This is a genomic window from Mycobacterium sp. 29Ha, assembly GCF_032883055.1.
Taxonomy (GTDB): domain Bacteria; phylum Actinomycetota; class Actinomycetes; order Mycobacteriales; family Mycobacteriaceae; genus Mycobacterium; species Mycobacterium gallinarum.
Genome location: NZ_JAMQTI010000004.1, coordinates 1 through 56,839, shown reverse-complemented (window position 1 = coordinate 56,839; position 56,839 = coordinate 1). Strand labels below are relative to the sequence as shown.

Sequence of the window (56,839 nt, the reverse complement as noted above, 5' to 3'; positions counted from 1 at the left end):
TTTAGGTCCCAGCGACCTGCATTTTGTGGCGTGGCCGGGTGGGGAGTATGGTGACCAACGTGCAGCGGGTGCTCCTTCTCGGCAGCCGCGACGGGGTCTGATCAGACCGGCTTCCCGTCGCGGGTGTTTGCGATGCGCCGGTCGTGAGTCCATCAGACAACCCGGAGCCATATCGTGACCACCTTCTCAAGACCCGCACCAGATTCTCCTGACGCCTTCGCGTCCGTACGTGCCCTGACCACGCCGTCGGGCCCACCGAACCCCGGCCAGCCCGCCTGGAACACCCAGCGCGGCTCGTCGATGCCCGTCGGCCGGTACCGCCCCTTCGCTGAGGAAGTGCCCGGCGGAGTTCCGACCGGGGGGACAGCGTCGGTTCCGTTCGATCGCACCTGGCCCGACAAGATCGTCGACCGTGCGCCGATGTGGTGTGCCGTCGATCTGCGGGACGGCAACCAGGCCCTGATCGATCCGATGAGCCCGCAGCGCAAGCGCCGGATGTTCGACCTGCTGGTGCGGATGGGCTACAAGGAGATCGAGGTCGGATTCCCGTCGGCCAGCCAGACCGACTTCGACTTCGTCCGCGAGATCATCGCTGAGGGCGCGATCCCCGACGACGTCACCATCCAGGTCCTCACCCAGTGCCGGCCCGAGCTGATCACGCGGACCTTCGAGGCGTGCGAGGGTGCGCCAAGGGCGATCGTGCACTTCTACAACTCGACGTCGATCCTGCAGCGACGCGTCGTGTTCCGCGCCGACCGGGAAGCGGTCAAGTCGATCGCGACCGACGGCGCAAGACTGTGCGTCGAGGAGGCCAAGAAGTACCCCGGCACACTCTGGCGTTACGAGTACAGCCCGGAGTCCTACACCGGTACCGAGCTGGAGTACGCCGTCGACGTGTGCAACGCCGTCGCCGACATCATCAAGCCCACCCCCGACGTGCCGCTGATCGTGAACCTGCCCGCGACCGTCGAGATGGCCACCCCGAACGTGTACGCCGACTCGATCGAGTGGATGAACAGGCACCTGTCCCCGCGCGACTCCATCATCCTGAGCCTGCACCCGCACAACGACCGCGGAACCGCCGTCGCCGCAGCCGAATTGGGTTACCAAGCCGGCGCCGACCGGATCGAGGGCTGCCTGTTCGGCAACGGTGAGCGCACCGGCAACGTCTGCCTCGTCACACTGGGCCTGAACCTGTTCTCCCGAGGCATCGACCCGCAGATCGACTTCTCGAACATCGACGAGATCCGTCGCACGGTCGAGTACTGCAACCAGCTGCCGGTGCACGAACGCCACCCGTATGGCGGCGATCTCGTGTACACCGCCTTCTCCGGCAGCCATCAGGACGCGATCAACAAGGGTCTGGATGCCATGAAGGTGTCGGCCGACGAGCAGGACGCCGATGTCGATGACATCCTGTGGCAGGTTCCCTATCTGCCGATCGATCCGCGCGATGTCGGCCGCACCTATGAGGCTGTCATCCGGGTGAATTCGCAGTCAGGCAAGGGCGGCGTCGCCTACATCATGAAGGCCGACCACGGTCTGGCCCTGCCCCGGCGACTGCAGATCGAGTTCTCCCAGGCGATTCAGAAGATCACCGACGGGGAGGGCGGCGAGGTCTCGCCGAAGGAGATGTGGGACGTCTTCGCCGAGGAGTACCTGAGCCCGCGCAAGCCGCTCGAACGCATCCGGCAGAAGGTCATCGCCTCCGAGGTCGACGGTGGCACCGACACCATCGAGGCGGTGGTGAAGGTCGACGGCGTGGAGCGCGAGATCGTCGGCGCGGGCAACGGTCCGCTCGCCGCGTTCGTGGATGCGTTGGGCGCCATCGGGTTCGACGTATCCGTGCTGGACTATTCCGAGCACGCTCTCTCGGCGGGTGAGGAAGCCCAGGCCGCGGCCTATGTTGAGGCTTCGATCGGCGGCAAGACCGTGTGGGGTGTCGGCATCGCGACGTCCATCACGACCGCATCGCTGCGCGCAGTGGTGTCGGCGGTCAACCGTGCGACTCGCTAGGCCCTAGAAGAGCGCGAACTGGTCGCCGGCCAGCGTGACATCGGTGAATTCCTCGATGGTGCTGCCGCCGACCACGGCGTCGAGCCGGCTCAGGAAATCAGTGTCGGTGATGAACGGAACGCCCAGCTCACGGGCCTGGAAGCCCTTACCCTGCTCGGGTCGGGTCTCGTTACAGATGATGAGGGAGGTCTCGGAGTCCACGTTGTCCGTATAGGACAGCCCGGCATGCACAATCCGCTCGACGAGCTCCTCGTGAGTGCGCTCGACCTCGGCCGCCAGTGCCACCCGCATCCCCTGAACCAGCGGCCTGCCCTCGACGAACCGGCCCGGGTTGACGTACGGGCATGGCAGCCGTGCGGCCATCATCTTCAGCGGCCGCAGCTCCTCGTGTGTCACCTGGCCGTTGGGCCACTCGCGCCGCGACAGCGGGCGAACGGGCAGCCACACCTTGCGTTCCCGCGCACGCACCAGGACCGGCTTGAGAATCTGCGCGAGCACCATCGCGTCGTCGAGCGCGTCGTGGGGCTTCAGCTGCGTGATACCCCAGTGCGCGGCAAGGGTCTCCAGCCGCAGGTTCTCGGTGCCCAACTCGAGGCGGCGGGTGAGTTCGACGGTGCACATCGCGGTGTCGATGGGCAGTACCGCGTCGACCATCTCGGCCTCAGCGGTCAGGAACGAGTAGTCGAACCCCACGTTGTGCGCCACCAGGGTGCGGCCACGCAGCAGCTCGACCAGATCGCCGACGATGTCGCCGAAGCACGGCTGGCCTTCGAGCATCTCGGCGGTCAAACCGTGGACATGGGTTGGGCCGGGATCGACCCGCGGATTGAGAAGCGTGTAGAGGCTCTGTTCGACGTTGCCGTCGTCACCGAGAGCCAGCGCCGCGATGCTGATGACACGAGCGTGTCCCGGATGGAAACCCGAGGTCTCCACGTCGACGACGGCCCAGCCTGCGCCATCGTCGGTCGCGGGGCGACCCCAGCACTGACTCACAAATTCGAGGATGGCACGGACGGGTGACATCGCCGGTGCGCTCACTCAGCGTGTCGGCTCCTAGACTGCCGGGGATGGTCACGATTCGCGGACGTGCAGCGCTGACGGCGGGCGCCGGCGCGCGCTGGGCGTCGCGCGTCACCGGCCGTGGTGCAGGCGCGATGATCGGCGGCCTGGTCGCGATGACGCTGGACAGATCGCTCCTGCGCCAGCTCGGCGAGGGCCGTCGCACCACGATCGTCACCGGCACCAATGGCAAGTCCACGACCACGCGAATGACCGCGGCGGCGCTGGGAACGCTGGGGCCGGTCGCGACCAACGCCGAGGGCGCGAACATGGACGCGGGCCTGGTCGCAGCACTCGCCGGCACGCGGGACGCCTCGCTGGCCGCACTCGAAGTCGACGAGATGCACGTCCCGCATGTGGCCGACGCGCTGGACCCCGCGGTGGTCGTGCTGCTGAACCTGTCACGAGATCAGCTCGATCGCGTCGGTGAGATCAATCACATCGAACGCACGCTGCGGGCCGGTCTGGCACGTCATCCGTTGACGGTCGTCGTCGCGAATTGCGACGACGTGTTGATGACGTCGGCCGCATACGACAGCCCGAATGTGGTGTGGGTCGCGGCAGGCGGTGGGTGGGCCAACGATTCGGTGAGCTGCCCGCGCTCGGGTGAGATCATCGTGCGCGACGGCGCCCACTGGTATTCGACGGGAACTGATTTCAAACGGCCAGAGCCGCAGTGGTCTTACGATGACACGCACATTCACGGGCCCGACGGACTGTCGCTGCCCATGCAGCTGGCGCTCCCGGGGAACATCAACCGCGGCAACGCCACTCAGGCGGTCGCCGCCGCGGTGACGGTGGGCGCGGATCCAGCGGCCGCCGTTGCGGCGGTATCGCGTGTCGACGAGGTCGCCGGGCGGTACAGCACGGTGCAGCTGGGTCAGCATTCGGTGCGCATGCTGCTGGCGAAGAATCCGGCGGGCTGGCAGGAGGCGTTGTCGATGGTCGACACCGACGCCGGCTCAGTGGTGATCTCGGTGAACGGTCAGGTGCCCGACGGGGAGGACCTGTCATGGCTGTGGGACGTCAACTTCGAGCATTTCGTGAACCACCCGGTGGTGGCCGCAGGAGAGCGCGGTACCGATCTGGCGGTGCGCCTCGGTTATGCGGGTGTCGAACACACGTTGGTGCACAACGCTGTTGAGGCGATCACGTCGTGTCCACCGGGGCATGTCGAAGTGGTCGCCAACTACACCGCGTTCCTACAGTTGCAACGGGTCCTGGCGCGTCATGGGTGAGTCGACGGTGCGAATCGGGTTGGTGCTGCCCGATGTGATGGGAACGTATGGTGACGGCGGCAATTCGGTGGTGTTGCGCCAACGCCTGCGCTTACGGGGCTTCGATGCGGAGATCGTCGAGATCACCCTCGCAGACCCGGTGCCTGCCGAGCTGGATCTGTACACCCTCGGCGGAGCCGAGGATTACGCGCAGCGGCTGGCTACTAAGCACTTGATCCGTTACCCCGGTTTGCAGCAGGCCGCGGAGCGGGGCGCACCGGTGCTGGCGATCTGCGCGGCGATCCAGGTGCTGGGCCACTGGTATGAGACGTCGTCGGGCGAGCGCGTCGACGGGGTGGGGATGCTCGATGTCACGACGTCGCCGCAGGACAGCCGGACGATCGGCGAGGTGGTGTCGCAGCCCCTGCTGCCGGAACTGACGGAGCGGTTGACGGGGTTCGAGAATCACCGCGGCGGAACGGTTTTGGGGTCCGCAGCGCGCCCGTTGGCTCGGGTGGTCAGCGGGGCGGGCAACCGTGCCGGCGATGGCATCGACGGCGCGGTGCAGGGCAGCGTCGTCGCGACGTATCTGCACGGGCCGTGCCTGGCCCGCAATCCGCAGCTCGCGGACCATCTGCTGTCGCGCGTGGTCGGCGAGCTGCCGCCGCTGGAGATCGACGAGGTCGCGCAGTTGCGCAAGGAGCGACTAGCGGCCCCCCGCCGGGTCTGATTCATCGCTTTCCACGTTATGCAGCGAAAGTACGAGTGAACCTCTGCATTTCGTTGATTTCGATGAGGCAGCCGCGGCTCACCAGGGCAGCTTCGACCCGAGCGATCACGTCCTGAGGCTTGTCCTCGGCGATCACCCGGATCACGATCCAGCCGAGCGCCTCGAGCATGCGCAGCCGCGCGATGTCTTTCACATACTGGCGGCGGTCCTTTCGATGATGATCGCCGTCGTATTCGACCGCGACCTGGTACTCGCGCCAGCCCATGTCGAGAAAAACCGCATAGGAGCCCGTGGGCACGACGATCTGCGTCTCGGGCCGCGGAAATCCTGAGTCGATCAACAACAGGCGGATACGCGACTCCCTCGGTGACGACGCTCCGCCGTCGACGAGTGGAAGCAGCTCACGCAGCTGCTTGACGCCGTGAGCCCGCGGATGCGCATCTGCCAATCCAACGACCTCGGCGATCGAATAGACCTGGTTCCACATCAGCGCATCCAGCCGGGTGAGCGCCTCGGCTCTATCCAGATGCCGACCGAGATCGAACGCCGTGCGCACCCGGGTCGTCACGGGTAAGCCGGCGAGACGAGTGATCTCGTCATCCGCCACCTGCTCGGCCCTCGGCACCATTCCCTTTTGCGCACGAATCTTGACGCCCGCGAGCTCGATGGGATGAGTCGGCTCCACATACGGCGCGCCGCATCCTTCGGTGCGTAGACACCGTGATGGACCCGTCGATACCAGCGGCTCAACTCGTGGCGAGTGACACGCCCCGCCGCCATCGCTTCGCTGCCAATGAAGATGTCCGCCATGGCTGCATCCTGCCGCGGCCCAGTGACACCTCAGATGCAAAGCGAAGCTAGGCCATTGCGCGGCGACCCGCGAGCGCGCGGCCCAGCGTCAGCTCATCCGCGAACTCCAGGTCACCACCCATCGGGAGCCCCGACGCGATACGCGTGACCGTGAGACCCGGGATGTCGCGCAGCATCCGCACGAGATACGTCGCTGTGGCCTCGCCTTCGGTGTTCGGATCGGTCGCGATGATCACCTCGGTGATATCCACGCCGTCGACGCGTTCGCCAATCCTGTTCAACAGCTCGCGAATTCGCAGCTGTTCCGGCCCGATTCCGGACAACGGGTCAAGCGCACCGCCGAGCACGTGATAGCGGCCGCGGAACTCACGGGTGCGCTCGACGGCCTGCACATCCTTGGGTTCCTCGACGACGCACACCACGGATCCGTCGCGGCGGGCATCCGAACAGATCCGGCACCGCTCGTCGTCGGACACATTGCCGCACACCGCGCAGAACGTGACCCCGTCGCGGATCCGTCCCAGCACCGCGGACAACCGGTCGATCTGCGGCGGCTCGACGGACAGCAGGTGGAATGCGATCCGCTGCGCGCTCTTCGGCCCGATGCCCGGCAGCTTGCCGAGCTCGTCGATCAGATCCTGGACCGGTCCCTCGAACAAGTCAGATTCCTGGCAGACCCATGTCGCCCATGCCACCGGCCAACGGACCGAGACGGTCGTGCGCCAGGATCGTGACCTGCTTGGACGCATCGGCGATCGCGCCGACGACGAGGTCCTGCAGCGTCTCGACGTCCTGCGGGTCGACGACCTTGGGGTCGATCCGGACCGCGATCACCTCACCACTGCCCTTCATCGTGACCTGCACCAGGCCGCCACCCGCTTGACCGTTGACCTCGGCCGCGGCCAGCGCAGCCTGAGCCTCCATCAACTGCTGCTGCACCTGCTGCGCCTGGGCCAGAAGAGCGGACATATCGGGCTGGCCACCACTGCCGGGTTGCATGACGATCCCCTTGCGTATTGGTCTCGACTCGGTTGCGTCGTCGCGTTGGGGTTTCAGCCTAGTCGGGGTCAGCGCTACGGTGGCGCCCGTGCATCCCCGCCTGCGTGTCGGTGCCACCCGAACATTGCGCTCCTGCGCCGCGGTGGCGACCGGACTCCTCATCGCCGCATCGACGCTTGTCAGCCCCGCATCCGCAGCGCCGGCCAACATCGCCGGCAAGATCGTCTTCCTCGACCCCGGTCACAACGCCGTCAACGATTCGTCCATCAGCCGCCAGGTGCCCACCGGGCGCGGTGGCACCAAGGATTGCCAGGCCAGCGGCACGTCCACCGACGACGGCTATGCCGAGCATGCCTTCGCCTGGGAGACCACGCTGCGCATCCGCCAGGCGCTGAACGCGCTCGGCGTGCGTACTGCGATGTCACGCGGCGACGACGCCAGCGCGGGTCCCTGCGTCGACGAACGCGCGGCAATGGCCAACTCCCTGCGCCCCGACGCGGTCGTCAGCATCCACGCCGACGGCGGGCCCGCCAGCGGTCGCGGCTTCCACGTCCTGTACTCGTCCCCACCGCTCAACGACGTGCAGGCCGGGCCGTCGGTGCGGCTGGCCACGATCATGAAGGACCAGTTGCAGGCATCGGGCCTGGTGCCGTCCACTTACATCGGTACCGGCGGCCTGAATCCGCGGTCGGACATCGCGGGGCTCAACCTCGCGCAGTTCCCATCGGTCCTGGTCGAGCTCGGCAACATGAAGAACCCGGCCGATTCTGCGCTGATGAAGACGCCCGAGGGACGGCAGAAGTACGCCGACGCCGTGGTGCGCGGGATCGCCGGCTTCCTCGGCTCCAGCTAGCCCTCCGGCCTGAATGTCGGGCCTAGCGGCCCTCCGGCCTGAATGTCGGGCCTAGCGGCCCTCCGGCCTGAATGTCGGGCCTAGCGGCCCTCCACCTGCTTCTTGAGGTTCTCCAGCACCTCAGCCTGGATTTTCCGCAGGCCCAGCGGCGCGAACGTCTTCTCGAAGAAGCCGCCGATGCCGCCCGCGCCCTTCCACGAGGTCTTGACGGTCACCGACGAGCCCTCCCCTGCCGGGGAGACCGTCCAATTCGTGATCATCGTCGAGTTGGCGTCCTTCTCGATCACCGTGTGACCTGCCACGTCGACGCTCGCCTTCACGTCACGCACCCGTGATTTCGTCGCCTGCAGCTTCCACGACGCCACTGTGCCCGCGCCCTGTCCGCCCTCGAGCACCCGGTATTCGCTGTAGTGCGGCGAGAGAATCTTGGGGCGCACGTTCGCATAGTCGGCGACGGCCGCCAGGACGGTCTCCGGGGCGGCGGCGATCTCGACGGTGCTGGACGCGCTGACCTGTCCCATCGGTGCAACTCCTAGGTAGGGGTGATCACAGTCGGTGCGGTCGCATCACCTGCGACCGCGGACTAGCGTATATCTGTGTCAGTGGTGGATACCGACGCACGTTCTGCTCACTCCGCTGGGGTAGAGCGGCTACTGGCCAGCTACCGGGCGATTCCCCCGAACGCGACGGTCCGACTGGCCAAACCCACGTCGAACCTCTTCCGGGCCCGTGCCAAGACGTCGACCAAGGGTCTGGACGTCTCGGGCCTCGGCGGGGTCATCGCCGTCGATCCCGAGAATCGGACCGCGGACGTCGCCGGAATGTGCACGTACGAGGACCTGGTCGCGGCGACGCTGCCCTACGGGCTTGCGCCGCTTGTGGTGCCGCAGCTCAAGACGATCACGCTCGGCGGAGCAGTCACCGGCCTCGGCATCGAATCGACGTCGTTCCGCAACGGGCTGCCGCACGAGTCGGTGCTGGAGATGGACATCCTCACCGGCACCGGCGACGTCATCACCGCCTCGCCCACCGAGAATTCTGACCTATTCCGCGCCTTCCCGAATTCCTATGGCACGCTGGGATATTCGGTTCGCATCAAGATCGAGCTGGAACCGGTCAAACCGTTCGTCGAGCTTCGGCATCTGCGATTCCACTCACTGACGGATCTCTTCGCCGCGATGGACCGCATCATCGAAACCGGAGGCCACCCCGACATAGCGGCCGGCAAGCCCGTCGACTACCTCGACGGTGTCGTGTTCTCGGCCGACGAGAGCTACCTGGTACTCGGATTCCAGACCGGCACTCCGGGTCCCGTGAGCGACTACACCGGCCAGCAGATCTACTACCGGTCCATCCAGCACCCCGAGGGCGAAAAGCACGACCGCCTGACGATCCACGACTACCTGTGGCGCTGGGACACCGACTGGTTCTGGTGCTCAAGGGCATTCGGCGCCCAGGATCCGCTCATCCGCCGGTTCTGGCCGCGGCGCTACCGGCGCAGCAGCGTCTACTGGAAGCTGATCGGCTACGACCAACGCTTCAACATCGCCGACAGGATCGAAAAGCGCAACGGCAGACCACCATTGGAACGCGTCGTGCAGGACATCGAGGTCCCGTTGTCCCGCGCAGAGGAGTTCGTCGAATGGTTCCTGTCCAACGTGCCGATCGAGCCGATCTGGTTGTGCCCGTTGCGGCTCCGCGGCGACACCACCTGGCCGCTGTACCCGATCCGCGCCCAGAGCACGTACGTCAACGTCGGGTTCTGGTCGTCGGTGCCAATGGGTCCGACCGAAGGACATACGAATAGATTGATCGAACGTAAGGTCAGCGAGCTGGATGGTCACAAATCGCTGTATTCCGATGCGTACTACAGCCCGGACGAGTTCGACGAACTCTATGGTGGAGAAACCTACAAGACCGTCAAAAAGACCTACGACCCCGACTCGAGACTCCTCGACCTGTACGCAAAGGCGGTGCAACGACGATGACCACATTCAAAGAACACTCGACACAAGCGCCAGCCGGAAGACTCACGTTGGCAGAGATCCTGGAGATCTTCGCCGCGGGTCAGATTCCGCTGAAATTCACCGCTTACGACGGCAGTTCAGCCGGACCCGAGGACGCCACGCTCGGCCTCGACCTGTTGACACCGCGCGGCACCACGTATCTCGCGACCGCCCCCGGTGAGCTCGGGCTCGCGCGCGCATACGTAGCGGGCGATCTCAGACCGCTCGGCGTCCATCCGGCCGATCCCTACGACCTGCTCATGGCGCTGGCCGACAAACTCGATTTCAGGCTTCCGCCACCGCGCGTGCTTGCCAACATCGTGCGCACGATCGGCATCGAGCATCTGAAGCCGATCGCCCCGCCGCCCCAGGAAGCGCTGCCGCGCTGGCGTCGCGTCATGGAAGGTTTGCGGCACAGCAAGACTCGCGACGCCGAGGCCATTCACCACCACTACGACGTCTCGAACAAGTTCTACGAGTGGGTGCTCGGTCCGTCGATGACCTACACCTGCGCGTGCTATCCGGATGCCGACGCGACTTTGGAGGAGGCACAGGAGAACAAGTACCGACTGGTGTTCGAGAAGCTGCGGCTGCAGCCCGGTGATCGACTGCTCGACGTGGGCTGCGGATGGGGCGGCATGGTCCGATACGCCGCGCGCCACGGTGTGAAGGCGATCGGCGTCACGCTCTCCAAGGAGCAGGCGGAGTGGGCTCAGAATGCGATCGACGAGCAGGGCCTGTCGGACCTCGCCGAGGTGCGCCACGGCGACTACCGCGATATCCGGGAATCCGGGTTTGACGCCGTCTCTTCGATCGGGCTCACCGAGCACATCGGCGTACAGAACTATCCGGCGTACTTCCGGTTCCTCCAGTCGAAGATGCGTGTCGGCGCGCTGCTGCTCAACCACTGCATCACCCGCCATGACAACCGAACCGGCGCCAACGCAGGCGGTTTCATCGACCGCTACGTGTTTCCCGACGGGGAGCTCACGGGTTCGGGCCGCATCATCAGCGAGGCGCAGGACGTCGGCCTCGAGGTGGTGCACGAGGAGAATCTGCGCCACCACTACGCGCTGACGCTGCGCGACTGGTGCCGCAACCTCGAAGAGCGCTGGGACGAGGCCGTCGAAGAAGTCGGGCTTCCCACCGCGAAGGTGTGGGGGCTGTACATGGCCGGTTCGCGAGTGGGCTTCGAGACGAATGTCGTTCAGCTGCACCAGGTTCTGGCCGTCAAGCTGGACGAGCGCGGGAACGACGGCGGGCTGCCGTTGCGCCCGTGGTGGACGCCCTAGGGCCTAGCCGCCGTCGATGCGGCGGGCGCCGAGTTCGTTCTGAAGAAGCTCCAGCGCCACCTCTTCCGGGTCGCGTCGCGGTGTATCGGACGTGTCGTTGCCCGCTTCGGCGAGCATGCTCTCCTCGTCGTCGACGTCGATCGGTGGCGGCGGGCCAGGCGCGGCGGCGGGCTTCTGCTCCGGCTCGGCGGCGGGCGGCGGACCGGGCGGGCCCACCTCGCACCGGATCTTCCAGTCGACACCCAGTGCGTCCTTGAGCGCCTCGCGGATGACATCGGAATTGCGCTGTTCAGTCAGCCGTTTGGCCAGCGGTGCGGACTCGTGGCTGAGCACTAGGGTGTCACCCTCGACGGAGCGGACGATCGCGCCGGCCAGCATCACCTCGGTGGTGCGGCTGCGCTGACGGACCTTCTCGCGCACCGTCGTCCACATGCTGCGCACCGCAGCGGCGTTCGGTTCACCGGTGACGGCCGCGGGTGGGGGCGCCGCGACGACGGGGTCGGCGGGCTGGCGGACCGGAGGAGGCGATGCCGGTTCCGGTTTCGGAGCGGAAACCGGCTCAGGCGGCTTGGGCGGCGCGGGTGTCGGCTCCGGCATCGGCTTGGGCTCGACGACGACCGTCGGCTCGAGCGCCGGCTTCAGCTCCGGTGCGGGCTTGGGGGCGACGGGTGCTTCGGCGCCGGATTCCGGTGCGGCCTGGCTCTTGCGGCTGTACTTCGGCGCGCCCCCGGGCTGCTCCCCCGCCGGGATCGACATGTCCAGCCGGGTCTCGATGCGCTCGACGCGCTGCAACAACGCCGACTCGGTATCGCTGGCCGACGGCAACAGCAGCCGCGCGCACACGACCTCGAGCAGCAGCCTGGGCGCCGTCGCACCGCGCATCTCACCCAGCCCGGCGTGCACCACCTCCGCGTAGCGGGTCAGCGTTGCGCTGCCGACACGGGTCGCCTGATCGCGCATTCGCTCCAGCACGTCCTCGGGCCCGTCCACCACCCCGCGGGCGACCGCGTCGGGAACCGACTGCAGCACGATCAGATCGCGGAACCGTTCGAGCAGATCGGTGGCGAACCGCCGCGGGTCGTGACCGGCATCGATCACACCCTCGACTGCCCCGAACAGCGCGGCGGCATCGCCCGCCGCGAGCGCATCGATCGCATCGTCGATCAACGCCACATCGGTGGCACCCAGCAGCGCCAGGGCCCGTGGGTAACTGACCTGGTTACCGTCCGCTCCCGCCAACAGCTGGTCGAGCACCGACAGCGTGTCACGGGGCGATCCGCCGCCGGCGCGGATGACGAGCGGGTACACCGCGTCATCGACCGTGACCGTCTCCTGCGCGCAGATGCGCTCCAGCAGCGACCGCATGGTCCGCGGTGCCAATAACCGGAACGGGTAGTGATGCGTCCGCGAGCGAATGGTCGGCAGCACCTTCTCCGGCTCTGTCGTGGCGAACACGAAGATCAGATGTTCCGGCGGCTCTTCGACGATCTTCAGCAGCGCGTTGAAGCCCGCCGTGGTGACCATGTGCGCTTCGTCGATGATGAAGATGCGGTACCTCGACTGCGCCGGAGCGTAGAACGCGCGATCGCGTAGCTCGCGGGTGTCGTCCACACCGCCGTGGCTGGCGGCGTCCAGTTCGGTGACGTCGACGCTGCCGCCCCCGTTGGGCGCGAGCGCCACGCAGGACGCACAGACCCCACACGGCGTGGCCGTCGGCCCCTGCTCACAGTTCAACGACCGGGCCAGGATTCGCGCCGACGACGTCTTGCCGCACCCGCGCGGCCCGGAGAACAGATACGCGTGGTTGATGCGCCCCGCTGTCAGCGCCGTGGACAGCGGTTCGGTGACGTGCTCCTGGCCAACCACGTCGGCGAAGGTCGCGGGTCTGTACTTGCGGTAGAGCGCCACGCTCGCACACGCTACCGAGGCCGGCTGACGCCGTAGCGCCGCGTACAGCCAAACCCCTCACTTCTCGTGAGATGAGCCGACGTGCGATGGGTCATCACGTAGGCGAGCTAGTCCTTCAGCAACGCTTCGGTGGCCGAGAGCAGCGCACAGGTCGCCAGGCCGTCCATCGCCTCGCGCAACTCGGGCAGCGGCGGGAACGATGGCGCGATCCGAATGTTCTTGTCCTCCGGATCTTTTCGGTATGGGAAGGTGGCGCCGGCCTCGGTGACCGCGATACCTGCATCCTTGGCCAGCGCGATGGTGCGGCGCGCGGTGCCCGGCAGCACATCCAGGCTCACGAAGTAGCCGCCCTTCGGCTCGGTCCACGACGCGATCTTGGACTCGCCAAGCCGGTCGGCCAGGATCTCCAGCACCGTGGCGAACTTGGGCGCCAGCAGCTCCTGATGACGCCGCATCTGCAGCCGCACCCCGTCGGCGTCGCCGAAGAATCGCAGATGCCGCAGCTGGTTCACCTTGTCCGGCCCGATCGACTTCTTGCCCGCGTACTGCAGATACCACGCGATGTTGCCCAGCGAGCCCCCGAAGAAGCTCACCCCAGCACCGGCGAAGGTGATCTTTGACGTCGAAGCGAACACCAGCGGCCGGTTCGGATTCCCCGCCGCCTCGGCCAGCCCCAGGACGTCGATGTTCTGCGCGAAATCGTGAGTCAACGTGTGCACCGCGTAGGCGTTGTCCCACATCAGCCGGAAATCGTTGGCAGCGGTCCGCATTTGAACCAGCCGCCGCACCTTCTCCCACGAATAGGTCACGCCGGTCGGGTTCGAGTACACCGGAACACACCACATGCCCTTGATGGCCGGGTCGACAGCGACCAACTCCTCGATCAGGTCGACGTCCGGGCCGTCCTCGTGCATGGGGACGGTGATCATCTCGATGCCCAGGGTCTCGGTGATCGCGAAGTGCCGGTCGTAGCCGGGCGCCGGGCACAGGAATTTGACGTCCGGCTCATCCTTCCAGGGCCGCGGAGAATCGACACCGCCGTGCAGCATCGTGAACGTCACGACGTCGTGCATGAACTCGAGGCTGGCGTTGTTGCCGGCGATCAGGTTCGGCACCCCGATCCCGAGGATCTCGCCGAAGATGGCCCGCAGCTCCGGCAGCCCGTGCAGGCCGCCGTAATTGCGCGTGTCGGTGCCGTCGCCGTCCTTGAAGTCGGCCTTCCCCGGAAGGTCCAACAGGCCGTTGGAGAGGTCGAGCTGGGCGGCCGACGGCTTGCCCCTGGTCAGATCCAGCTTGAGACCCTTGGCCTTGAGGTCGGCGTAATTGCGCGTCTGCAACTCGTGCTGTGCGCGAATTTCCGCAGGGCCGAGCGACTGAAACGACACGAGGCGCCTTTCACTGGGAGCGGGTGAACCCCGGGAAAAGAGGGGGACCCCGCGCACCCGCCAGAGCCCATTGACCCTTGCTGCCTTCCGGCCCTGGGGGAGTTCACAGGATGGACGCCGCGCGGGGTCCAGCAGGGAGTCTAATACCCGGCGTACATGTGACTGGACGGGCACATCAGCGTGGTCGGCTACCATGACCGGCGGAGGATTCGCCTAGTGGCCTATGGCGCTCGCCTGGAACGCGGGTTGGGTTAATAGCCCTCAGGGGTTCAAATCCCCTATCCTCCGCGCTTGGCCGGGGTGCGACCACATAGGAATGACCTGGTCGCACCCCGGGCCAACCAACCTCAAGGAGGAGTATGCGGCGCTGGGTCGCGGTCTTGTGGCACGCCTCGTTCTCGTGTGTTGCCGCGGCCCTGTTTTTCGCCTTCGTCCTGCCGCGCTGGTGGGAACTGATGGGTACGACGTCGCACACGCTCGGCACCGTGATGCGCATCGTCACCGGTGTGCTGATCGGCTTGGCCGCGCTACCGGTGGTCTTCACGCTGCTACGCACGCGACGGCCGGAGTTCCGTACGCCGCTGCTGGCCCTGCGGCTTCGGACGGCGTCGATCGTGCTGCACGTCCTCGCCGGTGTGCTAATCCTCGGCGCGGCGATCAGCGAGATCTGGCTTTCGCTGGACGACGCGGGTCAGTGGCTGTTCGGGATCTACGGTGCAGCCGCCGCGATCGCGCTGCTGGGGATTTTCTCGTTCTACCTGGCCGATGTCGCCGAGCTGCCACCACCACCGCCGAAACCGCTGAAGCCCAAGACGCCGAAGCAGCGCCGCGGCCGTAAGAAGGACGCTGAGGACGACGCTGAGGACACGGAGACCGCGGACGAGGCGACGGCAGACGAGACGCCCGCAGACGAGACTCCCGAAGAGGAGTCCGAAGACAAGCCCGCTGAGGTCACCGCTGAGGCCGAGGAGCCCGAGTCGACGGCAACAGAGCCCGAGGCGACGGCCGACGAAGCAGACAAAGCCGACGAAAACGCGCCGGATACCGACAAGGCAAACGGCAAATCCCCTGCTAACGGGACGTCCGAGAAGGCGGAGCCGACGCGGCGTCGCCGCAGGCGCCTGCGTGGCGGCGTCGCCGTTGACGATTAAAGATTTCGTTTTCGGGCAAAATGGGCTGATGCGCATAATTCGTATGCGTCGCTCCTGCGCGACGCTGTTGACCGCACTTGTCGCGGTCCTGGCGCTGGTGACGCCAGTGCACCCGGCTACGTCAGGGGCCGCCCCCGGGGATCCGATCGCCGCGGCGCGCGTGGTCGAGCCGGCGGTGGCACGTATCGACACCGAGATCTACTACCAGAACGCGGTCGGAAACGGCGCGGGCATCGTGCTTGACCCGAATGGTCAGGTGATGACCAATTTCCATGTGGTCGGCGGGGCCGACCGCATCACCGTCGCTGTCGCCGGTCGCGCGTTCCCCGCCGAACTCGTGGGCTATGACCGTCGTCGCGACATCGCGGTGCTCCAACTGCTGGGCGCCAGTGGGTTGCCTGTGGCGCCGATCGGCGATTCCGGTGCCCTGGTAGAAGGCGAGCCTGTCGTCGCCATCGGCAACGCACAGGGCAGCAACGCCCCGCTGACCCACGAAGTGGGCACGGTCACCGGATTCGGCCGCACGGTCAACGCTGAAGATGCACTCACCGGCAGTAAGGACGAATTGACCGGGCTGATCGAGTTCGCGGCACCGGTGGTCGCCGGGGATTCCGGCGGCCCCGTCGTGAACGGAGCGGGCCAGGTCGTCGGCGTCACGACAGCGGCGTCGGTGAACTTCCGGATGGGCCCGGGCGGCAAGGGCTTCGCCATTCCCATCAACGACGCGATGGCCATCGCCAACCAAATCCGCTCAGGGGCGGCGTCGGACTCGGTGCACATCGGCCCGCCGGTGCTGCTCGGTGTCGGCGTGCGTACCGCTCCGACCGATGGACCCGGTGTGCTCGTCGCCGACGTTCTGCGCGGCGGCCCCGCCGACCAGGCCGGTCTGGTCGCCGGCGACGTCCTCACGACACTGGATGGCACGCCGCTGGACTCGGCCACCACGTTGACGTACGTGCTGGACCGCCACTATCCCGGTGACGTCATCGATCTCACGTGGATCGACGGCAGCGGCCAGCAGCGTACCGGGAAGGTCGCGCTCACTCCGCTGTAAAGCGTTGCCTCACAACGACTCACGCTTCAGGATTCGTTCCAGACCGGCGATCACCACGCCGAGTTCGAAGTCGAACTGGGTTTGCGCGTCGTGTTCGGTGGCCGGTGCCGATTCGAGCACTCGGCGCAGCGCCGGGTAGGTGTCCTGCGGTTCCCGCAGCAGCGCCTCTGTCGTTTCCGCACGGTGGCGGTGGGCGCCGGACCCGGTCTGTGCGAGCACGGTCTGCGCGGCCGATTGCGCGATGTTCGACGCGGCGGTGAGGCCGTGCCGCGCGCTGTCGGGGTCCAGGCCCGCCGACAGCAGCGCGTCGAGGACGCGGTCGGCCAACGCCAGCGCCGCCGCCGTGCTGAGGCCGCCGAGCTGCGCAAAATCGGTCACGGAGTCCTGGATGCCCACCCGGATGAGTCCGTCGCGGAAGGCCATGGCGTAGGTCCGCAGGGTGGCCCGCCAGTCGTCGTCTGTGGGCAGTTCGACGGGCGCGAGTTCCCGCTCGAACTGGTCGAGCACCATCAGCGTCAGCAGGCCCGCACGGTCGCCGACGTAGTAGTGCAGCGCTTTGCGGCTCACTCCGAGCGCATCGGCGACGGCCTGCATGGTCAGGTCGCTGGCCGCGACGCTTCGGGCGGCGACAACGATCTGGTCCCGGCTGATCCGCGGTGGACGCCCCCTGGTTCGCCCGCTCATCATCGTCACCATAGGCGATTTTTCGCCGGTCGGTAAAAACGCTTCCCCGCCGCGCCGGACGCCCCTATGCTGAGCGCGTGCCCAACACCCCATACCGGGTCGTCCAGTGGACGACGGGAAATGTCGGAAAAAGCTCGGTCGAGGCGATCGCCAAGAACCCGAACTACGAACTCGTCGGCCTCTACGCATGGTCGAAGGACAAGGTGGGGCGCGACGCAGGCGAACTGGCGGGCATCGAGCCGCTGGGGGTCAAGGCCAGCAACGACGTGGACGAGCTGTTGGCGCTGAAGCCCGACGTCGTGGTGTACAACCCGATGTGGATCGACGTCGACGAATTGGTCCACATCCTCGAGGCCGGTGTGAATGTCGTCGCGTCCGCGTCCTTCATCACCGGCCACAATCTCGGCGACGGCCGCGCCAAACTCGAAGATGCATGCCAACGAGGCGGATCCACGCTGTTCGGCTCGGGCGTCAGCCCCGGGTTCGCCGAGTTGCTGGCCATCGTGGCCACCACCGCATGCGACCGGGTCGACAAGATCACCATCGCCGAGTCCGCCGACACCACCCTCTACGACTCGCCTGACACCGAGCGGCCAGTCGGCTTCGACAAGAAGATCGACGATCCCGACCTACCGCCGATGGCCGAGAAGGGCACGGCGGTGTTCGCCGAGGCGGTGCAGCTGGTCGCCGACGCCGTCGGCATCGAACTGGACGAGATCAAGTGTGTATCCGAATACGCCCAGACCACAGAGGATCTCCCGATGGCCTCGTGGACCATCAAAGCCGGGCACGTCGCCGGTGTATACGCCAGCTGGCAGGGAATTGCCAACGGCAAGACCGTGATCGACATCAACGTTCGGTGGAAAAAGGGGCAGACGCTGGATCCGGACTGGCAGCTCGACGGCGATGGATGGAAGATCACCATCGACGGGCGGCCGACGGTCAATATGCAGGTCGGTTTCCTCCCACCGCCCGACATGATCGAGAACACCAAGACCCTCGAGGACTTCTTCGTGCTCGGACACATCATGACGGCGATGCCGCCGATCCACGCCATCGGCGCAGTCGTCGCGGCGGCACCTGGCATCGCCACCTACAACGATCTGCCGCTGCCGCAGGCACGCGGCGTCGTTCCGACGAGTTAGCGGCGGCCCGCGACTTTCCTTTGCGGAGCCGACTCCCGATAGCGCGCACCGTATTTCGGCACAACCATGGGACCGTTGTGCCGGGCGGCGGTGATGGCGTTGCGCAGGGGGCGGGCAATGCCGGCAAAAGAGCCCATGTCGAAGAGCATCGGCGTGAGCAGTCGATCGTGGACGAACGCGAATGCACTGCCGGTCGTCGGATCGGCCCAGCCCAGGGTGCCGCCGAGGCCGATATGGCCAAAACCCTTGAGCAGCCCGGGTATCGGCGATTCATGGTAGCCGAGATGAAACGGCATCGGTACGCCGACGTTCAGATCCGGCCACGGCTTCGGGTTTCCGACGAGACCCTGCGTCAATTCCGATGACAGGAGCTCGACGCCGTCGAGACTGCCGCCATTGGCGACCGCGGCGTACATCCTTGCCAGCCCACGTGCCGTCACCACACCGTTGGCCGCGGGCACCTCGCCGTCGAGAAACGGGATATCGCCCTGCACAAGGGATTTGATGCCAGGAAAGTACATGGCGCCAAGCGCACCCGACAACGGAAGCCCGGCCACTTTCGGCGCGACGAAATCGAATATCGGATTCGCGCGGGAGCCCTGCGGCGCGAGAATCTGCGCGACCTTGGTGGGCGAGCCCGCCGGAGGACGACCGAGATGCAGGCCATCGGTATTCAGAGGTTGCGCGACTTCGGCACGGATGAGCTCGCGCATACCCATCCCGGTGACGGCCCTCGCCAAACCGGAGAGAATCCACCCGTACGTCAGCGCGTGGTAGGCCTGCCGGCCGCGCTGCCGATCGGCGGGTGCGGCGGCGAGCCGCTCTTCCATGTGCAGATGGTCCAGCAGTTCCTCCTTGGTCACGCCCTTGAGATGGGCCAGCCCGGATCGATGTCGAAGGACGTCGCGCACGGTGATGTCGTCCTTGCCGTTGGCGCCGAACTCGGGCCAGAAATTCGCGACGGGCTCGTCATACGACAGCAGCCCACGATCGACTAGACGGTGGATGACCATCGCCGCGACCCCTTTGGTCGCGGAGAACACCATCGCCCCCGTATCGGCTGTCCACGGCACCTGCCCGGATCTGTCCGACCACCCCGTCCACACGTCGACGACGGGTCGGCCATCGATGTACACCACCAGCGCGCCACCGCCGAATCGGCGGCCCGGGAACATTCCAGCGAAGATCCGCACGACGTTTCCGAAGCGTGGGTCCGCCGCACCCTGGACGTCGCGCGGCAAACCCTCCTCGGCCCGCAGCAGTGACGCCTTTGTCATATCGCCAACAATGCGTCCGTAGCCATCGCCGTGGGCGCAGAACCGCAATAATTCAGCCGGTCACGCTCATGACGTGGGCCTTGAGCTGCGCCCCCGGCGGGCCCTCCAGGACGACGTCCTTGCGGATCTGCGCCTGGTCCTTGTGCACGGTGAACTCGCCCTTCTGTGGCGCGTTCCCGCCGAGAACCTCGTAGAACACCGTGAACGGCGTCTCTGGCAGCGGATGCAGCCCAATGTATTTCGGCTCGATCGTGTACTTATAGCTGCACAATGCGTCGGGCTCGCAGTTCTGCTCGGTCACATTGACCCCGATGGCGAACTCGACGGGAGTCGGCACCTTCGGCTGCGGTGGTGCGAGCGTCGTGCGCGGTGTCACCGCCCGCTCGGACGGCTTCGGCGCCGTGATGCTTCCGAAGATCATCACGGCCGCGATACCGACGCCGCTGGCGACGATGGCTACCAGAGCCAGACCCGCAGACCACTTCCGGACGGTCGACGAAACATGCATTTGTCTATTCAAATCTGGTGCGCGCCCGAGCGCGGCATTTCGGCCGCGCTCGGGCACCGCGTCAGAACGCTGACCGTCGTCGCTTGCCGAGGACCGTCATGACGATCGCGCCGACCGCTACGACCGCGACCAGGGCGGCCCCCGCAATGAGCAGGAAGTCAGTGCCACCCAACCCGGTGGGCTTCTCGTCGCTCACCAGTTTCAGGTCATAGTTTCCGGGCAGCGGTCCTTCTCCAGGGGCTTCCATCCCGGGGAAGCTCTGCGTCTCGTTGACCACGAATTGCGGCACACCCGCCTCGTTGTTCTTCCACTCACCCCACGCCGGCGTCACGCCGTCGAGAAGGACCTTGTGGAGGTTGTTGTTGGTCGGATCGGGACCCACGTCGACGACCCTTTTGACAACCATCGGAGCGTAGGTCGCGTTGGTGTACTGGACCTGAACCGGGACGTCGGTGAGGGTCCGGACCGGCGGCGGCGGCGGCGGTGGCGGCTGCCCGGGTCCTGGAACGTAGCCGCCGCCGAAGAAGTTGCCGACGGCAAGTTCGATGGGGATTCCGAACGCGTTGAGGCGAATTGCGGAGAAGTTGTACGAACCCGCATCCCGCACCTCGGTGACCACCCGGCCGAACGGTTCGATGATCACGATCCGCGGCTCGCCGCCGACCTCGTACACCACCTTCATGGGCTCGGGGTAGGGATTGAAGATCAACGGACGGTAGTACTTGTCGTACTGCACCCAGTCGGGCTGCCATTGAGCAACGTTGGCCTCGACCTTGATCGCCGCCTCCGCACTGATTGGGCCACCAGTCTTCACCTCGCCGGTCAGCACGAGGTCATGCAACTCCTCGACCTCGGCCTTCGGAGCAGGCGGGGGATTCACGTCAACCGCCGGCGCGGTTTCGGCCTTTTCGATGTTTTCCGGGGCGGCGTCCGTCTGCTTTGGCTCGACAGGCGTTTTGGCCTCCGCCGCCTCGGCATTCGAAACGACCGTTCCACCTGCGGGATTGGTCTCCGGGTCGGTTCCGGTCGTTCCACCGGTTCCCTCGGTGCCACCGGTTCCCTCGGTTCCACCGGTTCCCTCGGTTCCACCGGTGCCCTCAGTTCCACCGGTGCCCTCAGTTCCACCCGTGGTTCCACCGGTCGTTCCTTCGGTTCCACCGGTTCCTTCGGTGCCACCGGTTCCCTCGGTTCCACCCGTGGTTCCACCGGTCGTTCCTTCGGTTCCACCGGTTCCCTCGGTGCCGCCGGTTCCCTCGGTCCCCTCGGTTCCACCGGTCGTTCCCTCGGTGCCACCGGTTCCCTCAGTTCCGCCGGTTCCTTCGGTGCTACCGGTTCCTTCGGTGCCACCGGTGCTACCGGTTCCTTCGGTGCCACTGGTGCTACCGGTGCCCTCGGTGGAGTCAGGTGTCTTGGTGTCGGGCGTGGACCCTTCGGCCCCGGACTCAGGGGTGTTCGCCGGAGGTGCCTCCTCCGTGACCACCGGCGGCGCCTCCTCTGTCACGACCGGAGCCGGGGTGTCCGCGGGGGCCTCAACGACCGGCGGCGCCTCGACCACCGGCGGCGCCTCGACAACCGGCGGGGCCTCGACAACCGGCGGGGCTTCCACGACCGGTGGGGCCTCCACGACTGGCGGGGAGTAGAATGGGGTCTCTTCGTACACCGGGGTATCCACCACGGTGGTCTCTTCCGTCGGCTGCGCGAGCGCGGGAACCGCACCCATGCTCAAGGCCGCCGACGAGACGGTTACGACCGACGCCAGAGTGACAGCCAGGCCGCGGACGGCTCTGGGTCTGGCAGCGAAGTTCTTCATGCTCATGACGATGTGCTCCTGCTCAGGTGGCTTGCTGAATGGCATGAGCCTCGGTCGTTGTTCTTGGATCTTTCTTGGACACCTGTGAGTCCAGTCGGATCTTGCATAGTCGTTCCTCAATCACATGGCCGGCGGAGCGTGCCAGATAGCGTTGTCGGCAACAAAGGCGGGCAGTGCGGCGACCATCGACAGCCCTGCGCTGAACCGGCGAATCCCCATCTTCGAGCACCCCCTTCAAGCTGGCGTTTCCGCCGAAAGCGCCAGATCGGAGAATTCTCGCAGTCGGCGGCCAGCAACGCCACACATTCGCCGAAAACAGCAAATTTTGAAGGCGGATGGCATTCTTAGCCGGGACGCAAGCCCACAGATGTGGTTGATTTGCGTTCTCAAGGGATAGTTCACCTACGTACCAGGCCCGCGCAGCGGCGGAGGAAAGACACTTGCGGAAACGATCACGCCCAGTGGGTTGCGCTATGCCCGCTGCCGATTCAGTCTCTAATACAGGAACGGGCGGCTGCCCGATCGTGAAGAGTGTGGACGTGCTGGTTTGCCGCAGTTCCCAGGAGGCGTAGTGGAGGGCACGCCCTTCGGCAGGTACCGCCTCGTCGAGTTGATCGGCCGCGGCGGCATGGGTGAGGTGTGGAAGGCGTTCGATACCGCCACCCGCCGCGTCGTGGCCGTCAAGGTGCTGCCTCGGCAGCTGGCCGCCGACCCCGTCTTCGAGGAACGGTTCCGGCACGAGGCCTTCGCCGCGGCGGGTCTGAACAACCCGCACGTCGTTCCTATTCACAACTTCGGCGAGATCGAGGGCCGGCTTTATGTGGACATGCGACTGATCGAGGGCCAAGACCTGGAGCACGTCCTCGCCGCTGGACCGATGGAACCCGCGCGGGCGGTGAAGATCATCGAGCAGATCGCGTCGGCGCTCAACGCCGCCCACAAGATCGGGCTCGTGCACCGTGACGTGAAGCCGTCCAACATCCTCGTCGCCGAGGACGACTTCTCGTATCTGATCGATTTCGGCATCGCGCGCGCCGCCGGAGAGACGAAGCTGACCGCCACCGGCAACGTGGTCGGCACGTGGCCGTACATGGCACCCGAACGGTTCACCACCGGCCAAAGCGATACTCGTTCCGACATCTACGCATTGACCTGTGTGCTCTACGAATGCCTGACGTCCAGCCGGCCGTTCCCGGGCGAGAGCGTCGAACAGCAGATCGCCGGCCACCTCACGGCCCCGCCACCGCGTCCCTCGATCAAGCGGAAGGACGTCTCGCCCGAACTGGACGCGGTGATCGCCGCCGGGATGGCCAAGGACCCCGAGGACCGCTACCCCACGACGACGGAGATGGCCCGCGCGGCGCAGGCGGCGATCGCCAACGGCGGCCGGACTCAGCGGACGAAACCCGGTTCGCGTCAAACGGCACCCGGGGCAGCACCACTGGCTCCGACGAAGGGCTTCCAGGACGAAGACACCGAGAAGCACTGGCACAAGGAGAAGCCCCGGCGGACCGAACAAGTGGAACCGGCCGCGGATGCGACACAGGCCCGACCGGCCGCGGATCCGTCGCCGGCCGCGGATGCGACCCAGGCACGCCCGGCCGAGCAGGGTGAGAAGGCGTGGGCGCCGACGACAGCGCAACCGGCCCAACCTGGATGGGCACCCACTCAAGCCGGGACGCCCGACCATGTCGCCCAGGCGTGGGCACCCACGCACCTTGGGGCACCGGGCCAGCTGGACGAAAGTGCGGCCGCTCCCACCCAGGCTCAACCGGCGCAGACTCCACCGGCGCAGTCGCCACCCACTGGGCCCGATACCGGCCGGCAGCGGGGTGACGACGATGCGCCGTTGCCTTGGTACAAGCGCACGGCGATCGTCGTTCCCATTGCCCTCGTGATGATCTTCGCCGCCGTCGGCACGATCCTCGTCGTGCTCGGCGGTGATGAGGAGTCCGCGCCCGGCAGCAGCGCACCACCGCCGGGCGCGGGACCCAACGGGACGTTCGCCGCCACGTTCGGCGCGCCAACGCAGCCCAATGGTCAACCGTTCCAGAATGCGTCGGGCGGCAATGAGACGTGGGTGATCAAGTCGGCCTGCGAAGACGGCAGTGATAAGTGCGTGGCGAGCGCGACGAAGCTGGATGGATCTGTCACCGCCGCAACGGCATTGGTGCTCGACGAGGTGGACGGTCGCTGGGAGGCGGTGAACACGAAAGAAGGCAAGTGCGGGAGTGCCGCGTCGACGGAGGTCTGGGAGACGATGTCGCTGCAGTCACAGCCCGACGGGTCACTCAAGGGCGAGTTCATCGTCCGGTCGACGGACCCCAACTGCGCCAGCAACCGACCGGTGACGTTCACGCGCACGGGAGACCCGCAGAGCGGTGTCTCGGTCGTCGACCCCGCTACCCTGCCCGCCCGGGTGGCCTCGCCCGCAGAGGCACTGTACGGCCGCTATCAGGAGGTCGACACCTATAAGGACGGCAACCGCAGCGCCGACGTGAGCTTCGACATCACGACGTACTGCCTTCGCACCGGCGACCGCTGCCTGAGCTACTGGGCCAACCCGGACAGCGCCAAGATCCTCACCTTCGCCAAGAATCAGTTCGTCTTGGCGAACAGGATCTCGGATTCAACGTGTGAGAAGGGTGGCGCCGCCCGCCGCGAGATCACCCTGCAGTACCCACTGCCAACGCCCGCGCAGGATCCGATCACCCTGCTCACGGGAAATGGTCATTACACGGTGACCGGCGCGTGCCCCTTCGACAGCGACTTCGACTCCCGGGTCGAGCGCACCGGGGACTAGACGAGTCCGGCGACGAAGGTCGCCGCCTGATCGGTCATTCCGGGGACGTACTGATGGTGCGGGGCACGGTTGCTCAGGTCACCGGTGTCGCAGATCGGATCCTGCGGGTTGCACAGGTCGATGGTCCTGGCGCCGAACCCGGGGCTGAGGACGTTCAGCGGACCCATGACCCTGCCCAGCGGATTGCCGAATACGGCGACAGCGGCGACACGGTTCGCCACGTCCGGCGGCATCGGCCTCGCGAGAGCGTTGAGGTCCAGACCGGGGATGGCATTCAAACCCGGAATCGCACTCACGCCGGAGATCGCGGAAACGTTCGGGGCGACACCCAACATCAGGTCGACGACGGCCGCGCCCTGCGAGAATCCGCCGAGGACCAACTTGGTGTTCGGACAGGTATTCGCCATGAACTGGGCGTGGTTGTTCGCGTCGGTGGCCCCGTCGGCGGCGCGGAGGAAGTTGAAGGTGGCGGCGTAGTTCACCGCGTATACGCCGACGCTTCTGGGCGCGACCTTGGGACGTAGAGCGTCGACGAATCCCTGGCCGACAAGCCCGATTCCGGGCGGGTCGTTGGTGCCGCGGGCGAAGATCACCTCGATGTCGGGACACCCCTGGGCCGTCGCCGTCGGAATGCCGTTGGGCGCGAACGATATTGCGGCGACAGTCAGTGCGGCCGCGAGTAGACGAATCGGTAGCCGGCGCAGTCGCGCCGCGTCGGTTGCCATCTACCGATGGTAGACAGGCAATTCACAACGTGGGACGAATCTGGCCCGCAGGGGGACTTAGGCGCCCGTGCCGCCACCGCATTGCCGCCTTTTTGCCTGGCCGTACCCAAGGCGGCTCCCCAGGCATCTTCGGGTGCCAGATCCTTCCAGGCCATGCTCACCTGCAATCATGCAGCTGGTTGACCTCTGCCATGCGGCAAGTTTCGGGCGAGAACTCGCCGCATCTGTTGGGTCCAGCGGCGGCCAGTCGATATCGCTCGACGTCAAATGCGATTCGGCTGATCGCGATTTCGCCCTAGTCAAACGTGCCTGTGTACCGACCGTTCTTGTACTGGTCAATGTGCAGCACGCCGCTGGAGTCTGTGTAGCTGCACTCCGAGTACCTGTTGCCATCCGGTCCTACGCTCGTCGAGTACTTGCCTCCCGCGGATTTGCATTCGGACTTGATGGTGCCCTCGGGAAGTGCGCTGGCAAGTGGACTTGCCCCCAACGCGATGCCCGTCATGAACGCAGCTGCGGCAACGCCGAGACCGATTCGAGTCAGGATGGTGGATGTCATGAGATTCTCCTCGTCTTGGCCCCAAAGGCGAGCCGGTTGCCGGAGATCGTATGAAGGCTGCAGGGTCGCCTGATATCCCCATGGAAGCCACAGTTTTCAGCCCACTTGGATAGGCCAGGCTTGCCCAGAGGTAAGGGAGCCGAGGCTAGGGTTCCTGGCCGTCCTTGACCGGGTTGCCATCCTCGTCCCAGTTCGCCGCCACCTTCTTGCTCGGCTGCACCCGGGGTGGCTCGCCGGGCATCTTCGGGTAGCTCGGCGGGTACGGCATGTCCCCGAGGTCCCGCTCCTCCTCGTCCGCCTTGACCATCTCGAGCAGCTTCTCGAGCGACTGCGCCGTCTTGTCGATGTCCGCCCACGGATCCGGCCGCCCCGCAACGAAGTCCGGCACCGTCGAAATGGTGTAGTCGTCCGGATCGGCGTCGCGGAGCTCATCCCACGTCAGGGGCGTCGACACCGTCGCGATCGGGGTCTTGCGCGCCGAATACGCCGAGGCGAAGGTGCGGTCGCGGGCGTTCTGGTTGTAGTCGATGAAGATCCGCTTCCCGCGTTCCTCTTTCCACCACGACGTCGTCACCGCCTTAGGTGCCCGCCGCTCCACCTCCCTGGCCAACGCGATCCCCGCGCGTCGCACCGCGATGAAATCCCAATCCGGTTTGATCCGCAGGAAGATGTGCACGCCGCGGCCCCCCGAGGTCTTCGGATAGCCCGCCAGCCCAAGTTCGTCGAGCAGCGGCTTCAAAATGTCCACCGCGACCTCGCGGGCCTCCTTGAAGGCGGTGCCCGGCTGCGGGTCCAGATCGATGCGCAGTTCGTCGGGGTGTTCGGTGTCGGGGCAGCGCACCTGCCACGGATGCAAAGTGACGGTGCCCATCTGTGCGGCCCAGGCGATCGCCGACGGGTGAGTCACCTTGAGCGCGTCGGCCGTTCGACCCGACGGGAAGGTCACGGTGCAGGTTTCCAGATAGTCGGGGTGCTTCTGCGGCACCCGCTTCTGGTAGATCTCCTCGCCGTCGATGCCGTCGGGAAAGCGCTGCAGGTGCGTGGGCCGGTCTCGCAGCGCGGCCAGCATCGGACCCGAGGCGACGGCCAGGTAATAGTCGAAGAGCTTGCCCTTGGTGCCGTTCTTACCCAACTTCGGGAAGTACGGCTTGTCCCGGTTGGTCAACCGGACCTTGACGCCGTCGACGTCGATTTCTTCTGCAGGCGTTGCCATTACGTCGACTCCAACACGTCGTAGAGGTCGTAGTTCAGGGGCACGTCGAGTTGGTCGAAGGTACAGCTCGAGGGCTCGCGGTCGGGTCGCCAGCGCATGAACTTGACGGCATGGCGGAACCTCTTGCCGTGCAACGTGTTTCCCTCCATCTGGTCGTAGGCGACCTCGCAGACCTTCTCCGGCCGCACCGGGACCCACCGCTTGTCCGCCGCGGAGTTCCACCTGCTCGGGTCGCCGTCACGCATTTCGTCACCCTCGCGCAGCGGCTCCAGCTCGCTCAGCAGCTTGATCCGGTTCTTGACGGTGAACGCGGCTGCGCCACCGACCATCTGGAGTTCGCCGTCATCCCGGTAGAGCCCGAGCAGGATCGACCCGATACCTTCGCCGCTCTTGTGGATCCGGTACCCCATAGCCACACAGTCGGCATCGCGGGCGTGCTTGACCTTCACCATCTCCCGTTTACCCGGCAGATACGGGCCGTCGAGCCGTTTGGCGATGATTCCGTCGAGACCCGCGCCCTCGAAGGTTTCGAGCCACTGCGCGCCCCGCTCCGGGTCCTCGGTGGTACGCGTGACATGGCACCACCGCTTCTCGTTCACCGCATCGGATAGCGCTTCGCGGCGGATCCGGAACGGCTCCTTGAGAAGCGACGCGTCACCGGCGGCGAGTGCGTCGAATCCGATGAAGTGCGCGGGCGTCTGTTCGGACAGCATTTTGATGCGGCTGGCGGCCGGATGGATGCGCTGGGACAGCGACTCCCAATCCAGCCGTATGCGGCCGTCGATCTCGCGGGGCACGACGACCTCGCCGTCGAGCACGCAACGCGGCGCCAGTTCGTCGCGAAGCGCCTCCACCAATTCTGGGAAGTATCTGCCGAGGTCCTTACCGCTGCGCGAGAGCACGACGATCTCGTCGCCATCGCGGAAAACGAGCGCACGGAAGCCGTCCCACTTCGGCTCGTAGGACCAGACACCCGCGTCGGTCGGCACCTTGGTCTGGGCTTTGGCCAACATCGGCTCAAGCGGCGGCTGCACGGGGAGATCCACCCCGCCCATTATTACGTCCATGACACGTCAGACCTCCGACTCCCGGCAATGTCATCGGGCTTGCCCGCGTGAGACATCACGTGATACACATGTCTCAGCATGTGTTCCAGCTAACGTTTCAGCATGAACCCAGACAAGAAGGCTCCGCCCGTGACCTCAGCGACCGTGACAATTCGTCGCACGCTGGATGCGCGCCAGGTCGACGTGCGCACGCGGATCCTGAAAGCAGCACGTGAGCTGATCCATACGCAGGGGCATGAGACCGTCGGCATGGAGACCATCGCGGCTGCCGCAGGCGTGTCGAGGGCAACGATGTATCGCTACTTCGCCTCAAAGGAGCACGTCGTCTGCGACGCGGCGTTGGCTTGGGGGCATGAGCTCGCGACCCGCATCCCGCAGGCGATTGCGACCGCTGCCGGACCCAAGTCGCCCATCGAGGTCGCCATCGAGCACGTCGTTCGGGAGGCCGCGACGGATCTGCCCATGGTGCGGGCGACGATGTCCTCGGTGTTGGCGCTGGGTCCGGTCGCGGATGAATTCCGCCTCGGCGTACGTGAGATGTTCACCGCGCTGACCGCCGGTGCCGAGGTGCCTCCCGAGCTGGACGCGTCGTTGACGTTGCTCGGGCGCGTCTTCTTCGCCGACCTGGCGCTGCTCAGTGTCGCTGACATCACCGTCGAACAGTGCATCGATGAACTGCGCACCGCGGCCCGACGGATCCTGATCTAGCCCACCACTAGGAGAGTGATGAACGAGTCAGCGCTGCAACCGATTTGGGACTGGATGGTGGAGCGAATCGGGGTGGGGTTCTTCGAGTTCCCGCTATACTTCCTGCCCGTCGTCGTCGCTGTGGTGTTGGTGACCGGAGTGTTCTTCTCGGTGCTGGACGTCGCCGTCTATCGGAAGATCCCCGCCAGGACCGCCTGGCTGGACGGTCTGCGGGTGATGTCCATCTACATCGGTTCGGCGGCACTGCTGCTCGTGCTCAACGCCAAATTTCATCCGTGGACCATCGACGTACCAAGCGCTGCACCGACACTGGTGACCTTCGTGGCCCAGGTCGCGCTGCTGATGGTCATCGGGGAGTTCCTCACCTACTGGTGGCATCGACTGGAGCACGGCAACAGGTTCGTCTTCAAGTATGTGCACTACCTGCACCATCGGGTCGAATCACCCCTGACGATCTGGACCAACTTCGTCGTCCATCCCGTCGAAGGGCTGATGATGATGCTGTGCCTGTACGTGCCGCCGCTGGTACTCGGGGTGCACCCCCTGGTGATGGTCGCCTACGCGATTGCGAACACGACGGCGATGGTGATCACTCACTGCGGCTACGACATTCGCTTCTACCCGGGTTGGCTACTGCCACCCAACGTCGCCCACGAACTGCACCACTCCAACAAGCGACCTACAAACTTGTCCGTCGTGATGAGCTTCGGCGACAAGCTCTTCGGTACCTACAAAGCGCCCACCAGGTCGGACACGCCGGCAGCGAAAAGGAACGCGGTGCCAATTACCTCCGGGTAAGCCACCTGGCCCGGTCGACGGTCCTGGGTGCAGGATCGACGTGTGTCGATATCCCAGCTCCACGATCCCGACTGGCGCGCCTTTGCCAGCGACAACTACGCAGGCGCGCATCCCGAGGTTCTCGCCGCGATCGCCGCGGCCAACGGCGGTCACGAGGTCGCCTACGGCGAAGACCGATACACCGCCAGACTGGCCGAGGTGATCCGCACCCACTTTGGTGCCCGTGCCGAGACGTTCCCGGTCTTCAACGGCACCGGCGCCAACGTCGTCGCCCTCACCAGCATGTTGCCGCGCTGGGGCGCGGTCGTGGCTGCGACGAGTGCGCACATCCACACCGACGAGGCCGGCGCTCCTGAGCGGATGACCGGTCTCAAACTGCTCACCGTCCCCACACCGGACGGCAAGCTCACACCCGAGCTGGTCGCGCGCGAGGCGTGGGGCTGGGGCGACGAACACCGCGCGCAGCCGTTGGCCGTCAGCATCACGCAGACCACCGAACTGGGCACCCGCTACACACCGGACGAGGTGCGGGCGGTCGCCGACTACGCACACCAGCACGGCATGGCGGTCCATATGGACGGCGCCCGCCTGTGGAATGCCGCCGCGGCGCTCGGCGTGCCGTTTCGGGAGTTCACGAGCGACGCCGGCGTGGACATCCTGAGCCTGGGCGGCACCAAGAACGGACTCCTCGGCGCGGAGGCAATCGTCGTGCTCGACCCGGACCGCGCCACCGGGCTGGTCTACCTCCGCAAGCTCACCATGCAGCTGTCGAGCAAGATGCGGTTCGCGTCCGCGCAGCTGCTCGCTCTCTTCGATGACGATCTGGGCGTGCGCAGCGCGGCCCACGCCAACGCGATGGCGCAGCGATTGCGCTCCGCGCTCGAGGCCGACGGCACATTGGGCGAGCTGGCTTTCACACAGGACACCCAGGCGAACGCCGTCTTCGCGACCGTGCCGAACGACGTCGCCGACCGGATCCGCGAGCGGGCGCGCTTCTACGACTGGGACCGCGCGCGGGGCGAGGTCCGCTGGATGACCTCGTGGGACACCACACCCGGGGACGTCGACCGCTTCGTCTCGATCGTCGCCGAAGAGTTCGCGCGCCGGAGAGTAAGCCGTTGACGGGCACCCACTTCGCCGGCGTCGTGGACGCGGTCCGTCGTGGCGAAAAGACCTCCGACGTCGCCGCCGCCGAACTGTTGGCCACGCTGACGGACAAGGAGCTGTTGTGGCTGCTCGACGGTGACAAGGCGCTACTGGAGTCCGTCGTTGACGGTGTGCGGACGCGGACGAACTTCCTCGCGGTGACAGCGGGCCGCATCGACCGCGTCGGAATCCCCGGGCTCCGTTTCACCGACGGCCCTCGCGGTGTCGGCATCGCCCCGGCCACCAGCTTTCCGGTCGCCATCGCACGCGCGGCCACCTGGGACGTCGACGTCGAACGGCGCGTCGGTGCCGCGATCGGTGCCGAGGCGCGTGCTCTTGGCGCCAACTTCTGGGGTGGACTCTGCATCAACGTCGCGCCCTTTCCCGGCTGGGGTCGCGCCCAGGAGTCCTACGGGGAAGATCCGTTCCTACTCGGCGAAATGGGTTCGGCGGCAACCGAAGGCGCCCGGCCATGGGTGATCACCAGCGTGAAACATTTCGCCCTCAACTCCATGGAGGAAGCTCGATTCCAGATCGACGTCCGGGTGCCGGAGGACGTCCTCCACGAGAGATACCTGCCGCACTTTCGGCGCACCGTCGAGGCCGGTGTCGATTCCGTGATGTCTGCCTACAACTCGGTCAATGGACAGTGGGCCGGCGAAAATCGACACCTGCTGACCGAAATCCTGCGCGATCAATGGGGTTTCACCGGTTTCGTGCACACCGACTGGGTCTGGGGTCTGCGCCATCCGGTCGAATCAGTCGCGGCCGGCCAAGACGTCGAGATGCCGTTTCGGCAGCAGCGCGCCCATGCGCTGCCGGCGGCGTTGCGTTCTGGGGAGTTGAAGCGCGACGACGTGCTGCGGGCCTGCGCCCGGATCCTGCGCACCCAGATCGAATTCGCCGCACGAGCCCGCCCGACGCCCCCGCGCTCCGTGGTGGCCGGCGCCGAACATCGCGCGCTGGCCCGTGAGGTGGCTCACCGCGCGACGGTCCTGCTTCGCAACGAAAGTGTGGATGGCACAACGCTCTTACCACTCGACGAACAGACTCTTCGACGCGTCGCGGTTTTGGGCCGGCTCGCCGACCGACCCAACCTGGGTGACACCGGATCGTCGAATGTCAGGCCGCGCAACACCGTTTCGGTACTGCAGGGCCTGCGCGAACAGCTCGGCAGTCACCGCGTCGTCACGACAGACCCGGGTGATGCGGATGTCGCTGTGGTCGTTGTCGGCCTGACGCCGAAGGACGAAGGCGAGGCATTGATCGCGCTCGGGCCCGACACGATGCAGTTGTTCGGTGGGATCATGCGTCGGCCTCGGGTCGCCAAAATCGTCAGCGCGGTCTTCAACTTCTCGCAACGCTGGTGGACCTTCGGTGGCGATCGGTCCGATCTACGTCTGCACGACGAGGATGTGGCGCTGATCCGCGCCGTCGCGGCCACCAATCCGCGGACCGTGGTGATCGTCATCGGGGGAGGCACCGTCGTCGTCGACCCGTGGGACCGCGACGTCGCCGCACTCCTCATGGCGTGGTACCCCGGCATGGAGGGCGGTCGCGCACTTGCCGACGTCCTCCTCGGAGTTGCCGAGCCGACAGGGCGGATGCCCGTCACCATCCCAAGACAGCAATCACAACTGCCGCAAGTGGATTGGCGCGCGCGCGCGGTGACCTACGACCGTTGGTGGGGTCAGCGCAAGCTCGACCACGACGACGTGCGGGCGGCGTACCCGCTGGGCTTCGGCCTGGGCTACACGACGTTCACCACAACGGACCTGACGCTCGGGCCCGTCCATGACGAAAGCTTCGAAGCGAGGGTGACGGTGACCAACACCGGTGATCGCGACGGTCGTCATGTCGTCCAGGTGTATGCGGTGCGCCCGGTCGACGGGCGGCCGGTGCGCCATCTCGTCGGCTTCAGCTCGATCGCGGTGTCGACCGGTGCGAGTACGTCCGTCACTGTCCAGTGCTCGACGCGACCCCTGCAGCGCTGGACCCCAGACGGCTTCGTGCTTGACGACGGCGACATCACCGTCGAAGCCGGCGCCTACTCCGGCGATCCGGATGCATGCCGGATACCGCTGGGGCCACTGACCTCAGAACCGGCGAACGACGACCGCGCCGCCACCACGGGGACAATGGAGTGATGCGACTGCCCGTGATGCCGCCGGTGTCACCGATGCTGGCCAAGGCGGTCAAGTCGATTCCGCCGGACGCGTCTTATGAGCCGAAGTGGGACGGGTTCCGGTCGATCTGCTTCCGCGACGACTTCGACGTCGAGCTCGGCAGCCGCAATGAGCGCCCACTGACCAGGTATTTCCCTGAGCTCGTCGCGGCTGTCCGCGCGGAGCTCCCGATGCGCTGCGTCATCGACGGCGAGATTGTGATCGCCACCGACGACGGCCTCGATTTCGAGGCGTTGCAGCAGCGCATCCACCCGGCCGAGTCGCGCGTGCTGATGCTGGCCAAGAAGACTCCCGCGTCGTTCATCGCCTTCGACCTGCTGGCCCTCGACGACGAGGACTATACGTCGAGGCCGTTCAGCGAGCGGCGCGCCGCACTGGTCGACGCGTTGGCGGGCTCCGGCCCGTCGATTCACGTCACGCCCGCAACCACCGACCTGCCGACCGCGCACCGCTGGTTCACCGAGTTCGAGGGTGCGGGTCTGGACGGCCTGATCGCCAAGCCGCTGACCGTCACCTATCAGCCCGACAAGCGCGTCATGTACAAGATCAAGCCCGAGCGCACCGCGGACTGCGTCGTCGCCGGCTACCGGGTGCACAAGTCGAGCGACGAAGCGATCGGTTCGCTGCTGCTCGGCCTGTACAAGGACGACGACACGCTGGCATCGGTGGGCGTGATCGGCGCATTCCCGATGGCCAGGCGACGCGAACTGTTCACCGAATTGCAATCGCTCGTAACAACATTCGACGATCATCCGTGGAACTGGGCCGCCCACATGTCCGGGGAACGCACCCCGCGCCGCAACGAGGGGTCGCGCTGGAACGCGGGCAAGGACCTTTCGTTCGTACCGCTGCGACCCGAGCGGGTCGTCGAGGTGCGCTACGACCACATGGAGGGCGAGCGGTTCCGGCACACCGCGCAGTTCAACCGCTGGCGGCCCGATCGCGACCCGCGATCGTGCACCTACGAACAACTCGAACAGCCGGTCACCTTCAGCCTCGCCGATATCGTCCCGGGGCTGGCGGCGGGCCCCGGCGTTTAGCCGCGCCCGCGATCGGGCAGATAGGAACCTCATGACTTTGCACGCGGTCATCTCCGGCGCCGGCATCGCCGGACCCGCTCTGGCCCATCAACTCACTGCCCACGGTTGGCGTACCACCGTCATCGAACGCTTCCCGCAGCGGCGCGACGAGGGGCAGAACGTCGACATCCGGGGCGCCGCCCGCGAGGTCGTGCGCCGCATGGGCCTCGACACCGAGATCCGGGCAGCCAACACGACCGAGGTGGGCACGCGCTTCGTCAGGCCGGACGGTTCGGCAGCGGCGTCATTCCCGGTTTCTCCCAACGGAAATGACGGCCCCACAGCCGAGTTGGAGATACTGCGCGGAGAGTTGTCGCGCATCTTCATCGAGCACACGCGCGATCGAACCGATTACCGCTTCGACTCCCGCATCGCCGACGTCAGCGACCACGGCGACCACGTCGTGGTCGCGCTCGAGGACGGCGGCTCGCTGGAGGCCGACGTCCTCGTCATCGCCGAGGGGTTGCACTCGCGATCCCGCCGGTTCGTCACGTCCGCCGATGTCACCAACTTCGGGATGTACTTGGCGTACGCGACCATCCCGCGCACCGACGACGACGACCGCTGGTGGAATTGGCAGCACGCCACCGGTCACCGCGCCGTGCACCTGCGGCCCGACAACCTGGGCACCACGCGCGCGATCCTGTCCTTCATGTCCGACGTTCGCGGTTTCGACGACCTCGACCGGGCCGCGCAGCTCATCATCCTGCGACGCACGTTCGACGACGTCGGAGGAGCCGCTCCGCGGGTGCTCGATGCCCTTGACGACGGTGCGCCGATGTACTTCTCGACCGTCGGCCGGGTGCAGCCATCCAGGTGGAGCAACGGCAGGGTCACTCTGCTGGGAGACGCCGCGTTCTGCAACGCCACGTTCGGCGGCGCCGGAACCAGCTTGGCGCTCATCGGCGCCTATATCCTCGCCGGTGAGCTCGCCGCCACCGACGACATCAACTCGGCGCTGGGTCGGTATCAGGCGCTGATGCGACCGTTCGTCGGCACCGCCCCGAAGGTGCGGGAGGGCGCCCTGCGCCTGGCGAATCCACGTACGCGCAACGGCATTCGCCTTTTGCATGCGGGCGCCGGCGTGGTCGCTGGCCCGATCGGCAAAGCACTTTCCCGGTTGACCGCGGTGGCCAACATCGGTGGGGACGCCGCGCAACTGCCCGAATACCCGCCCGCCCCGCTGCCGGTGCCCGAGAAACGGTGACCGAGAAGCCCGATTCGTGTGATGCTCGCACAGTGATGATCCGCATGACGGCGGCGACGACCGCCATGATCGCGGCGGCGGTCGGGATGGCCAGCCCCGCGTCGGCCGACGATCGGCTCGATGGTGAGTACACCTTCATCAACGGTCCGACGTCGAACACGTGGAGCATCACCACGCAGTGCAACGCCGAGGTGACCTGCGGCGGGACGATTTCGACGTCCACCGGACTGCTCGAGCAGATCACCCGGATAGCCGGCGGTCCGTGGACGATCGAGCGCACTGACGTCCCGAACGGCCGGGTCTGTCCCAACGGCGGCACCGGTCCGGCGGACCTGATGTATTCGTTCGACCCCGCGACCCTTGTGGGCGCCATCAGCTTCCGCTCCAAGCCCGGTGTGTGCGGCGACCCTGACTGGACCAGCGGCCAGAACCCGATCAGCCTCGTGAAGGTGTAGTCGAGAGGTCACGAGTCCCGCTGCGGCGTGGTCGATCAGTCGTGTTTGGTCTCGTATCGCAGCAGCACAATGCCGCCCGGGAAGGTGCGGTTCTCCACGAGTCGCAGCGAGATCCACGACGGCAAAGTCGGGAAGAACGGGGTGCCGCCGCCCACGGCGGTGGGCGCCACCACCATCCGGTACTCGTCCACCAGTCCGGCCTGCACGATCGGGGCGGCCAGCGTCGCGCCGGCCACCTCCAAGATGCCGTCGGTTTCGGCTTTCAGCTTCGTCACCACCTCGACCGGGTCACCACGTTCCAACCGGGAGTTCCAGTCGACGGACTCCAACGTGCGCGAGAACACGACCTTGGGCAGGTCGCGCCAAAGCTGGGCGAAGTCGACGGTCAGCGGGGTGGCGTCCGGGTCCTCATCAGCGCTCGGCCAGTAATCGGACATCTGTTCGTAGAGCCGCCGCCCATAGAACGACAGGGCGGTCTCCCGCTCGAAGTCGTTCCAGTACTGGTGCAGTTCGTCGCTCGGATCGGACCAGTCGATGTTGCCTTGCGCGTCGGCGATGTACCCGTCCACCGACACGTTGAAGCCATAGATGAGTTTGCCCATGGAGATCAGACTGCACCGGAGGGCAGAACTCATCCCGACGCCACGCGAGATATTCGGTGTCGCCGTCGCGTTCACTCCCTTAGTCTCGTTGCATGAACTGGCGATGTTGATTTAGACCGCTAGCGGGCCAACGACGTCACCGCCGCTTGGCCGGCGTCTTGTACGCGTACCTGTTTCTCGACGATTTCGTGCTGCTGTACCCGGTGTACACGCTGCTGTTCAGCGACACCGGACTGTCGGTATGGCAGATTTCGTCGCTGTTCGTCATCTGGTCGGTGTCCAGCCTCGCGCTCGAAGTGCCCTCGGGCGCGTGGGCGGACGCGACCTCACGCCGCAGGCTGTTGATCGCGGGTCCGCTGCTGACGGCCGTCGCGTTCACGTTGTGGGTGGCGGCTCCCGGCTACTGGGTGTTCGCGCTCGGCTTCGTGCTCTGGGGCCTCAAGTCGGCGCTGACGTCCGGCGCGTTGGAGGCACTCGTCTACGAGGAACTGCAGCGACTGCAGGCGACAGGTGAATACGCCACCCTGATGGGACGCGGACAGGTCGCCGGCGTTCTGGCCGCGACGTGTTCGGGTGCAGTCGCGGCACCGATCATCTCGGTCGGCGGTTTCGCGGCGGTCGGCGCGGCCAGCGTCGTCGCGTCGGTGCTGGCGTCTGTCGTTGCGATATTGTTCCCGGAGTATCGGATTCGCAAGATCGACGAGCCCGAGCTCAGCTGGGCGGACACGTTGGCGGCTGGGACGCGAGAAGCCAGGCGGTCAGCTCCCGTCCGCGCCGCGGTGATCCTCGTCGCGGTCGTCGGATCGGTGTGGGGTGCGCTCGATGAGTACACCCCGTTGCTGATCGAGAGCGGCGGCGTCTCGGCCGCCGACGTCTCGCTGCTGATGGTGGTCGTCTGGGCGGGCGCATCGGCGGGCGGTCTGGCCGCGGGACGGGTGGCGCGCTGGGGATCGACGGCGTTCGCGGCGCTCGTCGGTGTGGGCGCGGTTCTGATGGCCGCGGGTGCCCTGACGCAACATCCACTCGGCGTGGTCGCTCTCGCGGCCGCGTTCGGCGTCTTCCAATGCGCCACCATCGTCGCCGATGCCCGCCTGCAGAACAGCATCGCCGGACCGGCCAGGGCGACCGTCACCTCGCTGGCGGGCATGTCGACCGACGTCGCGACGCTCGCCGTCTACGGCAGCTACGCCGCGTTGGTCGATCTCAGCGGCCACCCGGGGGCATTCGCGCTGCTGATGCTTCCGTACCTGGCAATGGCCTTATGGGTGCGACGTCGACCGCGTCAAGATCCGATATGGGAGTGCGGCTAGCTAGATTGCGAGGGTGAGCGCAGGCAGGTTCGCCCCGAGCCCATCTGCCGATCTGCACATCGGCAACCTGCGCACCGCGGTGCTCGCGTGGTTGTTCGCCCGTTCGACTGGACGCCGATTCCTCATGCGCGTCGATGATCTCGACGACCGCACGTTCACCGATATCGCCAACCGCCAACTCGACGACCTGACCGCCATCGGCCTCACCTGGGATGAGCCTGCGGAGTGGCAGACCCAGCACGCCGCTCGCTACGACGGCGCCATAGATGTGCTCTTCGACCGCGGATTGCTCTACGAATGCTATTGCAGCCGAAAGGATATCGCTCAGGCGCCACGCGCGCCGCACGCACCGCAGGGCGCATATCCGGGAACCTGCCGCGACCTCACCGACGCCGAACGCTCCGAGAGACGCGCGCGACTGGGACGGCCGCCCGCGCTGCGGCTGCGCACCGACACGGGAGCTGGCTTGCCGGCACCGCCGGCGGTCACGCACACCGTGCACGACCTGCTGCACGGCGACTACACCGGAATCGTCGACGACTTCGTGGTCCGCCGCGGCGACGGTGTCGCGGCATACAACCTGGCCGTCGTGGTGGACGACGCGGCGCAGGGCATCGACCAGGTGGTGCGCGGTGACGACCTGCTGTCGTCGTCGCCGCGTCAGGCGTACCTCGCCGCACTGCTCGGGTATCCGGAGCCGACGTACGCGCACGTGGCCCTGGTCCTGAACTCCGACGGCGCGCGGCTGGCCAAACGCGACGGCGCCATCACGCTCGCCGAGATCGGCGCCGAACGGGCCATCACCCAGATCGCCGATTCCCTTGGCTACCAAGCGAGCACCGTCGAGGAGATGCTGCCGCAGTTCGACCCGTCGAAGCTGCCCCGCCAGCCCTGGATCTACCGCCCGTAGCCGCCGAACGTGGGTTACCCGCACGCTTTGAGTGCCTCAAGTGTGCGGGTAACCCACGTTCGCGCTCGTCACTCGACCGGTGAGCGGCCGTTCGACGCCCGCTTCGCGGCGGCACGCAGCTCGTCGCGGAACTGCGGATGTGCGATCGCGGCCAGTGCCTCCCCGCGCTCCGCGACCGTCCTGCCCTCCAACTCGGCCGCCCCGTACTCGGTGATGATCACGTCGACATGATGGCGCGGCGTGGTGATCACCGCTCCGGGACCGAACCACGGCACGATCCGCGACTGCAGGTTTCCGTCCTTCTCGTAGGTCGACGGCAGGCAGATCAGCGACCGGTCCGACAGCTCGAGCCCCACACCCGCCACGAAGTCCTCGGCGCCGCCGATACCGCTGAACTGGTCGCCGTTGATCGTGTCCGCGACGACCTGACCTTGAATGTCGACGGCCAACCCCCCATTGACCGAGACCATGTGGGTGTTGGCGGAGATCACCTCCGGTGAGTTGACGATCTCGACCGGCAGAAACGCGACGTCGGAGTTCTCGTTCAGCCAGGTGTAGAGCTCAGCGGAGCCGAACGCGAACGTCGTCACGCTCACCCCCTTGTAGACGCCTTTGCGCGCGTTGGAGATCTTTCCCGCCTGGTGCAGACGCATACAGCCGTCGGTGAACATCTCACTGTGCAGCCCGTAGTCGCCGCCGTCGCCCTCGGCCAGCAGCGTGGCGATCTGGTTGGGAATCGAGCCGATGCCCGTCTGCAGCGTCGCGCCGGACGGGACGAACTCGACGGCGTGGCGGGCGATCGCCTTGTCCGCCTCGGTGGGCGGCGCGTCACCGCCGGGCAGCGCGAGCGGCGCGTCGGTGGAGTGCACAAGGATGTCGATCTCGTCGACGTGCAGCGCGTGCCGATGCTCGTCACCCAACCCGAACGTGCGCGGGTAGGCATTGGACACCTCGACGACGAGTAGCCGGTCGGAATCGGCTCCGGCGCGGTGCAATTCGCCGATCGTGCCGCCGGCGTGCAGTGACAGCGAGCACCAGCCGTCGGCATCGGGTGGCGCCGCTACCGTGGTCATCACGCGCGGGCGCTGGCGTTCGAGCAGTGGCCCGAACCGCCGGAAGTCCGCGGGAGTGAAGGCGATGTCGGCGCCGCCGTCGCGCAGCGCGCGCTCGAGGGGGCCGAAGAATCCCGACAGATGGCGAACGCCCTTGCGCGAGAACAGTTCGGTGAGTACCGCGATCAACGCTCCGTAGACGCGCAGGTCGGTCCAGTCGTCACGTTCGCCGAGCGCGCGCAGGAACGCGGGCGGCTGACCGGGACCCAGTGGGATCCCCAACGTGTCGGCGGTCTGAATACGCGCGGCGGCCTGCTCGGCGCTGAGCTCCTCGGGCATGGCGCTAGCCAACCACACCCGCCTCAGCCTGAGCCGAACTATTGGTCGACCGGCGCGCGGTTGCTAACGTCCGGAAGTGCACCGTCTATCAAGATCGTTCCTCGCGGTACTCGTACTGGCGGCGCTGCTGCTGACGGCATGCGGCTCGTCGGGGAGCGATAGCAGCGACCCCATCAAATCGGCGGGCGTACTACGCGTGGGCACCGAAGGTGTTTATCCCCCGTATTCGTTCCACGACCCGAAACAGGGCGGACAACTCGCCGGCTATGACGTCGACGTCGCGAGGGCGGTCGCCGAAAGATTGGGTGTAGAGGTCGAATTCGTCGAAACGCCGTGGGACGCCATGTTCGCGGCCCTGGAGGCCGACCGCTTCGACATCGTCGCCAACGAGGTCACGATCAGCGAGGAACGCAAGCAGAAGTACGACCTCTCCGAGCCGTACTCGATCTCCCAGGGCGTGATTGTCACCCGCAAGGACGACAATTCGATCAACTCGGTGGCAGACCTGAAGGGCAAGCGGTCCGCGCAGAACCCCACCAGCAATTGGGCCGAGATCGCGCGCAATGCCGGCGCGGAGGTCGTCTCCGTCAACGGATTCTCCGAAGCCATCACCGTGCTCAACGACGGCCGGGTGGACGCCGTGATCAACGACAGCATCACGGTGCTCGCCTATCAGGCCGAACACCCCGACGCACCGCTCAAAGTGACCACCATTCCCGACGAGCGCGGCGAGCAGGCGTTCGCGGCCCGCAAGGACAGCGGGCTGCTGCCGGAGCTGAATACCGCACTCGACGAGCTGCGCGCCGACGGCACCCTGACCAAGATCTCGGAGAAGTACCTCGACGTCGATCTGTCCAAGGCGGGGCCGACGAGCACCTGGCAGCTCATCCTCGACAACCTCTGGCCGCTGGCGCGGGCCGCGATCGAGAAAACGATTCCGCTGACGATCATCAGCTTCGTGATCGGCCTGGCGATCGCACTCGTCGTCGCGCTGGCGCGACTGTCGTCCAACGTCGCCGTCTCGGGACTGGCGCGGTTCTACATCTCGATCATTCGTGGCACGCCGCTGCTCGTCCAGCTGTTCATCGTGTTCTATGCGCTGCCGCAGATCGGGGTGAAGATCGACCCGTTCCTCGCGGCGGTCATCGCGTTCTCGCTGAACGTCGGCGGTTACGCCGCCGAGATCATCCGTTCGGCGATCCTGAGCATTCCGAAGGGACAGTGGGAGGCCGCCGAGACCATCGGTCTCGATTACGTTGGCGCGCTTCGGCGGATCATCCTGCCACAGGCCACCCGGGTTGCGGTGCCGCCGCTGTCGAACACCCTGATCTCACTGGTCAAGGACACGTCGTTGGCGTCGACGATCCTGGTCACCGAACTGTTCAGGACCGCGCAGAACGTCGCCGCACCGACCTTCGAGTTCTTCGCGCTGTACGGCACGGCGGCGTTGTACTACTGGATCATCTGCCTGGTGCTGTCGTTCGCCCAGAACCGATATGAGCGCCGGCTGGAAAGGTATGTCGCACGATGACCGAATACCGCGTGAAGGCGGAAGGCGTACAGAAAGCCTTCGGAGACAACAAGGTTCTCACCGATGTGTCGTTCGATGTGGCCCAAGGCTCGGTCACGGCCATCATCGGCCCGTCCGGCTCAGGGAAGACGACGCTACTGCGGGCGCTCAACGCGCTGGACGTCCCCGACGCCGGTGTGATCCGCGTCGGCGAGATCGAGATCGACTTCTCCAAACCGGTGGCCAAGGATCAGCTGCGCCGCTACCGGGCACAGAGTGGCTTTGTGTTCCAGTCCCACAACCTATTTCCACACAAGACGGTGCTGCAGAACGTCACCGAGGGCCCGATCGTCGTGCAGAAGCGGCCGAAGGACGAGGCGGCGGCTGAGGCCGTCGCGCTGCTCGATCAGGTGGGGCTCGCCGAGAAGAAGGACCAGTACCCCTTTCAGTTGTCCGGCGGACAGCAGCAGCGGGTCGGGATCGCGCGCGCCCTGGCGCTCAAGCCGAAGGTCGTGCTGTTCGACGAGCCGACGTCGGCCCTCGACCCCGAGCTGGTCGGCGAGGTGCTGTCGGTGATCAAGGACCTGGCCGTCGAAGGCTGGACTCTGGTGATCGTCACCCACGAAATCCAGTTCGCCAGGCAGGTTTCCGATCAGGTGCTGTTCACCGACGGCGGCGTCATCCTCGAAAAGGGGCCGCCGTCAGAGGTCATCGGCAATCCGAAGGAAGAACGCACCCGTCAGTTCCTGGACCGAATTCTGAACCCGCTCTAGTTCAGAGCTCCTGTGAGCGGGGCTGCGCGAGCGACCGCTTTTGTACGGCAATTTCCGGCGCGTCGGTGTACAAACACGGTCCGTCGCGGTGGTGGGGGTACAGGCAAGGATTCCGCAGCAGATTTCGTCTATCTCAACTCAAAGCGAAGCACTATGAGAAGGTTGGCCGATGGTGCAGCCATCGACCATGGAAGCGGACGTCATCGTCGTCGGAGCGGGACTCTCCGGCATGATCGCGGCACGAAAGCTGCTCGGGGCGGGACTCGCGCCGCTGGTCCTGGAGGCCGACGAGCGGGTCGGTGGGCGGATCCTCACTCAAGAGGTGATGCCCGGGGTGCCGGTCGAACTCGGCGCCCAATGGATCGGCGACACGCATGAACGAATGTTCCGGCTGGCGGCCGAACTCGGCGTCGAGACGTATCCGCAGTACGACCAGGGCGAGACGTCCTACGAGCTCGTCGACTCCGGGGTGTTGCGCGAGAACGAGTTTCACTCCCGCTTCGAGTCGGAGCTGCAGGAGCTCGCACTGGTACTGAAACGGCTCGACGTGCTGGCCGCGGACGTTCCAGTCGAGGCGCCCTGGACGGCGCCGCGGGCGCTGGAGTGGGACGCCTTCACCGCCGGCGCTTGGTATGACGCGCAGGGCCTTTCACCGGTGGCTCGCAATCTGCTGGAGATCTGCACCGTCGGCATCCTTGCGGTCCCCACTGCCGAGGTGTCCTTCCTGCATCTGCTGTTCACCATCAAGACCTGTGGTGTGACGTCGGAGTTGTTCGCCGAATCCGAGGGCGGCGCGCAGACGACGCGTTTCGTCGGCGGCACCAGTGAGATCCCGAATCGGCTGGCGGCGCTGATCTCCGATCACATCATGCTCGACGTGCCCGTCCAGCTGATCGAGCACACCGCCGACAGCGTCACCGTGCACTGCCGCGGCGGGGTCGTCGCCCGCGGCCGGCGTGCGATCGTCGCGATCTCGCCGACGCTGGCCGGACGCATCATGTACGACCCGCCGCTGTCCGGCATTCGGGACCAGCTGACGCAGCGGCTACCCAACGGCTCGGCGATGAAGGCATTCTTCATCTACGACGAACCGTTCTGGCGCAGGGACGGATTCAACGGTCAGCTCATCTCCGATCTCGGTCCGGCCCGCATGTCCAACGACACGTGTATCCCCGGCGACGATCACGGCGTGATCCTGCTGTTCCTCGAGGGCGATCAAGCCCGGACGTGCGGTCGGCTGCCAGAGAACGAACGCCGCGAAGCGCTGACCGCCGAACTCGTGCGCCACTACGGCAGCAGGGCAGCCAAACCCGAGTTCTACGTCGACGGTGAATGGTCGGAGCGACAGTGGACCCGCGGCTGCTACAACGCCAATCACGGGCCGCACGTATGGACCACCTACGGCCCGGCACTCACGACGCCGATCGGCGCTATCCATTGGGCGTCAACCGATACCGCGACGTACTGGAGTGCGTACATGGAAGGCGCGGTCGACGCCGGCGAGCGGGCAGCGGCGGCCGTCATCGCCGAACTCACTTAGATTTCGGTGTCGTGAGTCGCGCTCAGCGCGACCGGCTACACCGAAATCGCAATTAGGTGGACGAGTAGTAGCGGCCGAGGACGTCGGCGCGCAGCTCGTCGAACTCACCCGCCCTGATCGCCGCGCGGATCTGGTCGACCATCCGGACGACAAACCGCTCGTTGTGGATCGTGCACAGCGTCGCGGACAGGATCTCCTTGGCCTTGAACAGGTGATGCAGGTAGGCCCGGGTGTAGTTCGCGCAGGTGTAGCAGTCGCATTCGGTGTCGATCGGCGTGAAGTCGCGACGGTAGCGCGCATTGGTGACGTTGAAACGCCCGCCACTCGAGTACACCGCGGCGTTGCGCGCCACCCGCGACGGCGACACGCAGTCGAAAGTGTCCGCGCCCGCGGCGACGGCGTCGAACAAGTCGTCGGGCTCGCTGATGCCCAGCAGGTGTCGCGGTTTGTCGTCGGGCAGCTCACTGGTGACCCAGCCGACGATGGTGGCCAGGTTCTGCTTCTCCAGCGCCCCGCCGATGCCGTAGCCGTCAAAGCCGATGCCGTCGTCGCCGACGATCTGCGTCAGCCCGCGCGTCGCCTGACGCCGCAGGTCCTCATATTGAGCGCCCTGCACGACGCCGAACAACGCCTGCGGCGGTCTATCCGGGTTCGCAGCACTGCGCCGACGGTGTTCGACCACGCACCGGACCGCCCACTCGTGGGTGCGCTGCACCGACCGCTCCTGATAGCCGCGGGTGTTCACCAGCGTCGTCAGCTCGTCGAACGCGAAGATGATGTCCGCCCCGAGCTGGTGCTGGATCTGGATCGAGACCTCGGGGGTGAAGCGGTGGGTGGACCCGTCCAGATGCGATCGGAACGTCACCCCGTCGTCGTCGACGTTGGCGAGCCGTTCCTTGCCTTCGGCGATGATGTCGTCGGCTTGGACGCGCTCGGTGTCCATCGCCAGCACCTTGCGGAAACCCGCCCCCAGCGACAGCACCTGGAATCCACCGCTGTCGGTGAATGTGGGGCCCGGCCAGTTCATGAATTCGCCGAGACCGCCGGCCTCCGCGACGATATCGGACCCCGGTTGCAGGTAGAGATGGTAGGCGTTGGCCAAAATAGCTTGTGCACCAAGACTCTTCATGGTCTCGGGCAGCACCGCCTTGACAGTCGCCTGGGTTCCGACGGGGATGAAGGCCGGAGTGTGAATGTCTCCGTGCGGAGTTCGGATCACACCCGCGCGACCGGCCCGGCCGGGCAGTTCGGCGTCGACGCTGAAAAACGGCGCCGACGAGTCTCTCGGACGAGGAGTATTCGGCGCGGTCACGCCGTAGATTCTGCACTGTGAGGACTCACGTGCTGACTACCGCAGCTGCCGCACTCGCGCTGGCGGGTTGCTCGTCAGGCCCTCCGGAGTTCCAACCGGGGCCAGGCATGCTCGTCGCAGGCACGGCCCAGGTAACCGTCAACGGCGAGGATGCGGGCACCACAGACGCGGTGCAGTGCTCCTCGACCGGAACACTCACCACCATCACAACCGGCGACGACGCCAGCGGCGTCACCGCGATGATCTCCAATAAAGACCAGCTCACCGCCGAATCGGTGGCTATCCGAGACCTCGGCGGCTTCACCGGGAGCTACAACGCCGGGTTAGGTGACACCGCGAAGGTCACGATGACCGGGCGTACCTACGACATCTCCGGAACCGCCGACGGCTTCGAGACCGACAACCCCAGCTTCCGTAAGCCGGGCACATTTTCGCTCAAAGTGTCTTGTTAGCTGCCCCCACGCGGCACATTCCGAACACGCCACGTTTTCGTTCAATCCGATGACCGCGGGGGTGCCGCGCACCATACTGGCCGAGATGATCCGCCGATCTTGACGGGTCGCGCCGACATAAAGGAGAACAGTGGTGAAGCGTGGATTCGTGGTCGCCTTGGGCAGCATGGCCATCCTCGTCGCGGGTCTGTCCGGGTGTTCATCGGAAGACAAGAAGTCCGAGACGACCGGCGAGACCTCGTCTGCTGCTTCAGCGGAGGGTAAGTCCACCGTCACGATCGACGGGAAGGACCAGGCTGTTCAGGGCACGGTCGTCTGCAGCTCGATGGGCGGCAACATGAACATCGCGATCGGCGACGCCGCCACCGGAATTGCCGCGGTGGTCAGCGAGGGCGATGAGCCCACGGTGCAGTCGGTCGGTCTGGGCAACGTCAACGGCGTGACCCTGGGCTACCAGAGCGGATCAGGCCAGGGAGAGGCCAAGGTAGAGAAGGACGGCAACACCTACAAGATTTCCGGCACCGCCACCGGTGTCGACATGGCCAACCCGTTGCAGCCGGTGAACAAGCCATTCGAGATGGAGGTCAGCTGCCCGTAGTCGAGGCATACCAAGTGCGCTCAGCGGCGGCGTCCCGAACGGGGCGCCGCCGTTGCTCGTGTCGGGACGACTAGGCCGGAAGGGTATAGCCGGCGGCGGACTGGCGCAGCTGCCAGATCTGCGCGGGGCAGAGCTCGTTGACCGCCTGGTTGATCAGATAGGCGCCCTGGTAATAGTCGGTCGTGCGGAAGTCGGCCTTCACCTGGTCGACAAGCTGTGCGTAGCTCATCTTTCCCGCGACCCGATCGCAGATGGTGTTTCCGTAGCCGATTGCGGCGTCGGCGTTGGGGAAGTTGTAGCCGGGCCGCACATGCACGTTGACGAGGTACGCGACGGTGTCTGCGCCGGCTGGCGGCGCGAGCGCGACGGTGGCTGCCGCGGTTGCCAGCGACGCAGCCGCGAGCTTCGAGACCAGCTTCATGAACGGAAACCCTACGCGCGGCACGCAGGAAAACCTACGCTGAAGCTCATGAAGATCGTGGCTGCAGTTGCACTGGCGTGTGGGTTCGCGGCGGCCCCCATGGTGATGGCGCCGACCACATCGGCCTCCCCCGGATACTGCGATGGCGCGGACTGTGTGCCGTACCTCACCCGTACCGCAGTCGCCGGCGAGCACTGCAACCAGAACACCCGCTACAACTGGGGCCTCGACGCCTCGGGCAACACGTTGGCCTGCAGTTCGCGCAGGGTCTGGATCGAGGCGCCGCCACTGGTCGGAGTCCGCACATTGCGGCTGCCCTGCGGGGACCAGACGGGCGTCGCGCAGTCACCCGACGGGGTTCCGCTGAGTTGCGTGGGCGGTGCCTGGAGCGCCGACTACAGCTGGACCTTCTACAAGTAAAGGTCACTTCCCGATAACGCACCGGTTGCGTGCGTGAGATCTTGGGCCATTCGGGGTACAACGACTCGCGTGGCAATCGATGCGTGTTCGCGACCGGTTGGTTCGCTCCGCATCGAAGTGCCGGCAGTCGCGGAGCAACTGGCCGAGATCCGTCGTCGGCTGGCCGACTGGCTGGAGCCGATCGGGATCTCCGCCGCCGGCATCGCGGACATCGTGCTGGTGGTCAACGAGGCCTGTACCAACTGCATCGAACACGCGTACCGCGACGTCGCCGCCGGGGCGATCCTCGTCGATGCGAGTCACGAGTACGGCCAGATCGTCATCGACGTCATCGATCACGGAGCCTGGAAGAATCCACCCAACCAGCCGAGCACTCGCGGGCACGGGCTGCCGATCATGCGCGCGATGAGCGCAGGCATGGACGTCAAAGCGTCGCCGGACGGCACGACGGTACGTCTGACGTTCGATCCCGCCGCACAGAACTGACTAGAACTGCGGCAGCCGGACCACCTGAACGAAGAACTCGTCGATCTGGCGCACCGCGGTCATGAACGCGTCGAGGTCAACCGGCTTGGTGACGTAGGCATTGGCGTGCAGCTTGTAGCTGCGCAGGATGTCCTCCTCCGCCGACGACGTCGTCAACACCACCACCGGGATGTGGCTGAGTTCAGGATCGTTCTTGATCTGCTCCAGCAGTTGGCGGCCGTCGTACTTGGGCAGGTTCAGGTCGAGCAGCACCAGGTCGGGTCGGGGTGCGTCCTTGTAGGCACCACGCCGATACAAGAAGTCCAGCCCTTCCTCGCCGTCGTGCGCGACGTGAAGATTGTTTTTGATCTTGTTGTGTTCGAAGGCTTCCCGAGTGATCAGCTCATCTCCGGGATCGTCCTCGATGAGCAGGACGTCGATAGCACGGCCTTCGGATGTCATGTACGTGATCCTTCCAGATCGACTGCGGCGCGGTCTTCCGCCGCGACGGGAATGGTGAAGCGGAATCTGGTTCCCCCGGCGAAGGTGTTGTCGATCCAGATGGTGCCGCCGTGATGTTCGATGATCTTCTTGCACAGCGCGAGGCCGATACCGGTGCCGGTGTAGACGTCGCGTCCGTGTAGGCGCTGGAAGATCACGAAGACCTTGTCGGAGAACTCTTCGGGGATGCCGATGCCGTTGTCGGTCACAGTCAGCATCCACGGGGCGTCGGGATCGTCGGCGTTGCGCTCACAATTGACGACGATGCGTGGCGCGACGCCATCACGCCGGAACTTCACCGCATTGCCGATCAGGTTCTGCCACACCATCGTCAGCAGCGTGGGATCGCCGAGGATCCGGGGCAGTGGCTGCCCCTCGCGGACGACCTGGGCCCCGGACTCGGCGATCGCGGTGTCGAGGTTGGCGATCGCGTCATCGAGCGTGGCACCGAGGTCGACGTCGGCGCTCGCCGCATTGAGCCGGCCCACCCGGGAGAACGTGAGCAGGTCGTTGATCAGGATCTGCATCCGCTTGGCGCCGTCGACGGCGAACGTGATGTATTCCGTTCCGCGTTCGTCGAGTTTGTCGCCGTAGCGCTTTTCGATGAGCTGGCAGAACGACGCCACCTTGCGCAGCGGTTCCTGGAGGTCGTGCGACGCGACATAGGCGAACTGCTCGAGTTCGGCGTTGGACCGCTGCAGCTCGAGCGCCTGCTCGGCCAGCATGGTTCGTGCCTCGGTGGCGGCTTCGAGCTCTTCGACGATCCGTTGTCGCATGTCCTCGACGTCGGCGGCGATGGCGCGAATGTCCCTGGGGCCTTCCGGCACGATCCGACTGGAGAAGTCGCCCTGGGTGATCCTCCGACAGGCAGCGGCCAAGGCTTCGAGAGGCCGGGTGACCGCCCTCCTGATCACCAGCGCGGACAGGACGGCCGCGACGACCACCGCCCCGACGACCGAGATCAGCACGGCATTGCGCCAGCCTTTCACGGCCGCAAGCTCGGCATCGGCGGCCTCACGCTCTTGTTGCAGCCGTTGCAGCTGAGTGTCGAAAAGCTGGCGCAGGCTGTCGAACGAGGTCTTGCCGCGGGCGACCGTCGCGCCGTCCATCACCGACGGCACACCGGGCTTGACGTCGGCGATGAGCGGTTCGGCATAGGCGGTACGCCACGCCGCCGCTGCGCTCTCGATGGCGTCCAGGTCGTCGAGCACCTTCTTGCGATCCCCGGCTTCATCCCGGATCTGTTGCGCCGCAGCCGTTTCGGCTTTCTGCCCGGCAACGTAGGGCTCGAGGAACTGGGGGTTGGCGGAGATCGCATACCCGCGCAACGACGTCTCCTGGTCACGTAGTGCGGCCTGCAGCTTGTAGGCGCCGAGCCGCATCGGAGCGATGTCTCCGGTGATCTCCTGCGACACGGCGTCCGTCCGATTCACCAGCAGCGCACCCGCGACGGCGCCGGCGAGGACGACCGCGCCCATGACGGCCAGCACGAGGTTCTGCCAGCCCTGGACCGTGGGCTGCCACTTCATCCGGTCGCCGTCCGCTCGACCCGCACGACGGCGATGTCGTCGCTGATACCGCCGACGGACTGCGCGCGACGCTCGACATCGTCGATCAAGGCTTCGACGAATTGGGCGCCGGGCAGATGTGCATACGACCGCGCCACTTCCAGGAGACCCGACTCCATGAGGCGTTCGGTACCCCGTCCGGATCGGCCCTCGATCAAGCCATCGGTGAGGAGTACGAGGCCGTGTCGCGGCGGCAGTTCCATGATGTTCAGCGGCCACTCGTATCCGTTGAGGCCCAGCGCAGGACCCACCGAAGGCTCCAGCCACTCCACCGAATCCGGGCCGTGCAACAGCATGGCGGGGTGGCCGGCGGACACCGCGTTGAAGCTCAGATCGTCGGGGGATATCGCCACCGAGAGAACCGTCGCGAAAATACTGGTGCCGGGGCGCTCGGTGCTCAGGATCCGCTCCAACTGACGCATCCGCTCGTTGCCGCGCAATCCCGCGAATGTCAGCGCGCGCCAGCCGATGCGCAGCGCGACCCCGAGCGCGGCCTCGTTGGGACCGTGCCCGGCCACATCGCCGACCATGACGTGCACGGTGCGATCGGGGGTTTGGACGAAGTCGTAGAAGTCACCACCGAGAAGCGCGAACTGCCTACTCGGCCGGTATCGCGCGACGATGTCTACGCCCGGATCGTCGAGTAACAACGGTGACGGCAGCAGCCCGCGTTCGAGGCGCGCGTTCTCGGTCGCGCGCAGCTCGCTGGCGTGCAGTTCGTGCGCAGTCAGCTCGGCGCGCTTACGTTCGACCGCGTACAGCAGCGCGCGGTGCAGCGTGTCGGGCTCAACCCGGCCCTTGACCAGGTAGTCCTGCGCTCCCGCGGCAACGGCGGAGACGCCGAAGTGTTCGTCGTTCAGGCCGGTGAGCACGACGATGGGCATCGTCGCGTCTTGTTTGGCGACCTGATCCAGCGCCTTTATTCCGTTCGCATCGGGGAGGTTGAGGTCCAGCAATATGCAGTCCGGGCGGGATGCGGCCAGTTGGCGCTCGGCTTCCTCGATCGAGGGCGCCCACACGACCTTGATGTCGGCGCCCGCATCGGCGATGAGTTCCTCGACCAGAATGGCGTCACCCCGGTCGTCCTCGACGAGCAGCACCGAGAACGGCCGCTCATCGGCGGCCTGATCAGCGGCGGTGCCCCTCACAGGGTTATATATCGAACTCACTGGCAACCACGTTTCCCACGCGCGTCACCGTGGCCGCTGTGACCGCTTCTTTAGTGACATCGGAAAGAATAGACGCTATACAGTCCGGGGTCCCCGCCTGAACCCCGTTTGGCTGCGAATCAACGGCAGCGTCGCGGAGGTGGCGAATCCGGGCGGCGCCTGGCAGACGGCGGTGACCGCGTTGAGGACCTGCATGCCGGTGGCGACGCTGGCCGACCGTACGTGCTCTTCGATGGTGGCGTTGCGGGTGAAGCTCGCCAGCGACATGAAGTGGGTGCGCATCGACGGGTCGCCCTCGATGGTCAACGTCCAGCCGTGCTGGGGTTTGGGCCAGTGCGAGGGGTACTCGCCGCCCACTGTCCACAGCGTTTCGATCTCGATGAGTGTTTCGCCGTCGCGGTCACCGGACCAATTCCAGCGCTGTCCGGCCGTGGTCCCGGCGGCCAGCAGGTGGTCGAAGATCTGGTGATCCTCTGCGGCGGGAATGGCCTCCACGGTGGCCGAGACACCGTCGATGTCGGCGTTCAGCGCGTCGGCCAGAAACCAGACCTGCTCGGTGAAGATCGAGCTGTTGAAAGCCAGGAAGTCGGTCGCGGTTGGGCTTATCGACTCGACCGGCTGACCAAATGCCATGTTGTCGAACGTGATTCCGGTGCTTTCGTACACCGACCAGTCGGCGCGCTCCTGCAGGGTGATCCTCTCGATCGTTCGGCTCATACCCGAAAGCGCCAGCGGCAGGACACCGGAGAGGTTGCCCGGGTTGATGCCGCTGCCGTGCACGGACGTGCCGCCCTTCTCGCAGGCGGCACGGACGCGGTCGCGATCGGCAGCGTCAATCCGCGCGGGGTGGAACAGAAATGCCGTGGTCACAACGTTTTTCCCGGTTTCGAGGAGCCGGCAGACGTCGTCGAGGTGCGCGGTGCGCGGCGTGTAGAGCACGCAGTCGGCGTCCAGTCTGAGGATCTGGTCGACGTCGGTCGTCGCGGTCACGCCGATCGGTTCACGGCCGACGAGAGTGCCGATGTCGACGCCATTCTTCTCATCGGAGTAGACCAGCGCGCCGACGAGGGAGAGATCGTCTCGGTGGTCGAGGATCGCGGCGATCATCTCGCTGCCCACCGTGCCGGTTCCCCATTGAATTACCCGATGCACGGTCGGACCGTAGCAGCCTAGGGTCGGCGCAGGGTGACGATCGTGACATCGTCGTCGGTTTCGGCCGTCGCCATTGCCGTTGCGATATCTGTCGCCGTCGATTCAATTGCGCGGCTGAGCGTTTCGGCGAGCCGCGCGATACCGTCGTCGATCGGCTCGTTCCGGCGTTCGACGAGGCCGTCGGAGAACATCACCAATCCCTGCCCGGCCTCGATGGTGAACGCGCTTGGTTCGTACGTCATGCCAACCGCGCCGATCGGCGGGGAAAGCAACACCGGCGCCGGATCGGCAACGCCGTCGCGGTGTGTCAGGAACGGAATGAGATGACCGGCGCACGCGGCTTCGACATCCCCGGAATCCAGATCGACTCGCGCGACGATCACGGTGACGAACGCGCGGGGCACCATGTGCACGCAGAACTCGTTGAGCAGGTTGAGCGCCTCGGCGGGCGCGGCGCCGGTGAACAGATACGCGCGCAAGGTGTTTCGCACCTGCGCCATGGTCCCCGCCGCAGCCATGCCGTGGCCTGCGACGTCCCCGATCAGCACGAGTAACCGGCCGTCGCGGAGTTCGAACGCGTCGTACCAGTCGCCGCCGACGCGCCCTCCGACGGCGGGTTCATAGTGCGCCGACAACTGCCAGCCTTCGAGCGTCGGAATCGATGTGGGCAACAGGCTGCGCTGCAGGGTTTCCGCGACGCGCAGTGCGCCCCGGGTCCGGCGGTAGAGCGCCTCGACGAGGTGTCGCCGCAGCGACTCGGCCGAGTCCACCTCGGTCGTCTGCCACGGTTCGCAGCATCTCTTCACGATTTCGCGCCAGCGGTCGAACGACTTGCGCGGGCTGAGACGAACGTCGTCACCTTCGCCCACCGCGATCGCCTTGTTGTGGGGGTCGCCGCCCCAATCCACCGATCGCACGACCTCACCGCGGAACCAGATCGCGTACTGCCCGTCGGGCAGGTTGATCACCAGCGCGCCCGAGGTCACGGCCGAATCGACATCGAGATCGGGCAGCTCCCGGGACAGGGACTCGCTGCTCGCGATGTTGTCGCCCGCGTCCAGGGCCCATGCCACGACATCGGCCACAGCGTGCGGCGATGGAACGGATCCCAGCATCCGATAGTCGCCACCGATGTTGACGACGGCGCCGTCGGCGGGCACGAGATCGAGCAGGTTCGGGGCTCCGAGCAGCACCTCGGACAGCGATTCCCCGTCGTCGAGGGTGGCGGAGGTGAGCTTGCCCAGGACGGCCTGCGCAGCCAGCCGCCTGTGCAATTGCTCGTCTTCGAACTGGTCGACCAGTCGCAGCGAGAGGGTGGAGCCGAGGAATTCGGCAGCGGCCCTGGACCCGAACGGCGGTAGATGCGGACCGGCGTAGTGGTGGCAGGCGATCAGCCCCCACAACCGCCCGTGCCGCAGCAGCGAGATCGACATCGATGCCTGCACGCCCATGTTCTGCAGGTACTCGATGTGGATCGGCGAGACGCTGCGTAGCGTCGCATGCGTCAGGTCGGTGGGCACGCCCCGATCCGGATCGACTGTCGGCACCAACGGTGCCGGTGTGTAGCCGACGTCGTCGATGAGCCGTAGCCAGTTCTTCTCGTAGAGGGCACGCGCCTGTGAGGGAATGTCGGTGGACGGGTAATGCAGTCCGAGGAACGAGTTCAGCTCGTCGAGTTTGGCTTCGGCGACAACCTCGCCGTTGTAGTCCTCGTCGTAGCGGTACACCATGACGCGGTCGAAGCCGGTGAGTTCGCGGACCGCGCGCGCGGTGGCGTCATAGAGCTCGGTCAGCGTGGCGGCACGGTTGAGCTCGTCGACCGAGCCGCGGACTGCCTGATAGGTGTTGGGGAACGCGAAAGGCCTTTCACCGTAAGCGGTCTCGACTTCGACCAGCAGCACGCCACCAAGCTCACGGTGCAAGATCACGTCGAACGCGAGTTTGTCGCCGGCGACGTCGATCACGGACTCGATCGGGTTGCGTTGGTGCAGATCGCCCGAGGCAGACGCCGCCCGCTCGACCCGCGCGGCCTGGTCGGTTCCGATCAGAGACGAGAGGTGCCGACCGACGACGTCGTCCACGGCGCGACCGAGCAATTCCGCGGCGTTGGCACTGACCTGGCGCACCTCGAAGTCGGACTCACGCACGACGGCCAGGACGCCGCGCGGCTGAACGCTGCCGGGGATATGGATCGGTTCCCGTGCGCAATTGTCGAGATCGACGGGCGTACCGACCGGCACAAAGTCCTCGGGCGCAGCGCCGTTCGGATCAGCGACAGACAACGCGCGGGCTCCCAAAATGGTCGAATCGGACAGGCCCGCTGCTGGACCACTCAAGTATGCACTGCCCGGCTTTCGCTGCCGGAAAGTGTCGTGGCAAACACGACTTCCTCGGTGGGTGAATCTTCAGGACGGACGCTGACAAGCAGCGGGCGTATGTAACTACGGGTGCAGCGCCGCAGGTTCGAATAGGGGCTGGAGGTCCCGGACGATAGCTACCAGGATAAGGACGTAATACAGGAGTCCAAAACCGATTCCGGCGACCGCGGCCGGACGGCCCGTGCGGCCGCTTCGCTTGATCCGGAACAGCGCGACGAATCCCAACGTAAGCGAAACCGTGGCGAACAGCAGCAAAGGCCACCCCCGACTACCCACCACACGATCGCACCCAAGACAGCTGTCCCTAGTGCTGCCAACGCCGTCGGATCGATCCGTTGCTGCCGGGGTATCCGGCTGCCACTGTCCGAAGTCGCCACGACCAAAAGTCTAGGCTCCGTTAGGTCCGATATTTCCGCATCTGAAGAAGCTTGAACGGCTCAGATGCGGTACACGTCGAGCGCCGCGCTGGACGGCCCCCCACCATCGTTGTGTCCAAAGCGGTTCAACAACTCCCGATGCAAACCGGTGAGCTGGACCACCAGCGGTAGGGCCGGAAAGTATGGCGGTGGCGGAGGGATTTGAACCCTATCTTGCACCGGTGGTCAGGCCGACAAACGCGCCATATCCAGCAATTATGCGTTGCAAGACATCACGCGAATTCACCGGCCATCCTGGACGACTGTGGGCAAATTGTGGGCACGTCGACTTTTGGTCTTGACTGCTAACCAGATGTCAGCACGGCAGGCGAAGACCAAGCGATTGGACGCATCCCCTCTCTCTCTGATGCTTGGGGTCGGGTCGTACGATCCCGGCATGCCGCTTAGTAAAGGGGAGGACTTCGCCGGCTACCGAATTATCCGCCTGCTTGGTTCCGGCGGCATGGGTGAGGTCTACCTTGCTCAACACCCGAGACTGCCGCGCCACGATGCATTGAAACTCCTGCCCAAGGAGTGGTCAAACGACTCGCAATACCGGTCAAGATTCACCCGGGAGGCGGATCTTGCATCGACGCTGTGGCATCCGAATATCGTGGGCGTACACGATCGCGGCGAGCACCACGGTCAGCTGTGGCTCGCGATGGACTTCGTCGATGGGCAGGATTTAGGTCTCCGGCTGTCCGACAAATTTCCCGCCGGAATGGCTGCTGATCAGGTAATACCAATTGTCGCCGCCGTGGCAAGCGCACTCGACTATGCGCACAAGCGCGGGCTACTTCACCGTGACGTGAAGCCGGGCAACATCATGCTTACTGAGGATGAGGATGGCGATCAGCGCGTGCTGCTTGCCGATTTTGGCATCGCCAGAAACATCGACGACGTGAGCGGCCTGACTACTACGAACATGACAGTGGGCACCGTTGCCTACGCCGCACCCGAGCAGCTGATGGGTGAGGAGATCGACGGGCGCGCAGATCAGTATGCGTTAGCGGCCACCGCCTATCACCTGTTGACCGGTACGCCTCTTTTCCCGAACTCGAATCCCGCTGTCGTGATCAGCAAGCACCTGAACTCGCCGGCACCAGCACTTGGCGATACACACGCTGATCTAACGGCCCTGGATCCAGCTCTGTCGAAAGCGCTATCCAAGTCGCCAGCGGACCGGTATGTCCGATGTGTCGATTTCGCGCGCGCACTGGAAGGCAGGAACTTCCCCGAATCAACGGCTCGACGGGCCAACGCGCCAACTCAACGCGCGCCGGCCCAACGTCGCGACGTGAGCACATCGACGCCGGTTGGGCACCAAACGGACAGGCGTTGGTTGATTCCCGCGATCGCGGCCGGGGCGATCATTCTGTTGGCAGGCGCGCTCTTGTTGTGGCGACCTTGTTCGCATCCCCGACATTGGGAACGAGTCCGACCCCGGGTCCTCCGGATCCGTTCTGGCCACCGGCGCCGCCGCCCACGTCGGCCGCCTCAATACCGCCAACGTCCACGCAGCCAACGATGGAGAACGGTTACGCGCTTACGGCTTGCTTCACCTCGAACGACCCGCCGATGGATCGGCCAACGACTGCAGAACTTCTCTTCTGCGCGAGCGGAGGGCTCTCGCTACAAGACCTGACGTGGACGGCTTGGGGACCTGGCGGTGCGGATGGCAGTGGCATTGCTGTTTTCAACGTCTGCGAGCCGAGCTGTGCAGAGGGCTACCGTGTTTCAAACAAGGTGACACTGCGAGCCTGGAATCCGCAGCCCGCGGGCGCATCGTCTGGATGCCCATCGGACTTGCTGTACTACAGCGACATCATCATCGCGTTCCCGATGAGCGTGCCGCCGGCCGAGGCGAGGATGCCCCCCAACACCCGATACTTGGGAATGCCCGCGCTGCAATATTCCAGCGAATCGAACCCGTCGCCCCCGGCCGAGTCGATGGGCAAAGTGAGCTGCTACTGATATTCGGCATCTCAGTGTCAATAGGCGATCGCAAAACCAGGGTAGAGAATACGTCGCTGCCACCAAGTCTGAGACGGGACTGCCCCGGGTTCAGTTGACTCGCGGGGTGTGAATTTCAGGCCGCGGT

53 protein-coding genes, 1 tRNA gene, 1 other RNA gene and 1 pseudogene (1 of these 56 cut by a window edge) are annotated in these 56,839 nt (G+C 65.9%); 29 read left to right on the top strand and 27 right to left on the bottom strand.

Annotated features, from left to right (window positions below):
- Together M1248_RS06525 and leuA are read left to right on the top strand one after the other, a co-directional pair.
- Nucleotides 1–5 carry the 3' portion of a helix-turn-helix domain-containing protein gene (locus M1248_RS06525; protein ID WP_083126319.1) on the top strand. Its footprint begins 643 nt before the window's first position, so 5 of the gene's 648 nt are visible here — the last part of the coding sequence; the start codon falls outside the window, past its left edge; its stop codon occupies nucleotides 3–5.
- A 169-nt stretch (nucleotides 6–174) separates the two neighbouring features.
- A complete protein-coding gene (gene leuA, locus M1248_RS06520) occupies nucleotides 175–2,016 on the top strand; it encodes a 2-isopropylmalate synthase (RefSeq protein WP_333891279.1) in 1,842 nt (613 codons plus the stop codon).
- Nucleotides 2,017–2,019: 3 nt separating this feature from the next.
- Here leuA and M1248_RS06515 read toward each other — a convergent pair whose 3' ends face one another.
- A complete protein-coding gene (locus tag M1248_RS06515) occupies nucleotides 2,020–3,039 on the bottom strand; it encodes a DEDDh family exonuclease (RefSeq protein ID WP_163690770.1) in 1,020 nt (339 codons plus the stop codon).
- A 44-nt stretch (nucleotides 3,040–3,083) separates the two neighbouring features.
- Here M1248_RS06515 and M1248_RS06510 point away from each other — a divergent pair, with 44 nt between their 5' ends.
- A complete protein-coding gene (locus M1248_RS06510) occupies nucleotides 3,084–4,313 on the top strand; it encodes a Mur ligase family protein (protein ID WP_317147897.1) in 1,230 nt (409 codons plus the stop codon).
- A complete protein-coding gene (locus M1248_RS06505; RefSeq protein ID WP_317147896.1) occupies nucleotides 4,306–5,022 on the top strand; it encodes a type 1 glutamine amidotransferase in 717 nt (238 codons plus the stop codon). The genes M1248_RS06510 and M1248_RS06505 overlap by 8 nt, the downstream gene beginning before the upstream one ends.
- A 16-nt stretch (nucleotides 5,023–5,038) precedes the next feature.
- On the opposite strand, the pseudogene M1248_RS06500 reads toward M1248_RS06505, so the two are convergent.
- From M1248_RS06500 to M1248_RS06490, 3 genes and pseudogenes are all read right to left on the bottom strand, one after another.
- A pseudogene (locus M1248_RS06500) lies at nucleotides 5,039–5,832 on the bottom strand (endonuclease domain-containing protein).
- 47 nt (nucleotides 5,833–5,879) lie between these two features.
- Complete coding sequence (gene recR, locus M1248_RS06495; protein WP_163731933.1) at nucleotides 5,880–6,491, bottom strand: recombination mediator RecR; 612 nt, start codon at nucleotides 6,489–6,491, stop codon at nucleotides 5,880–5,882.
- A gap of 1 nt (nucleotide 6,492) precedes the next feature.
- Nucleotides 6,493–6,831 (bottom strand): YbaB/EbfC family nucleoid-associated protein, encoded by a 339-nt coding sequence (locus M1248_RS06490; RefSeq protein ID WP_163731936.1) that lies wholly within the window; start codon nucleotides 6,829–6,831, stop codon nucleotides 6,493–6,495.
- A gap of 88 nt (nucleotides 6,832–6,919) precedes the next feature.
- Here M1248_RS06490 and M1248_RS06485 point away from each other — a divergent pair, with 88 nt between their 5' ends.
- Nucleotides 6,920–7,684 (top strand): Rv3717 family N-acetylmuramoyl-L-alanine amidase, encoded by a 765-nt coding sequence (locus M1248_RS06485; RefSeq protein ID WP_174262120.1) that lies wholly within the window; start codon nucleotides 6,920–6,922, stop codon nucleotides 7,682–7,684.
- An 80-nt stretch (nucleotides 7,685–7,764) separates the two neighbouring features.
- Here M1248_RS06485 and M1248_RS06480 read toward each other — a convergent pair whose 3' ends face one another.
- Nucleotides 7,765–8,205 (bottom strand): SRPBCC family protein, encoded by a 441-nt coding sequence (locus tag M1248_RS06480; protein ID WP_163731939.1) that lies wholly within the window; start codon nucleotides 8,203–8,205, stop codon nucleotides 7,765–7,767.
- 75 nt (nucleotides 8,206–8,280) lie between these two features.
- On the opposite strand from M1248_RS06480, the gene M1248_RS06475 reads away from it, so the two are divergent.
- Together M1248_RS06475 and M1248_RS06470 are read left to right on the top strand one after the other, a co-directional pair.
- Nucleotides 8,281–9,672: an FAD-binding oxidoreductase gene (locus M1248_RS06475; RefSeq protein ID WP_317147895.1), complete on the top strand. Its 1,392-nt coding sequence runs from the start codon at nucleotides 8,281–8,283 to the stop codon at nucleotides 9,670–9,672.
- On the top strand, nucleotides 9,669–10,982 hold the full coding sequence (locus M1248_RS06470) for a class I SAM-dependent methyltransferase (RefSeq protein WP_317147894.1): 1,314 nt from the start codon (nucleotides 9,669–9,671) through the stop codon (nucleotides 10,980–10,982). Before M1248_RS06475 ends, M1248_RS06470 begins: the two co-directional genes overlap by 4 nt.
- Nucleotides 10,983–10,985: 3 nt before the next feature.
- On the opposite strand, the gene M1248_RS06465 is transcribed toward M1248_RS06470, so the two are convergent.
- The 3 genes from M1248_RS06465 to ffs form a co-directional block, all read right to left on the bottom strand.
- Complete coding sequence (locus M1248_RS06465; protein WP_317147893.1) at nucleotides 10,986–12,890, bottom strand: DNA polymerase III subunits gamma/tau; 1,905 nt, start codon at nucleotides 12,888–12,890, stop codon at nucleotides 10,986–10,988.
- A 107-nt stretch (nucleotides 12,891–12,997) separates the two neighbouring features.
- Complete coding sequence (locus tag M1248_RS06460; protein WP_317147892.1) at nucleotides 12,998–14,275, bottom strand: aminotransferase class I/II-fold pyridoxal phosphate-dependent enzyme; 1,278 nt, start codon at nucleotides 14,273–14,275, stop codon at nucleotides 12,998–13,000.
- Between the two features lie 37 nt (nucleotides 14,276–14,312).
- Nucleotides 14,313–14,409: signal recognition particle sRNA small type (ffs, locus tag M1248_RS06455), an RNA gene on the bottom strand.
- Nucleotides 14,410–14,477: 68 nt separating this feature from the next.
- Between ffs and M1248_RS06450 the strand changes: the two genes are divergently transcribed.
- From M1248_RS06450 to M1248_RS06440, 3 genes are all read left to right on the top strand, one after another.
- Nucleotides 14,478–14,563 (top strand) — tRNA-Ser (locus M1248_RS06450).
- A gap of 71 nt (nucleotides 14,564–14,634) precedes the next feature.
- Entirely contained in the window at nucleotides 14,635–15,426 is a 792-nt protein-coding gene (locus M1248_RS06445; protein WP_163731954.1) for a hypothetical protein, read from the top strand.
- 28 nt (nucleotides 15,427–15,454) lie between these two features.
- Complete coding sequence (locus M1248_RS06440) at nucleotides 15,455–16,480, top strand: S1C family serine protease (protein ID WP_163731957.1); 1,026 nt, start codon at nucleotides 15,455–15,457, stop codon at nucleotides 16,478–16,480.
- Between the two features lie 9 nt (nucleotides 16,481–16,489).
- Here the strand turns inward: M1248_RS06440 and M1248_RS06435 are convergent, their stop codons facing one another.
- Complete coding sequence (locus M1248_RS06435; RefSeq protein WP_163731960.1) at nucleotides 16,490–17,164, bottom strand: TetR/AcrR family transcriptional regulator C-terminal domain-containing protein; 675 nt, start codon at nucleotides 17,162–17,164, stop codon at nucleotides 16,490–16,492.
- A gap of 77 nt (nucleotides 17,165–17,241) precedes the next feature.
- Here M1248_RS06435 and M1248_RS06430 point away from each other — a divergent pair, with 77 nt between their 5' ends.
- Nucleotides 17,242–18,309 (top strand): dihydrodipicolinate reductase, encoded by a 1,068-nt coding sequence (locus tag M1248_RS06430; RefSeq protein ID WP_317147891.1) that lies wholly within the window; start codon nucleotides 17,242–17,244, stop codon nucleotides 18,307–18,309.
- Here the strand turns inward: M1248_RS06430 and M1248_RS06425 are convergent.
- The 3 genes from M1248_RS06425 to M1248_RS06415 all read right to left on the bottom strand — a co-directional run bounded on the left by M1248_RS06425 (nucleotide 18,306) and on the right by M1248_RS06415 (nucleotide 21,949).
- A complete protein-coding gene (locus M1248_RS06425) occupies nucleotides 18,306–19,586 on the bottom strand; it encodes a serine hydrolase domain-containing protein (protein WP_163731966.1) in 1,281 nt (426 codons plus the stop codon). The two genes, M1248_RS06430 and M1248_RS06425, sit on opposite strands and share 4 nt — an antisense overlap.
- Nucleotides 19,587–19,638: 52 nt before the next feature.
- Complete coding sequence (locus M1248_RS06420) at nucleotides 19,639–20,094, bottom strand: hypothetical protein (RefSeq protein WP_163731969.1); 456 nt, start codon at nucleotides 20,092–20,094, stop codon at nucleotides 19,639–19,641.
- Nucleotides 20,095–20,155: 61 nt separating this feature from the next.
- Nucleotides 20,156–21,949, bottom strand: coding sequence for a hypothetical protein (locus M1248_RS06415; protein ID WP_317147890.1), 1,794 nt, complete (start codon nucleotides 21,947–21,949; stop codon nucleotides 20,156–20,158).
- 526 nt (nucleotides 21,950–22,475) lie between these two features.
- Between M1248_RS06415 and M1248_RS06410 the strand changes: the two genes are divergently transcribed.
- On the top strand, nucleotides 22,476–24,707 hold the full coding sequence (locus M1248_RS06410; RefSeq protein ID WP_317147889.1) for a serine/threonine-protein kinase: 2,232 nt from the start codon (nucleotides 22,476–22,478) through the stop codon (nucleotides 24,705–24,707).
- Here M1248_RS06410 and M1248_RS06405 read toward each other — a convergent pair.
- The 4 genes from M1248_RS06405 to M1248_RS06390 all read right to left on the bottom strand — a co-directional run bounded on the left by M1248_RS06405 (nucleotide 24,704) and on the right by M1248_RS06390 (nucleotide 28,259).
- On the bottom strand, nucleotides 24,704–25,432 hold the full coding sequence (locus tag M1248_RS06405; RefSeq protein ID WP_163731973.1) for a cutinase family protein: 729 nt from the start codon (nucleotides 25,430–25,432) through the stop codon (nucleotides 24,704–24,706). The two genes, M1248_RS06410 and M1248_RS06405, sit on opposite strands and share 4 nt — an antisense overlap.
- Before the next feature lie 295 nt (nucleotides 25,433–25,727).
- Complete coding sequence (locus M1248_RS06400) at nucleotides 25,728–25,991, bottom strand: hypothetical protein (protein WP_163731975.1); 264 nt, start codon at nucleotides 25,989–25,991, stop codon at nucleotides 25,728–25,730.
- A 145-nt stretch (nucleotides 25,992–26,136) separates the two neighbouring features.
- Nucleotides 26,137–27,204, bottom strand: a complete 1,068-nt coding sequence (ligD, locus tag M1248_RS06395; protein WP_317147888.1) for a non-homologous end-joining DNA ligase — start codon at nucleotides 27,202–27,204, stop codon at nucleotides 26,137–26,139.
- Nucleotides 27,204–28,259 carry an ATP-dependent DNA ligase gene (locus tag M1248_RS06390; RefSeq protein WP_317147964.1) on the bottom strand — a complete coding sequence of 352 codons (1,056 nt, stop codon included), beginning with the start codon at nucleotides 28,257–28,259 and terminating at the stop codon, nucleotides 27,204–27,206. Before M1248_RS06390 ends, ligD begins: the two co-directional genes overlap by 1 nt.
- A gap of 114 nt (nucleotides 28,260–28,373) precedes the next feature.
- On the opposite strand from M1248_RS06390, the gene M1248_RS06385 reads away from it, so the two are divergent.
- The 7 genes from M1248_RS06385 to M1248_RS06355 are packed head-to-tail and all read left to right on the top strand — an operon-like array spanning nucleotide 28,374 to nucleotide 35,850.
- The gene (locus tag M1248_RS06385; protein ID WP_317147887.1) at nucleotides 28,374–28,979 is read left to right on the top strand and encodes a helix-turn-helix domain-containing protein; all 606 of its coding nucleotides are present in this window, start codon (nucleotides 28,374–28,376) and stop codon (nucleotides 28,977–28,979) included.
- 18 nt (nucleotides 28,980–28,997) lie between these two features.
- Complete coding sequence (locus M1248_RS06380) at nucleotides 28,998–29,777, top strand: sterol desaturase family protein (RefSeq protein WP_317147886.1); 780 nt, start codon at nucleotides 28,998–29,000, stop codon at nucleotides 29,775–29,777.
- Between the two features lie 42 nt (nucleotides 29,778–29,819).
- Nucleotides 29,820–30,899 carry a low specificity L-threonine aldolase gene (locus tag M1248_RS06375; protein WP_317147885.1) on the top strand — a complete coding sequence of 360 codons (1,080 nt, stop codon included), beginning with the start codon at nucleotides 29,820–29,822 and terminating at the stop codon, nucleotides 30,897–30,899.
- Nucleotides 30,896–33,070: a beta-glucosidase gene (locus M1248_RS06370; protein ID WP_317147884.1), complete on the top strand. Its 2,175-nt coding sequence runs from the start codon at nucleotides 30,896–30,898 to the stop codon at nucleotides 33,068–33,070. Before M1248_RS06375 ends, M1248_RS06370 begins: the two co-directional genes overlap by 4 nt.
- The gene (locus M1248_RS06365; protein ID WP_317147883.1) at nucleotides 33,070–34,149 is read left to right on the top strand and encodes an ATP-dependent DNA ligase; all 1,080 of its coding nucleotides are present in this window, start codon (nucleotides 33,070–33,072) and stop codon (nucleotides 34,147–34,149) included. The genes M1248_RS06370 and M1248_RS06365 overlap by 1 nt, the downstream gene beginning before the upstream one ends.
- 31 nt (nucleotides 34,150–34,180) lie before the next feature.
- Nucleotides 34,181–35,395, top strand: coding sequence for an FAD-dependent monooxygenase (locus M1248_RS06360; RefSeq protein WP_163731991.1), 1,215 nt, complete (start codon nucleotides 34,181–34,183; stop codon nucleotides 35,393–35,395).
- Nucleotides 35,396–35,439: 44 nt separating this feature from the next.
- Complete coding sequence (locus tag M1248_RS06355; protein WP_317147882.1) at nucleotides 35,440–35,850, top strand: hypothetical protein; 411 nt, start codon at nucleotides 35,440–35,442, stop codon at nucleotides 35,848–35,850.
- Nucleotides 35,851–35,885: 35 nt separating this feature from the next.
- Here M1248_RS06355 and M1248_RS06350 read toward each other — a convergent pair whose 3' ends face one another.
- Nucleotides 35,886–36,452: a dihydrofolate reductase family protein gene (locus tag M1248_RS06350; RefSeq protein ID WP_163731994.1), complete on the bottom strand. Its 567-nt coding sequence runs from the start codon at nucleotides 36,450–36,452 to the stop codon at nucleotides 35,886–35,888.
- A 146-nt stretch (nucleotides 36,453–36,598) separates the two neighbouring features.
- Between M1248_RS06350 and M1248_RS06345 the strand changes: the two genes are divergently transcribed.
- On the top strand, nucleotides 36,599–37,762 hold the full coding sequence (locus M1248_RS06345; protein WP_174262121.1) for an MFS transporter: 1,164 nt from the start codon (nucleotides 36,599–36,601) through the stop codon (nucleotides 37,760–37,762).
- 13 nt (nucleotides 37,763–37,775) lie between these two features.
- A complete protein-coding gene (gene gluQRS / locus M1248_RS06340; RefSeq protein ID WP_317147881.1) occupies nucleotides 37,776–38,672 on the top strand; it encodes a tRNA glutamyl-Q(34) synthetase GluQRS in 897 nt (298 codons plus the stop codon).
- A 68-nt stretch (nucleotides 38,673–38,740) separates the two neighbouring features.
- On the opposite strand, the gene M1248_RS06335 is transcribed toward gluQRS, so the two are convergent.
- Nucleotides 38,741–40,063 carry an acetyl-CoA hydrolase/transferase family protein gene (locus M1248_RS06335; RefSeq protein WP_317147880.1) on the bottom strand — a complete coding sequence of 441 codons (1,323 nt, stop codon included), beginning with the start codon at nucleotides 40,061–40,063 and terminating at the stop codon, nucleotides 38,741–38,743.
- 76 nt (nucleotides 40,064–40,139) lie between these two features.
- On the opposite strand from M1248_RS06335, the gene M1248_RS06330 reads away from it, so the two are divergent.
- The 3 genes from M1248_RS06330 to M1248_RS06320 all read left to right on the top strand — a co-directional run bounded on the left by M1248_RS06330 (nucleotide 40,140) and on the right by M1248_RS06320 (nucleotide 43,886).
- Complete coding sequence (locus M1248_RS06330) at nucleotides 40,140–41,594, top strand: ABC transporter permease subunit (RefSeq protein WP_317147879.1); 1,455 nt, start codon at nucleotides 40,140–40,142, stop codon at nucleotides 41,592–41,594.
- Entirely contained in the window at nucleotides 41,591–42,346 is a 756-nt protein-coding gene (locus tag M1248_RS06325; protein ID WP_317147878.1) for an amino acid ABC transporter ATP-binding protein, read from the top strand. The genes M1248_RS06330 and M1248_RS06325 overlap by 4 nt, the downstream gene beginning before the upstream one ends.
- 169 nt (nucleotides 42,347–42,515) lie before the next feature.
- Nucleotides 42,516–43,886 (top strand): flavin monoamine oxidase family protein, encoded by a 1,371-nt coding sequence (locus tag M1248_RS06320; RefSeq protein WP_317147877.1) that lies wholly within the window; start codon nucleotides 42,516–42,518, stop codon nucleotides 43,884–43,886.
- A gap of 52 nt (nucleotides 43,887–43,938) precedes the next feature.
- On the opposite strand, the gene tgt is transcribed toward M1248_RS06320, so the two are convergent.
- On the bottom strand, nucleotides 43,939–45,198 hold the full coding sequence (gene tgt / locus M1248_RS06315; protein ID WP_317147876.1) for a tRNA guanosine(34) transglycosylase Tgt: 1,260 nt from the start codon (nucleotides 45,196–45,198) through the stop codon (nucleotides 43,939–43,941).
- A 17-nt stretch (nucleotides 45,199–45,215) separates the two neighbouring features.
- On the opposite strand from tgt, the gene M1248_RS06310 reads away from it, so the two are divergent.
- Nucleotides 45,216–45,650, top strand: coding sequence for a lipoprotein LpqH (locus M1248_RS06310; RefSeq protein ID WP_317147875.1), 435 nt, complete (start codon nucleotides 45,216–45,218; stop codon nucleotides 45,648–45,650).
- A gap of 133 nt (nucleotides 45,651–45,783) precedes the next feature.
- Complete coding sequence (locus M1248_RS06305) at nucleotides 45,784–46,248, top strand: lipoprotein LpqH (protein ID WP_163732015.1); 465 nt, start codon at nucleotides 45,784–45,786, stop codon at nucleotides 46,246–46,248.
- Between the two features lie 70 nt (nucleotides 46,249–46,318).
- On the opposite strand, the gene M1248_RS06300 is transcribed toward M1248_RS06305, so the two are convergent.
- A complete protein-coding gene (locus M1248_RS06300) occupies nucleotides 46,319–46,669 on the bottom strand; it encodes a DUF732 domain-containing protein (protein WP_317147874.1) in 351 nt (116 codons plus the stop codon).
- Nucleotides 46,670–46,717: 48 nt separating this feature from the next.
- Between M1248_RS06300 and M1248_RS06295 the strand changes: the two genes are divergently transcribed.
- Together M1248_RS06295 and M1248_RS06290 are read left to right on the top strand one after the other, a co-directional pair.
- On the top strand, nucleotides 46,718–47,089 hold the full coding sequence (locus M1248_RS06295; protein WP_174262122.1) for a hypothetical protein: 372 nt from the start codon (nucleotides 46,718–46,720) through the stop codon (nucleotides 47,087–47,089).
- 69 nt (nucleotides 47,090–47,158) lie between these two features.
- Entirely contained in the window at nucleotides 47,159–47,575 is a 417-nt protein-coding gene (locus M1248_RS06290) for an ATP-binding protein (protein ID WP_317147873.1), read from the top strand.
- Here the strand turns inward: M1248_RS06290 and M1248_RS06285 are convergent, their stop codons facing one another.
- The 6 genes from M1248_RS06285 to M1248_RS33330 form a co-directional block, all read right to left on the bottom strand.
- Nucleotides 47,576–48,016 (bottom strand): response regulator, encoded by a 441-nt coding sequence (locus M1248_RS06285; RefSeq protein WP_317147872.1) that lies wholly within the window; start codon nucleotides 48,014–48,016, stop codon nucleotides 47,576–47,578.
- Nucleotides 48,013–49,584 carry a sensor histidine kinase gene (locus M1248_RS06280; protein WP_317147871.1) on the bottom strand — a complete coding sequence of 524 codons (1,572 nt, stop codon included), beginning with the start codon at nucleotides 49,582–49,584 and terminating at the stop codon, nucleotides 48,013–48,015. Before M1248_RS06280 ends, M1248_RS06285 begins: the two co-directional genes overlap by 4 nt.
- Complete coding sequence (locus M1248_RS06275; RefSeq protein ID WP_163737887.1) at nucleotides 49,581–50,723, bottom strand: PP2C family protein-serine/threonine phosphatase; 1,143 nt, start codon at nucleotides 50,721–50,723, stop codon at nucleotides 49,581–49,583. Before M1248_RS06275 ends, M1248_RS06280 begins: the two co-directional genes overlap by 4 nt.
- A 144-nt stretch (nucleotides 50,724–50,867) precedes the next feature.
- On the bottom strand, nucleotides 50,868–51,944 hold the full coding sequence (locus M1248_RS06270) for a dihydrodipicolinate reductase (protein WP_317147870.1): 1,077 nt from the start codon (nucleotides 51,942–51,944) through the stop codon (nucleotides 50,868–50,870).
- Nucleotides 51,945–51,961: 17 nt separating this feature from the next.
- Complete coding sequence (locus M1248_RS06265) at nucleotides 51,962–54,226, bottom strand: SpoIIE family protein phosphatase (RefSeq protein WP_317147869.1); 2,265 nt, start codon at nucleotides 54,224–54,226, stop codon at nucleotides 51,962–51,964.
- 159 nt (nucleotides 54,227–54,385) lie between these two features.
- The gene (locus M1248_RS33330) at nucleotides 54,386–54,598 is read right to left on the bottom strand and encodes a DUF4190 domain-containing protein (RefSeq protein ID WP_410506632.1); all 213 of its coding nucleotides are present in this window, start codon (nucleotides 54,596–54,598) and stop codon (nucleotides 54,386–54,388) included.
- Between the two features lie 537 nt (nucleotides 54,599–55,135).
- Here M1248_RS33330 and M1248_RS06260 point away from each other — a divergent pair.
- A complete protein-coding gene (locus tag M1248_RS06260; protein WP_410506631.1) occupies nucleotides 55,136–56,383 on the top strand; it encodes a serine/threonine-protein kinase in 1,248 nt (415 codons plus the stop codon).
- Nucleotides 56,384–56,552: 169 nt separating this feature from the next.
- Here M1248_RS06260 and M1248_RS06255 read toward each other — a convergent pair whose 3' ends face one another.
- Nucleotides 56,553–56,696, bottom strand: coding sequence for a hypothetical protein (locus tag M1248_RS06255; protein ID WP_317147868.1), 144 nt, complete (start codon nucleotides 56,694–56,696; stop codon nucleotides 56,553–56,555).
- Nucleotides 56,697–56,839: the final 143 nt, after the last annotated feature.

What these genes read in the sequence shown, in the direction of transcription:
- M1248_RS06280 (WP_317147871.1), bottom strand. Translation starts at nt 49,584, where the DNA reads ATGAAGTGGCAGCCCACGGTCCAGGGCTGGCAGAACCTCGTGCTGGCC.
- M1248_RS06515 (WP_163690770.1), bottom strand. Translation starts at nt 3,039, where the DNA reads ATGTCACCCGTCCGTGCCATCCTCGAATTTGTGAGTCAGTGCTGGGGT.
- M1248_RS06355 (WP_317147882.1), top strand. Translation starts at nt 35,440, where the DNA reads ATGACGGCGGCGACGACCGCCATGATCGCGGCGGCGGTCGGGATGGCC.
- M1248_RS06390 (WP_317147964.1), bottom strand. Translation starts at nt 28,259, where the DNA reads ATGGGCGGGGTGGATCTCCCCGTGCAGCCGCCGCTTGAGCCGATGTTG.
- M1248_RS06295 (WP_174262122.1), top strand. Translation starts at nt 46,718, where the DNA reads ATGAAGATCGTGGCTGCAGTTGCACTGGCGTGTGGGTTCGCGGCGGCC.
- M1248_RS06325 (WP_317147878.1), top strand. Translation starts at nt 41,591, where the DNA reads ATGACCGAATACCGCGTGAAGGCGGAAGGCGTACAGAAAGCCTTCGGA.
- M1248_RS06505 (WP_317147896.1), top strand. Translation starts at nt 4,306, where the DNA reads ATGGGTGAGTCGACGGTGCGAATCGGGTTGGTGCTGCCCGATGTGATG.
- M1248_RS06405 (WP_163731973.1), bottom strand. Translation starts at nt 25,432, where the DNA reads ATGGCAACCGACGCGGCGCGACTGCGCCGGCTACCGATTCGTCTACTC.
- M1248_RS06350 (WP_163731994.1), bottom strand. Translation starts at nt 36,452, where the DNA reads ATGGGCAAACTCATCTATGGCTTCAACGTGTCGGTGGACGGGTACATC.
- M1248_RS06480 (WP_163731939.1), bottom strand. Translation starts at nt 8,205, where the DNA reads ATGGGACAGGTCAGCGCGTCCAGCACCGTCGAGATCGCCGCCGCCCCG.
- M1248_RS06400 (WP_163731975.1), bottom strand. Translation starts at nt 25,991, where the DNA reads ATGACATCCACCATCCTGACTCGAATCGGTCTCGGCGTTGCCGCAGCT.
- ligD (WP_317147888.1), bottom strand. Translation starts at nt 27,204, where the DNA reads ATGGCAACGCCTGCAGAAGAAATCGACGTCGACGGCGTCAAGGTCCGG.
- M1248_RS06435 (WP_163731960.1), bottom strand. Translation starts at nt 17,164, where the DNA reads ATGAGCGGGCGAACCAGGGGGCGTCCACCGCGGATCAGCCGGGACCAG.
- M1248_RS06415 (WP_317147890.1), bottom strand. Translation starts at nt 21,949, where the DNA reads ATGCCATTCAGCAAGCCACCTGAGCAGGAGCACATCGTCATGAGCATG.
- M1248_RS06420 (WP_163731969.1), bottom strand. Translation starts at nt 20,094, where the DNA reads ATGCATGTTTCGTCGACCGTCCGGAAGTGGTCTGCGGGTCTGGCTCTG.
- M1248_RS06335 (WP_317147880.1), bottom strand. Translation starts at nt 40,063, where the DNA reads ATGCCCGAGGAGCTCAGCGCCGAGCAGGCCGCCGCGCGTATTCAGACC.
- M1248_RS06470 (WP_317147894.1), top strand. Translation starts at nt 9,669, where the DNA reads ATGACCACATTCAAAGAACACTCGACACAAGCGCCAGCCGGAAGACTC.
- M1248_RS06260 (WP_410506631.1), top strand. Translation starts at nt 55,136, where the DNA reads ATGCCGCTTAGTAAAGGGGAGGACTTCGCCGGCTACCGAATTATCCGC.
- M1248_RS06445 (WP_163731954.1), top strand. Translation starts at nt 14,635, where the DNA reads ATGCGGCGCTGGGTCGCGGTCTTGTGGCACGCCTCGTTCTCGTGTGTT.
- M1248_RS06510 (WP_317147897.1), top strand. Translation starts at nt 3,084, where the DNA reads ATGGTCACGATTCGCGGACGTGCAGCGCTGACGGCGGGCGCCGGCGCG.
- M1248_RS06285 (WP_317147872.1), bottom strand. Translation starts at nt 48,016, where the DNA reads ATGACATCCGAAGGCCGTGCTATCGACGTCCTGCTCATCGAGGACGAT.
- M1248_RS06360 (WP_163731991.1), top strand. Translation starts at nt 34,181, where the DNA reads ATGACTTTGCACGCGGTCATCTCCGGCGCCGGCATCGCCGGACCCGCT.
- M1248_RS06300 (WP_317147874.1), bottom strand. Translation starts at nt 46,669, where the DNA reads ATGAAGCTGGTCTCGAAGCTCGCGGCTGCGTCGCTGGCAACCGCGGCA.
- M1248_RS06440 (WP_163731957.1), top strand. Translation starts at nt 15,455, where the DNA reads ATGCGCATAATTCGTATGCGTCGCTCCTGCGCGACGCTGTTGACCGCA.
- M1248_RS06320 (WP_317147877.1), top strand. Translation starts at nt 42,516, where the DNA reads ATGGTGCAGCCATCGACCATGGAAGCGGACGTCATCGTCGTCGGAGCG.
- M1248_RS06490 (WP_163731936.1), bottom strand. Translation starts at nt 6,831, where the DNA reads ATGCAACCCGGCAGTGGTGGCCAGCCCGATATGTCCGCTCTTCTGGCC.
- M1248_RS06365 (WP_317147883.1), top strand. Translation starts at nt 33,070, where the DNA reads ATGCGACTGCCCGTGATGCCGCCGGTGTCACCGATGCTGGCCAAGGCG.
- M1248_RS06425 (WP_163731966.1), bottom strand. Translation starts at nt 19,586, where the DNA reads ATGACAAAGGCGTCACTGCTGCGGGCCGAGGAGGGTTTGCCGCGCGAC.
- M1248_RS06385 (WP_317147887.1), top strand. Translation starts at nt 28,374, where the DNA reads ATGAACCCAGACAAGAAGGCTCCGCCCGTGACCTCAGCGACCGTGACA.
- M1248_RS06380 (WP_317147886.1), top strand. Translation starts at nt 28,998, where the DNA reads ATGAACGAGTCAGCGCTGCAACCGATTTGGGACTGGATGGTGGAGCGA.